The sequence below is a fragment of the Mesorhizobium sp. P2_H9 genome (assembly GCF_056403215.1).
Genome location: NZ_JBFUFX010000012.1, coordinates 56,483 through 112,413, shown reverse-complemented (window position 1 = coordinate 112,413; position 55,931 = coordinate 56,483). Strand labels below are relative to the sequence as shown.

54 protein-coding genes and 1 pseudogene (2 of these 55 running past the window's edge) are annotated in these 55,931 nt (G+C 63.3%); 28 read left to right on the top strand and 27 right to left on the bottom strand.

The annotated features are described in order from the left end of the window. Positions 1-398, top strand: partial view of an AmmeMemoRadiSam system protein B gene (gene amrB, locus AC1DXN_RS22830; RefSeq protein ID WP_477271279.1) — the final stretch only. Its footprint begins 1,288 nt before the window's first position; 398 of the gene's 1,686 nt are visible here — the last part of the coding sequence; its start codon lies off the left edge, out of view; it ends in the stop codon at positions 396-398. A 29-nt stretch (positions 399-427) separates the two neighbouring features. Here the strand turns inward: amrB and AC1DXN_RS22825 are convergent, their stop codons facing one another. Both AC1DXN_RS22825 and AC1DXN_RS22820 read right to left on the bottom strand, forming a co-directional pair. Further along, on the bottom strand, positions 428-2,233 hold the full coding sequence (locus tag AC1DXN_RS22825; protein ID WP_477271277.1) for an MORN repeat-containing protein: 1,806 nt from the start codon (positions 2,231-2,233) through the stop codon (positions 428-430). A gap of 189 nt (positions 2,234-2,422) precedes the next feature. Continuing rightward, a complete protein-coding gene (locus AC1DXN_RS22820; RefSeq protein ID WP_477271275.1) occupies positions 2,423-3,505 on the bottom strand; it encodes a trypsin-like serine peptidase in 1,083 nt (360 codons plus the stop codon). Positions 3,506-3,899: 394 nt separating this feature from the next. Here AC1DXN_RS22820 and AC1DXN_RS22815 point away from each other — a divergent pair, with 394 nt between their 5' ends. Further along, complete coding sequence (locus tag AC1DXN_RS22815) at positions 3,900-4,988, top strand: S1 family serine peptidase (RefSeq protein ID WP_477271273.1); 1,089 nt, start codon at positions 3,900-3,902, stop codon at positions 4,986-4,988. Positions 4,989-5,068: 80 nt separating this feature from the next. Here AC1DXN_RS22815 and mgrA read toward each other — a convergent pair whose 3' ends face one another. The 7 genes from mgrA to AC1DXN_RS22780 all read right to left on the bottom strand — a co-directional run bounded on the left by mgrA (position 5,069) and on the right by AC1DXN_RS22780 (position 12,558). Further along, on the bottom strand, positions 5,069-6,115 hold the full coding sequence (gene mgrA / locus AC1DXN_RS22810) for an L-glyceraldehyde 3-phosphate reductase (RefSeq protein ID WP_477271271.1): 1,047 nt from the start codon (positions 6,113-6,115) through the stop codon (positions 5,069-5,071). Between the two features lie 141 nt (positions 6,116-6,256). After that, on the bottom strand, positions 6,257-7,399 hold the full coding sequence (locus AC1DXN_RS22805; protein ID WP_477271269.1) for a Gfo/Idh/MocA family protein: 1,143 nt from the start codon (positions 7,397-7,399) through the stop codon (positions 6,257-6,259). 11 nt (positions 7,400-7,410) lie between these two features. Next, positions 7,411-8,157: a sugar phosphate isomerase/epimerase family protein gene (locus tag AC1DXN_RS22800; protein WP_477271267.1), complete on the bottom strand. Its 747-nt coding sequence runs from the start codon at positions 8,155-8,157 to the stop codon at positions 7,411-7,413. A gap of 38 nt (positions 8,158-8,195) precedes the next feature. Beyond that, positions 8,196-9,296, bottom strand: a complete 1,101-nt coding sequence (locus AC1DXN_RS22795) for an ABC transporter ATP-binding protein (protein ID WP_477271265.1) — start codon at positions 9,294-9,296, stop codon at positions 8,196-8,198. A gap of 5 nt (positions 9,297-9,301) precedes the next feature. After that, a complete protein-coding gene (locus tag AC1DXN_RS22790) occupies positions 9,302-10,264 on the bottom strand; it encodes a carbohydrate ABC transporter permease (protein ID WP_477421666.1) in 963 nt (320 codons plus the stop codon). Beyond that, entirely contained in the window at positions 10,234-11,124 is an 891-nt protein-coding gene (locus AC1DXN_RS22785; RefSeq protein WP_477271263.1) for a carbohydrate ABC transporter permease, read from the bottom strand. The genes AC1DXN_RS22790 and AC1DXN_RS22785 overlap by 31 nt, the downstream gene beginning before the upstream one ends. A gap of 177 nt (positions 11,125-11,301) precedes the next feature. Further along, on the bottom strand, positions 11,302-12,558 hold the full coding sequence (locus AC1DXN_RS22780; protein ID WP_477271261.1) for an ABC transporter substrate-binding protein: 1,257 nt from the start codon (positions 12,556-12,558) through the stop codon (positions 11,302-11,304). Between the two features lie 409 nt (positions 12,559-12,967). Here AC1DXN_RS22780 and AC1DXN_RS22775 point away from each other — a divergent pair, with 409 nt between their 5' ends. Continuing rightward, on the top strand, positions 12,968-14,020 hold the full coding sequence (locus AC1DXN_RS22775) for a LacI family transcriptional regulator (RefSeq protein WP_477248689.1): 1,053 nt from the start codon (positions 12,968-12,970) through the stop codon (positions 14,018-14,020). A 10-nt stretch (positions 14,021-14,030) separates the two neighbouring features. Here the strand turns inward: AC1DXN_RS22775 and gndA are convergent, their stop codons facing one another. The 7 genes from gndA to AC1DXN_RS22740 form a co-directional block, all read right to left on the bottom strand. Continuing rightward, positions 14,031-15,458 carry an NADP-dependent phosphogluconate dehydrogenase gene (gene gndA, locus AC1DXN_RS22770; protein ID WP_477271259.1) on the bottom strand — a complete coding sequence of 476 codons (1,428 nt, stop codon included), beginning with the start codon at positions 15,456-15,458 and terminating at the stop codon, positions 14,031-14,033. Positions 15,459-15,693: 235 nt separating this feature from the next. Further along, positions 15,694-17,334: a copper resistance CopC/CopD family protein gene (locus AC1DXN_RS22765; RefSeq protein ID WP_477271257.1), complete on the bottom strand. Its 1,641-nt coding sequence runs from the start codon at positions 17,332-17,334 to the stop codon at positions 15,694-15,696. 53 nt (positions 17,335-17,387) lie between these two features. After that, positions 17,388-17,906 (bottom strand): YcnI family copper-binding membrane protein, encoded by a 519-nt coding sequence (locus AC1DXN_RS22760; protein WP_477271255.1) that lies wholly within the window; start codon positions 17,904-17,906, stop codon positions 17,388-17,390. A 40-nt stretch (positions 17,907-17,946) separates the two neighbouring features. Beyond that, positions 17,947-18,465 (bottom strand): copper chaperone PCu(A)C, encoded by a 519-nt coding sequence (locus tag AC1DXN_RS22755; RefSeq protein WP_477271253.1) that lies wholly within the window; start codon positions 18,463-18,465, stop codon positions 17,947-17,949. A gap of 102 nt (positions 18,466-18,567) precedes the next feature. Next, positions 18,568-18,924, bottom strand: a complete 357-nt coding sequence (locus AC1DXN_RS22750; RefSeq protein ID WP_477271501.1) for a DUF2946 family protein — start codon at positions 18,922-18,924, stop codon at positions 18,568-18,570. Between the two features lie 92 nt (positions 18,925-19,016). Next, the gene (locus tag AC1DXN_RS22745; RefSeq protein ID WP_477271251.1) at positions 19,017-19,943 is read right to left on the bottom strand and encodes a GntR family transcriptional regulator; all 927 of its coding nucleotides are present in this window, start codon (positions 19,941-19,943) and stop codon (positions 19,017-19,019) included. A 62-nt stretch (positions 19,944-20,005) separates the two neighbouring features. Next, positions 20,006-20,239 carry a hypothetical protein gene (locus tag AC1DXN_RS22740; protein ID WP_477271249.1) on the bottom strand — a complete coding sequence of 78 codons (234 nt, stop codon included), beginning with the start codon at positions 20,237-20,239 and terminating at the stop codon, positions 20,006-20,008. Between AC1DXN_RS22740 and AC1DXN_RS22735 the strand changes: the two genes are divergently transcribed. The 6 genes from AC1DXN_RS22735 (at position 20,220) to AC1DXN_RS22710 (ending at position 27,882) form a co-directional block, all read left to right on the top strand. After that, complete coding sequence (locus AC1DXN_RS22735) at positions 20,220-21,725, top strand: UxaA family hydrolase (protein ID WP_477271247.1); 1,506 nt, start codon at positions 20,220-20,222, stop codon at positions 21,723-21,725. The two genes, AC1DXN_RS22740 and AC1DXN_RS22735, sit on opposite strands and share 20 nt — an antisense overlap. 60 nt (positions 21,726-21,785) lie before the next feature. Continuing rightward, the gene (locus tag AC1DXN_RS22730; protein WP_477271245.1) at positions 21,786-22,784 is read left to right on the top strand and encodes an aldo/keto reductase; all 999 of its coding nucleotides are present in this window, start codon (positions 21,786-21,788) and stop codon (positions 22,782-22,784) included. A 293-nt stretch (positions 22,785-23,077) separates the two neighbouring features. Continuing rightward, entirely contained in the window at positions 23,078-24,073 is a 996-nt protein-coding gene (locus AC1DXN_RS22725) for a substrate-binding domain-containing protein (protein WP_477248679.1), read from the top strand. A gap of 149 nt (positions 24,074-24,222) precedes the next feature. Then, the gene (locus AC1DXN_RS22720; protein WP_477271243.1) at positions 24,223-25,776 is read left to right on the top strand and encodes a sugar ABC transporter ATP-binding protein; all 1,554 of its coding nucleotides are present in this window, start codon (positions 24,223-24,225) and stop codon (positions 25,774-25,776) included. Next, positions 25,773-26,741, top strand: coding sequence for an ABC transporter permease (locus AC1DXN_RS22715; protein ID WP_477248677.1), 969 nt, complete (start codon positions 25,773-25,775; stop codon positions 26,739-26,741). The genes AC1DXN_RS22720 and AC1DXN_RS22715 overlap by 4 nt, the downstream gene beginning before the upstream one ends. A 124-nt stretch (positions 26,742-26,865) precedes the next feature. Next, the gene (locus AC1DXN_RS22710; protein WP_477271241.1) at positions 26,866-27,882 is read left to right on the top strand and encodes a zinc-binding alcohol dehydrogenase family protein; all 1,017 of its coding nucleotides are present in this window, start codon (positions 26,866-26,868) and stop codon (positions 27,880-27,882) included. Between the two features lie 280 nt (positions 27,883-28,162). On the opposite strand, the gene phnF is transcribed toward AC1DXN_RS22710, so the two are convergent. Next, positions 28,163-28,912 carry a phosphonate metabolism transcriptional regulator PhnF gene (gene phnF / locus AC1DXN_RS22705; protein WP_477271239.1) on the bottom strand — a complete coding sequence of 250 codons (750 nt, stop codon included), beginning with the start codon at positions 28,910-28,912 and terminating at the stop codon, positions 28,163-28,165. 118 nt (positions 28,913-29,030) lie between these two features. Here phnF and phnG point away from each other — a divergent pair, with 118 nt between their 5' ends. The 12 genes from phnG to phnE (AC1DXN_RS22645) all read left to right on the top strand — a co-directional run bounded on the left by phnG (position 29,031) and on the right by phnE (AC1DXN_RS22645) (position 39,473). After that, entirely contained in the window at positions 29,031-29,492 is a 462-nt protein-coding gene (phnG, locus tag AC1DXN_RS22700; RefSeq protein ID WP_477271237.1) for a phosphonate C-P lyase system protein PhnG, read from the top strand. Further along, a complete protein-coding gene (gene phnH / locus AC1DXN_RS22695) occupies positions 29,492-30,103 on the top strand; it encodes a phosphonate C-P lyase system protein PhnH (protein ID WP_477271235.1) in 612 nt (203 codons plus the stop codon). Before phnG ends, phnH begins: the two co-directional genes overlap by 1 nt. A 1-nt stretch (position 30,104) precedes the next feature. Continuing rightward, positions 30,105-31,217, top strand: coding sequence for a carbon-phosphorus lyase complex subunit (locus tag AC1DXN_RS22690; RefSeq protein ID WP_477271233.1), 1,113 nt, complete (start codon positions 30,105-30,107; stop codon positions 31,215-31,217). Next, the gene (locus tag AC1DXN_RS22685; protein ID WP_477271231.1) at positions 31,214-32,107 is read left to right on the top strand and encodes an alpha-D-ribose 1-methylphosphonate 5-phosphate C-P-lyase PhnJ; all 894 of its coding nucleotides are present in this window, start codon (positions 31,214-31,216) and stop codon (positions 32,105-32,107) included. The genes AC1DXN_RS22690 and AC1DXN_RS22685 overlap by 4 nt, the downstream gene beginning before the upstream one ends. Beyond that, positions 32,104-32,880 carry a phosphonate C-P lyase system protein PhnK gene (gene phnK / locus AC1DXN_RS22680; RefSeq protein WP_065009749.1) on the top strand — a complete coding sequence of 259 codons (777 nt, stop codon included), beginning with the start codon at positions 32,104-32,106 and terminating at the stop codon, positions 32,878-32,880. The genes AC1DXN_RS22685 and phnK overlap by 4 nt, the downstream gene beginning before the upstream one ends. 2 nt (positions 32,881-32,882) lie before the next feature. Continuing rightward, complete coding sequence (phnL, locus tag AC1DXN_RS22675; RefSeq protein WP_477271229.1) at positions 32,883-33,590, top strand: phosphonate C-P lyase system protein PhnL; 708 nt, start codon at positions 32,883-32,885, stop codon at positions 33,588-33,590. Then, complete coding sequence (locus AC1DXN_RS22670; RefSeq protein WP_477271227.1) at positions 33,587-34,201, top strand: DapH/DapD/GlmU-related protein; 615 nt, start codon at positions 33,587-33,589, stop codon at positions 34,199-34,201. The genes phnL and AC1DXN_RS22670 overlap by 4 nt, the downstream gene beginning before the upstream one ends. Before the next feature lie 102 nt (positions 34,202-34,303). Next, positions 34,304-35,014: a DUF1868 domain-containing protein gene (locus tag AC1DXN_RS22665; RefSeq protein WP_477271225.1), complete on the top strand. Its 711-nt coding sequence runs from the start codon at positions 34,304-34,306 to the stop codon at positions 35,012-35,014. 136 nt (positions 35,015-35,150) lie between these two features. After that, a complete protein-coding gene (gene phnC, locus AC1DXN_RS22660; protein ID WP_477271224.1) occupies positions 35,151-36,008 on the top strand; it encodes a phosphonate ABC transporter ATP-binding protein in 858 nt (285 codons plus the stop codon). Between the two features lie 172 nt (positions 36,009-36,180). Beyond that, entirely contained in the window at positions 36,181-37,089 is a 909-nt protein-coding gene (gene phnD, locus AC1DXN_RS22655) for a phosphonate ABC transporter substrate-binding protein (protein WP_477271222.1), read from the top strand. 57 nt (positions 37,090-37,146) lie between these two features. Further along, the gene (gene phnE, locus AC1DXN_RS22650) at positions 37,147-38,103 is read left to right on the top strand and encodes a phosphonate ABC transporter, permease protein PhnE (RefSeq protein ID WP_477271220.1); all 957 of its coding nucleotides are present in this window, start codon (positions 37,147-37,149) and stop codon (positions 38,101-38,103) included. Between the two features lie 2 nt (positions 38,104-38,105). Further along, on the top strand, positions 38,106-39,473 hold the full coding sequence (phnE, locus tag AC1DXN_RS22645) for a phosphonate ABC transporter, permease protein PhnE (RefSeq protein ID WP_477271218.1): 1,368 nt from the start codon (positions 38,106-38,108) through the stop codon (positions 39,471-39,473). Between the two features lie 246 nt (positions 39,474-39,719). Here phnE (AC1DXN_RS22645) and AC1DXN_RS22640 read toward each other — a convergent pair whose 3' ends face one another. The 3 genes from AC1DXN_RS22640 to AC1DXN_RS22630 form a co-directional block, all read right to left on the bottom strand. After that, the gene (locus AC1DXN_RS22640; RefSeq protein WP_477271216.1) at positions 39,720-40,571 is read right to left on the bottom strand and encodes a sugar phosphate isomerase/epimerase family protein; all 852 of its coding nucleotides are present in this window, start codon (positions 40,569-40,571) and stop codon (positions 39,720-39,722) included. Positions 40,572-40,644: 73 nt separating this feature from the next. Then, entirely contained in the window at positions 40,645-41,835 is a 1,191-nt protein-coding gene (locus tag AC1DXN_RS22635) for a Gfo/Idh/MocA family protein (RefSeq protein WP_477271214.1), read from the bottom strand. A 60-nt stretch (positions 41,836-41,895) separates the two neighbouring features. Continuing rightward, positions 41,896-42,951, bottom strand: coding sequence for a sugar phosphate isomerase/epimerase family protein (locus tag AC1DXN_RS22630; protein WP_477271213.1), 1,056 nt, complete (start codon positions 42,949-42,951; stop codon positions 41,896-41,898). A 399-nt stretch (positions 42,952-43,350) separates the two neighbouring features. Here AC1DXN_RS22630 and AC1DXN_RS22625 point away from each other — a divergent pair, with 399 nt between their 5' ends. The 5 genes from AC1DXN_RS22625 to AC1DXN_RS22605 all read left to right on the top strand — a co-directional run bounded on the left by AC1DXN_RS22625 (position 43,351) and on the right by AC1DXN_RS22605 (position 47,558). After that, positions 43,351-44,238 carry a sugar phosphate isomerase/epimerase family protein gene (locus tag AC1DXN_RS22625; protein ID WP_477271211.1) on the top strand — a complete coding sequence of 296 codons (888 nt, stop codon included), beginning with the start codon at positions 43,351-43,353 and terminating at the stop codon, positions 44,236-44,238. Positions 44,239-44,247: 9 nt separating this feature from the next. After that, the gene (locus AC1DXN_RS22620) at positions 44,248-45,417 is read left to right on the top strand and encodes a mandelate racemase/muconate lactonizing enzyme family protein (RefSeq protein WP_477271209.1); all 1,170 of its coding nucleotides are present in this window, start codon (positions 44,248-44,250) and stop codon (positions 45,415-45,417) included. A gap of 2 nt (positions 45,418-45,419) precedes the next feature. Next, complete coding sequence (locus AC1DXN_RS22615) at positions 45,420-46,136, top strand: FadR/GntR family transcriptional regulator (protein ID WP_477271207.1); 717 nt, start codon at positions 45,420-45,422, stop codon at positions 46,134-46,136. Position 46,137: 1 nt separating this feature from the next. Beyond that, positions 46,138-47,115, top strand: coding sequence for a hydroxyacid dehydrogenase (locus AC1DXN_RS22610; RefSeq protein ID WP_477271205.1), 978 nt, complete (start codon positions 46,138-46,140; stop codon positions 47,113-47,115). Positions 47,116-47,216: 101 nt separating this feature from the next. After that, positions 47,217-47,558, top strand: coding sequence for a hypothetical protein (locus AC1DXN_RS22605; protein ID WP_477271203.1), 342 nt, complete (start codon positions 47,217-47,219; stop codon positions 47,556-47,558). Between the two features lie 13 nt (positions 47,559-47,571). On the opposite strand, the gene AC1DXN_RS22600 is transcribed toward AC1DXN_RS22605, so the two are convergent. Continuing rightward, positions 47,572-48,870, bottom strand: a complete 1,299-nt coding sequence (locus tag AC1DXN_RS22600) for an amidase (RefSeq protein ID WP_477271201.1) — start codon at positions 48,868-48,870, stop codon at positions 47,572-47,574. A 118-nt stretch (positions 48,871-48,988) separates the two neighbouring features. On the opposite strand from AC1DXN_RS22600, the gene AC1DXN_RS22595 reads away from it, so the two are divergent. After that, the gene (locus AC1DXN_RS22595; RefSeq protein WP_477271199.1) at positions 48,989-49,336 is read left to right on the top strand and encodes a GFA family protein; all 348 of its coding nucleotides are present in this window, start codon (positions 48,989-48,991) and stop codon (positions 49,334-49,336) included. Between the two features lie 119 nt (positions 49,337-49,455). Here AC1DXN_RS22595 and AC1DXN_RS22590 read toward each other — a convergent pair whose 3' ends face one another. Beyond that, the gene (locus AC1DXN_RS22590) at positions 49,456-50,670 is read right to left on the bottom strand and encodes an MFS transporter (RefSeq protein WP_477271197.1); all 1,215 of its coding nucleotides are present in this window, start codon (positions 50,668-50,670) and stop codon (positions 49,456-49,458) included. A 184-nt stretch (positions 50,671-50,854) separates the two neighbouring features. Between AC1DXN_RS22590 and AC1DXN_RS22585 the strand changes: the two genes are divergently transcribed. Then, positions 50,855-51,841: an AraC family transcriptional regulator gene (locus tag AC1DXN_RS22585; RefSeq protein ID WP_477271195.1), complete on the top strand. Its 987-nt coding sequence runs from the start codon at positions 50,855-50,857 to the stop codon at positions 51,839-51,841. A 12-nt stretch (positions 51,842-51,853) separates the two neighbouring features. On the opposite strand, the pseudogene AC1DXN_RS22580 reads toward AC1DXN_RS22585, so the two are convergent. From AC1DXN_RS22580 to AC1DXN_RS22560, 5 genes and pseudogenes are all read right to left on the bottom strand, one after another. Next, positions 51,854-52,612 (bottom strand): annotated as a pseudogene (locus tag AC1DXN_RS22580) (ABC transporter ATP-binding protein); the annotation flags it as partial. Between the two features lie 113 nt (positions 52,613-52,725). Further along, on the bottom strand, positions 52,726-53,166 hold the full coding sequence (locus AC1DXN_RS22575; protein ID WP_477271193.1) for a hypothetical protein: 441 nt from the start codon (positions 53,164-53,166) through the stop codon (positions 52,726-52,728). Further along, positions 53,163-54,251 carry an ABC transporter ATP-binding protein gene (locus tag AC1DXN_RS22570; RefSeq protein ID WP_477271191.1) on the bottom strand — a complete coding sequence of 363 codons (1,089 nt, stop codon included), beginning with the start codon at positions 54,249-54,251 and terminating at the stop codon, positions 53,163-53,165. The genes AC1DXN_RS22575 and AC1DXN_RS22570 overlap by 4 nt, the downstream gene beginning before the upstream one ends. Position 54,252: 1 nt before the next feature. Then, positions 54,253-55,191 (bottom strand): carbohydrate ABC transporter permease, encoded by a 939-nt coding sequence (locus tag AC1DXN_RS22565; RefSeq protein ID WP_020629045.1) that lies wholly within the window; start codon positions 55,189-55,191, stop codon positions 54,253-54,255. Positions 55,192-55,194: 3 nt separating this feature from the next. Next, positions 55,195-55,931: the 3' portion of a carbohydrate ABC transporter permease gene (locus AC1DXN_RS22560; protein WP_477248651.1), read on the bottom strand. 325 nt of this gene lie beyond the right edge of the window; the window shows 737 of its 1,062 coding nt (coding positions 326-1,062); its start codon lies off the right edge, out of view; it ends in the stop codon at positions 55,195-55,197.

The following is a 55,931-nucleotide window of genomic DNA, read 5'->3' as shown; positions in this document are numbered from 1 at the left end:
ATATCGACACCAACGGCTCGAAGAACACCGATCTGCTGACGCCCGCCCTGCTCGACCGCCTGCTGCACGAGAATGCCGAGCGGCCGGTGATCGCCTTCGTGCATTGGGGCCGCGAATACAAGACAGAGCCGTCGACGCGCGAGGACATGCTGGCCGACCAGATGCGGCTGCGTGGTGTCTCGGCCATCATCGGCGGCCATCCGCATGTGTCGAGCGAAGCGATCCTGCCGCTCGGTGGCGGCGATGTGGCGGAGGTCTACTCGCTCGGCAATTTCCTGTTCGACCAGAGCGCCGAGCGCTCGTCAGGCTCGATGCTGGAATTGCGCGTTTTCGACCAGGGCACGATCTTTGCCCGGCTCATTCCGCTGCCCAACTATTTCGAGATGGGGCGCAAATAGGCGCCTTTCCGAAAGTCCGCGCGAATCGCTCAACCACATCCCGCCATCTCGCGTGGCAGATAGCAGGCCGCCGGTTCGGTCTTGGTTAGGAACAGCGCCTCCTTCGGCCGGAAATAGAAGAAGGTGACCGGCTTGCTTTCGCGGATGCTGCCGTCGGCGAAGTGGGCGGCGATGCTGAAGCGATGGATCGATGACATCGACGACCACATCTTCAGCCGCGCTGTGTAGGCGCTGAGGTTCTTGTTGCCGCGCACCGGCATGGAGATGGCGTAGTCGTGCTTGCCGATCGGGAATTCGATGTTCTGATAGCGCATCGCTTCCGGCGTACCGCCGCCGCCGTCGCCGCATTCGGCCAACGATTCCGGAATCTCGAACACGACCAGGGTCATCGATACGCGAAACGGCTCACTCTGCTGCGTGACGTTGCCCTGATCGTCCGACCAGGAATAGTCGAACTTGCCAATCGCATTGACTGTCATTGCCTGGTTGAGGCTGCCGAGATAGTCGGCCACTTCGCCGAACTTGATCTTGTTGGTGAGCTGGCTGCGGCAGACGTTGAGGGCATCGGCCGACTGGCAGGAGAAGCGTCCGGTTTCGAGGCTCGCCGTATCCACCCCCGCCTCGGCGAGCACGTTCTTGATCGACACATCGGCGCCCTCGCCGACAGTGCCGATATCCTTGGTGAACGTGCGGCTGGGCTCGCCGGTCGGGTTGTCCTCCTCATCAACAGTGGTGAACTGCAGCGACATCTTCATGTCCTTGGCTTCGCCCCAGCCATTGTTGAGGATCGAGAAATCCGGCCGGAAGCCGACACAGCCGAAATGCTCGACCAGCGACAGCATCGGCTTGCGATAGGCGTCGCTGGCGGCGACCTTCATTTCCAGACTGGCGAGCTTGACCTTCGACCGGTCGGTCGTCTTGAGATCGACCTCGGCAAAGGCCGGCGCATTCTCCCAGTCCATGCCCTCGTAGACATTGCTGGTGGTGATCTGGCCGGTGCCGTTCCAGCCGTTGTTGTATTCGTCCGAGCTCGGGTAGATCGCGATGTCCTCGTCGCGCACCAGATGCTGGTACTGCATGTCCGACTGCTGGGTCATGCGCTGGTCGACGGCAACGCCGATCTCGACCTTGTCGGCATCGCCGCCGCCGGCTTGCGCCTTGAGCAGTCCGCCCACCCTGGCGTCGGCCAGCACATCGGGACGCGAGCCGCCGATCTCCTTGCCCATTACCCACTGCGACTCATAGACAGTGCCGCCCGGCAGACGGGTTCGACCCTTGCCATTCTTCAGGCCGTCGGCAAATGAACCGGCAAAGATTTCGCCGGTCTTCGACAGCAAACGTCCCGCGCCATTCGGCACGCCGGCGACGAAATCGCCCTCATAGCGATTGCCGTCGGCATCGACATGGATGCCGCGGCCATCGAGTTCACCGGCAACCCAATGACCCTCGAGAATTTCGCCCGAGCGGAGCTCAAATCGGCCTTGCCCATCGGGCCGGCCGTTTTTGATGTCGCCGAAGTAGCTGGAGTAGACGGTCCTGGGGTCGTAGCTCGCCGAGCCGCGCACCCGCCAGACCAGCCTGCCCTTGCCGTTGACGGTGCCGTCGGCGGCGATCGTCCGGTCGGGCGACTGGCCGGCCGCCGGCTCCCAGACGAAGTCGAGATCCAGCTCCGGATGGAAGTCCCACACGCGCACTGTTTTGCGCAGCACCGAACGCGTCTCGCTCTGGTAGAGGATCTGCACCCGATCGGCCCAGGCGCCAGCCTGCGGCGTACCGCCTTGGTTGGCCAAAGCTGGAAAACATGTCAGCGCAGCCAGCATCGATGCGGCCGTCATCGCCCTGATCGCTGAGATCGTCCCTGCCCGCACCATGACCCCCAACCCCTTGGAGCGTTGAGCGTAAGCGCCGACGCAAGCCGGCGCAAGGGAGCCGCGCCGGTACAAAAAAAACCGGCGGCGGGAACGTCCCCCCGCCGGTTTTCTGGATTGCTGGTTTCTCGTCTTTCGGCGCGACAACCGTCAGGCTTATTTGTACAAGCTGTTGATCCACTGCACATTGACGGCGCTGAGGCGCACGGCAGTGTTGGCATCCGGGCTTTCAGCCACGTTCACACCGGTGATGACGCGCTGCTTGGCGCCGTTGTCATAAGCATAGACCGAGCTGCCGCTCGACCCCGGATAGGTATCGCAGTCGTACTGGAAATACTCCGGGCCGATGTTTTCGGCATGCACTTCGCAGGTCGCCTTCCACATCGTGCCCATCGGCTTGTCGCCGGGATAGCCGACGATGTTGGCGGTGAAATCACCAAGATCGTCATAGTTGGCATAGCCGAGCCAGCCGAGATTGGTACCGACATCCTGCTTCAGCGTGACGATGCCGAGATCCCACGGGATAACCGAACCGTAGTAACCCTGGTAGTTGTCGATGAAGCCCTGGACGATGTAGGCGCTTTCATAGGTGAAGGCGCCGAACGGTGCGTCGTCGGCTGTGCTGCCATTGAGAGCCGGCACGAACAGGAGGTCGTCGAGCCAGGCCTTGTCTTCGTGGCTGTACAGGCAGTGCGCCGCGGTGAGCACCGTGCGCGGGCCGATCAGCGTCGCCGAGCAGCTGCCATAGCTGCCGCTCTTCGATTTGCCTTCGAGATAGCCGATCGCGGTGAACGGGTAGGTCTTGGTGTTCTTGATCTGCTCGCGATCGTCGGTTCCAAAAACCTGACGGCCGGCTTCTTCACCCCCCGTCAGCCCGGAATTGTCGGACTTCTGCCCGTCGGCCGGCGCATTAAGTTCCTTGATGACAAGATCCCTCAGCGTCTCGCTGGCGTCGATCTTGATGTCCTTGCCATCGGCGGAATGTCCGACGATGCCGTAGGATTTGACCGCCGTTGCCTCGTCGGTCAGCGGCGCTGCACGGCTGGCTTCGTCTTCGGTCAGTTTCGGCGGCGCGATCGGCTTCGCCCGGCCAGGCTGGTAGTCGCCCGTCCCGACATCGCGCATGCTTTCGCCGTTGCCGGCATTCGCGGAGCCAGGATCGGAGGCGAAGGCGGGCAGCGCCCACATTGCAGTGGAAAGCAATGCGGATACTAGGATGGTGTTTGTCAGTTTTGTCATGGTGAGACTCTCCCAAAAGTCAGCAAGGAGTGGATCAAAATAGAGAAATATTGTCGAGATCGTGGTGGCGCCGAAAAATGATATTGGTTAATCGCAACTGTACCGGATTGTTGCTCAGAGCCGCCGGTTCAAGGCCCCCGCCAAAAACCGCCGCGACGGCATATTGCCTAAAATAATCCAACATTGGCAATGACAAATCACTTCCACGTAGCCCGTGGGGGGCTATAGGGTTTTGAGCGGGTTCTGCTCGCGGGCACGATTAGCAAAAGTGGCAGTCGGTTTTATGACCGTTCGCGCACCGATCTGTTTTGGTGCATGGTTCGGCCGCCGGTCCACCTCAGCCGATCATGTGCCGGGCTGGCTTGTTCGGGAACGTTCGTCTCAGGAGGTCCAGGTGAAAATAGTCCATCGGTCCAGGCCGATCGCAGCAGCAATGTTGCTTGGCGTCGCGGCCATCTTTCCGGTCGTCAACGCAACCCGTGCGGCCGACGACGCCGTCAGGCCGGAAGCGGCGGTCTCGCCGATGAAACGCGTGGCGGACGCCAGGGCAAAGGCCCTGGCTGAGAACCCCGATGGCGCCGACCGCGTCTATGGCGGCAATCAGGCCGAGAAAGGCGCCTATCCGTTCCAGGTGGCGCTGCTGACCACCGACAGGCTGGACCCGAGCCCCGCCTCGCAGCCGAACGCGCAGTTCTGCGGCGGCAGCCTGATCGCGCCGCAATGGGTGCTAACGGCGGCCCACTGCCTCAACGACAAGGGCCGGCCGATCTCGCCGGATGTGGTCACCGTACTGACCGGCGCCACCGATCTGACCGAGGGCAAGCGCTACAAGGTGGCGGAGGTCATCGTCAACGAGGGCTACAGCGAGCAGACGTTGGACAACGACCTTGGCCTGCTGCGGCTGGCCGAACCGGCCGACGCGCCGACCATCAAGATCACCCATGACGCCACGCCCGACACCGGCAAGACGACGGTCATCGGCTGGGGCAAGATGCAGGACGGAACGTTCCCCACGGCACTGATGGTGGCCGATCTCGATCTCGAGCCGAATGCCGTCTGCAACAGCGGCATCAAGGACATCTATGCGCGTGACTTGAAGGCGGCACTCGACGATCTCTCCCATCGCATGCGCTATTCGGAAAAGGGCGTCGACGCCGCCGCCAACGCCATTGCTGCCGACATGTCCGATCCGTTGACCAACAACATGATCTGCGCCGGCACAGCCAGCGGCGAGCGCGATGCCTGCAACGGCGACAGCGGCGGGCCGCTGTTCGTCACCGGCGCCGACGGCCCGGTTCAGGTTGGCATCGTCAGCTGGGGCGAAGGTCCGTCGGACGGCACCGCCGCCTGCGGCCACAAGAACGCCTACGGCATCTACACGCGGCTGGCCAACTACACCGGCTGGATCGAGGAAAAAATGAAGACGCCGGCTCCGCCACCCGCAGCGCCCAAGCCCGGCCTCGGCACCGCCAAGAAGCCCTGAGAATAGGGCAAAGGCCTGAAACGCAGACGGCGGGAAAACCCGCCGTCGCATTGACCATAATTTGCCGGCTGCTGTTTCGCTTACTTCCTCGGCGGACCTTTGCGCTCCGCCGAAGCCGCCCACAGATTGATGTCGGACTCGCGCGCGTAAGTGTCGATCTCGGCGAGCTCGGCATCGCTGAACTCGCGCGCCTTCAGCGCCCCTACACAATCCTCGACCTGTTCGGGGCGGCTGGCGCCGATCAGCGCCGAGGTCACCCGGCCCTTGCGCAGCACCCAGGCCAGCGCCATCTGCGCCAGCGTCTGGCCGCGCTTGCCGGCAATCGCGTTAAGCGCCTGGATGTTGGCGATGGTCTTGTCGTTGATGAAGGCGGGACGCAACGACTTGCCCTGGCTGGCGCGGCTACCTTGCGGGATGCCGCCGAGATATTTGTCGGTCAGCATGCCTTGCGCCAGCGGCGAGAACACGATCGAGCCGACGCCGAGCCCTTCCAGCGTATCGAGCAGTCCGTCTTCCTCGACCCAGCGGTTGAGCATCGAATAGCTCGGCTGGTGGATGACGCAAGGCGTGCCGAGCTGCTTCAGGATGTCGGCGGCCTCGCGCGTGCGCTGCGAATTGTAGGACGAGATGCCGGCATAGAGCGCCTTGCCCGAGCGCACCGCATGGTCGAGCGCGGCCATCGTTTCTTCCAGCGGCGTATCGGGATCAAAGCGGTGCGAATAGAAGATATCGACATAGTCGAGCCCCATCCGCTTCAGGCTCTGGTCGAGGCTGGCCAGCACATATTTGCGGCTGCCCCATTCGCCATAGGGTCCGGCCCACATTTCGTAGCCGGCCTTGGTCGAGATGATCAGCTCGTCGCGATAGCCGGCAAAGTCCGTGCGCAGGATCTCGCCGAACGCCGTCTCCGACGAGCCGGGCGGCGGACCGTAATTGTTGGCGAGGTCGAAGTGGGTGATGCCGAGATCGAAGGCCTTGCGTGCGATCGCCTGCTTGGTCTTGTGCGGCGTGTCGTCGCCGAAATTGTGCCAGAGCCCGAGCGAGATCGCCGGCAGCTTCAGGCCGGAGCGCCCACAGCGATTGTAGATCATTTTCTCGTAGCGGTTTTCGGCGGGGATGTAGGGCATGGGGATTCCTCTAGAAATCGAAACGGGCCGACAACTGTCACCGCGACAGTGCGGCGAGTCGACCCTGCCCCTCACCCTTTACCCTCTCCCCAACAGAACGGGGAGAGGGGTATCGTCAAAAATTATCGATAATCGCCGCGGCTACTTTTTCTTCGCCAGCAGCCCTTCAGCATCCTTGACGCCAAGGGCGGCCGGCCGCTCGCAGGTGGTCTGCATGGCTACGAACTTGCCCGTCTCGCCTGAGCGCAACAGGCCGGTCATCACCTCAACGGCATGCAGCGCCAGCTCCATCGAACAGCGATGCGGCCGGCCCTCGGCGATCGCCTGCGCCATATCGGCGAGACCTGATGTGCGGTAGTTGGCCATCATGCCTTGTCCATGCATCTCATTGGGCACACCAAACGGATGCTTCCATTTCGGCAGTTTCTTGACCGGCTTGGCGGCCTCGGTGAAGCGCACCTCGCCACCGAAGAAATTCGGATCGGGAACGAACACCGTGCCCGCCTCGCCATAGAGCTCCATTGGCGCGTGGCCATGGGCCCAGACGTCCCAGCTGGCATTGAGCGTCACCACGGCGCCGTTTTCGAATTCCATGACGCCGTGGATGGTGGTCGGTGTGTCCACAGGGATTTTTTCACCCGCGCGCGGTTTGGACGAGATCGTCCGTTCCTTGGCCGGGATCGAAGCGAAGGCTGCAACCTGCTTCACCGGTCCGATCAGTTGGATCAGATTGGTGATGTAGTAGGGTCCGACATCGAGCACCGGCCCGGCCCCCGGCTGGAAGAAGAAATCCGGATTGGGGTGCCAGTGTTCCATGCCATGGCTCATCACGTAGCAGGTGCCGCTGGTGATCTTGCCGAGCTTGCCGGTGTCGATCAGGTCGCGGACCAGTTGATGCGCGCCGCCGAGGAAAGTGTCGGGGGCCGAGCCGACGCGCAGCCCCTTTTTTTCCGCCCGCGCCTTCAGGTCGAGCCCTTCCTTGACCGACAGCACGAACGGCTTTTCCGAATAGACGTGCTTGCCGGCGTCGAGGATCTGCTTCGACACCTCGTAGTGCACCGCCGGAATGGTCAGGTTGACGATGATGTCGATATCGTCGGCCTTGAGCAGTCCTTCGACGGTCTCGGCGCGCAGCTTGAATTCCTTCGCCCGTGCCTTCGCCGCATCCATGTTGATGTCGGCGCAGGCGCGCATCTCAATGCCGCGAAACAGCGGCGCCAGCGAGAAATACGCCTTCGAGATGTTGCCGCAGCCGATGACGCCTATACCAAGTTTCTTTGCCATGCTGATTGCTCCTAGTAGGTCTTGGCGGCAGCGATCGAACGGCGGGCGAAACGCTCGATGTCGTTGGGATTGTCCTGTTCCATGACATAATATTTGGCAGCGCTCTTGGCGCGCAGCGCCTTGATCAGGCCGGCCCAGTCGATCGTGCCATGGCCGACATCCGACCAGCCGTCCTCATCCAGCCCCTCGCCCGGCTTGGCAATGTCCTTGACGTGGACGGCGCTGATGCGCTTGCCATGCTTTTCGATCCACGGCAGCGGATCGACGCCGCCGCGCACCACCCAGGCCACATCCATCTCCCAGCCGATATCGGGCGCGGAAGACAGGATATGGTCCTGCGGCACCGAGCCGTCGGCGAGTTTCTTGAACTCGAAATCATGGTTGTGCCAGGCAAAGCCGTAGCCGGCTTTTTTTGCGGTCTCGCCCACCTTGGCCAGACGTTCGCCAAAACCGCGCCAGCCGGCAGCATCGGCCGGCCGCTGGTCGGGCATCAAAAAAGGACAGATCAGCAGCGTGACGCCGAGCGCGTCGGCAATCTTGCGCACGCCGTCAAAGTCCTTTTCGAGCGCATCGATCGAAAAATGCCCGGTCGGCATGGCGAGCCCGTTCTTGTCGAGTTCGGCGCGGAACGCCTTCGGGTCGTCATAGACGCCGCCGAACCCCTCGACCTGCGTGTAGCCGAGCTCGCCCAGCGTCTTGAGCACGCCTTCCCAAGGCTGGAAATTGCGGGCGCTGTAAAGTTGGAATGACCAGTTCATCGTCTCTGTCCGTTTCTTGGGGGATGGGGTCTTGGGTGTTAAATACGGTTGCCGGTCGCGGCGTCGAACAGCGAGGCGCGAGCCGGATCGAAGCCGATCCGGATCGGCTCACCGTTGCGCAGCATCCGCTCCGCCTCGACGCGGAAGGAAAAATTATGGCCGCCGAGCTTGGTCCACACCAGCGTGTCCGAGCCCATCGGTTCGACGATCTCGACAGCCGCGTCGGTGGAGAAGGGCATCGACCTCGCCGGTTCGCCAAAGGCGATGTGTTCGGGCCTGATGCCGAACACGCATGGCCCGGTGCGAATGCCGACGCTGTCGTCAAAAATGTAATGGTCGAGCGGCACCGAAACGTCGCCGGCCTTGAACACCGGGCTGGCGCCGGCCTCCAACTGCCCGTCGAGGAAATTCATCGCCGGCGAGCCCAGAAAGCCGGCGACGAAGCGGTTGACGGGACGGTTGTAGATGGTTTGCGGCGCGTCGAGCTGCTGGATGACGCCGCCGCGCATGACCGCGATCCGGTCGGCCAGCGTCATCGCCTCGATCTGGTCGTGGGTGACGTAGATCATGGTGTTCTGCAGCTTGCGATGCAGCAGCTTTATTTCGACGCGCAGTTCGGCACGAAGTTTGGCGTCGAGATTGGACAGCGGTTCGTCGAACAGGAAGACATCGACATCGCGCACCAGCGCCCGCCCGATCGCCACGCGCTGGCGCTGGCCGCCGGAAAGGGCGGCCGGCTTGCGCTGCAGCAGCGGCTCGATCTGCAGGATTTCGGCGGCCCGCGCGATGCGTTTGGCAATCTCGTCCTTGGGCGTGCCGGCAACCCGCAGCCCGAAGGACAGGTTCTTCTCCACCGTCATCTGCGGATAGAGCGCATAGGACTGGAACACCATGCCGATGCCACGGTCCTTGGGCTCCTCCCAGGTGACGTTCTTGCCCTTGATGAAGATGCGGCCTTCCGAAATGTCGAGCAGGCCGGCAATGCAGTTGAGCAAGGTCGACTTGCCGCAGCCCGACGGGCCGAGCAGCACGATGAACTCGCCTTCGGCGACATCGAGATTGAGCGCCTGCAGCACCGTCACCGCGCCGAAATTCAGCGACAGATCCTCGATCGAAACGCTGGTACCGTTCTGCGCCATATCCACTAGCCTTTCACCGCGCCAGCGGCGATGCCGCGCACGAACCATCGTCCGGAGACGAAGTAGATGATCAGAGGCACCGCCGCCGTCAGGATGGTTGCCGCCATGTTGACATTGTACTCCCTCACGCCGGTGGTGGTGTTGACGATGTTGTTGAGCTGCACCGTCATCGGCCAGTTGGACCGCCCGGCAAACACGACGCCGAACAGGAAGTCGTTCCAGATGCCGGTCACTTGCAGGATGACGGCGACGACCGTGATCGGCACCGACATCGGCAGCATGATGAAGAAAAAGATGCGCCAGAAACCCGCCCCGTCGACGCGCGCCGCCTTGAACAGCTCGACCGGTATTGCCGCGTAGAAATTGCGGAACAGCAGCGTCAGGATGGGCATGCCGAAGATCGTGTGCACGATGATGATACCGGGCAGCGACGCGAACAGCCCGACCGAGCTCAGTCCGATGATCAAGGGATAGATCACGACCTGATAGGGCACGAAGGCGCCAAACACGAGCAAGCCGAAGAGAAAGTTGGCGCCCTTGTATGGCCAGAAGGTCAGCGCGTAACCGTTGATCGACGCGCAGACGATCGAGATGGCCACGCTGGGCAGGGTGATCTTCACCGAATTGTAGAAGCCTGGGCTGAGGCCGTTGCAGTCGCGGCCGGTGCAGGCATGCAGCCAGGCGTCGGCCCAGGACTGAAAGGTCGGCTCGGCCGGAAGGTTGAAAAGATGTCCGAGCCTGATCTCCGGCATCCCCTTCAGCGAGGTGACGATCATGATGTAGACCGGGATGAGGAAGAAGAGAGCCGCAACGACCAGGAAAACATAGATGCCGATGCGGCCGGCCGATATCCGTCGCGGTTTCGGCCCGGAGGCCCCCACGCCAGCCTGATCCGGCGCTTCCAGGACAGGTTGACCTGCAGTGATCTGGCCGGCGGTCATATGCGCACTTCCCGATTTCGCCGCCATAGGAGAATTCCGCCGAAAGCCAGCACGATCAGGACCGGCAGCAGCATCGTCGTTGCCGCAGCCATGCCTTGGCCGACGTTCTGGCGCACTGTGATGAGCTGGATGACGTAGACTGCCGGCATGGACGTGGCGATGCCAGGACCGCCGCCGGTCATGGCGATCACCAAATCGTAGACGCGCACCACGCTAACACACTGGAGAACGAAGGCGGTGGCGAAGGCACCCTTCATCATCGGCGCCACGATGGAAAGGTGCGTGCGCCACGTCGGGATGCCGTCGACCTTCGCCGCTTTCCAGATCTCCTCGTCAACGCCGCGCAGGCCGGCAAGCAGGATTGCCATCGTCACGCCCGAACCCTGCCAGATGCCCGCCACGACCAGCGCGTATATCGCGGTCTCGGCATTGACCAGCGGCGCGAAGCTGAAGCTTGACCAGCCCCAGTTGCGGAGCGCCTCCTGCAAGCCGAGGTTGGGGTCGAGTACCCATTGCCACACCAGTCCGGTGACGATCAGCGACATGGCGAACGGATAGAGGAAGATCGAGCGGAACAGGTCCTCCTGGCGGATGCGCTGGTCCATGAAAACGGCGAGCAGGTAGCCGAACACCATGTTGCAGGTGATGGACATCAGGCCGAAGAACCAGATGTTGTTGACCGAGACGAGCCAGCGGTTGTCGGCCCAAAGGCGCCTGTACTGCGCCAGGCCGACGAAATCGTAGGTGGGAAAGAGCTTGGAACTGGTGAAGGACCATAGCACCGAGAAGCCGATGCCGATCACGAACACGCCGACCGCAACGAGGATCATCGGGATCGTCCCGATGACGGCGGGCAGGTGAAATCTGTGCCTCCAGCTCTTCTGCATCGTCCGTCTTTCTTCGCTTCCACCGACACGAAAGTCAGCGTTATCCGAACCACCGGCTCCGGACCGCCGCAGCTTCCCGTCCTGAGATCGTCAGCCCGTCGCCGAAAGAAGGCCTCTCGGGTCGGGGGCGCGAGCGAGGCGCCGCAAAGGCGGCGCCTCGGGATATTGATCGGGCTCCTAGTCGGAACTGCCGATGATGGTAGCGAACTTCGCAGTGGCGTCTTCAGCCGTCATGGTGTCATCCGCGAAGTACTGCGCGACGAGCTCATTGATCTGCTGGTTGGTGTTCTCGGTGATGAACCGGTTCGTCGCAGTGACGATGTTGGCCGGGTCTTCCACTGCCTTCAGGGACTTCTGCATGCACGGGTCGGCCGTCGACATGTCGACATCGGCCCGCACGGGCATGGAACCCTTGGCGTTGTTGAAGGCGACCTGAACCTCCGGGCTGATGAGGAGTGCTGCAAGACGCTTCTGCGCTGCCTCGACATCCGCATTGCCCTGCTTGAAGAACAGGATGATGTCGCCGTCGGTGCTGACCACCGGCTTGGCCTCGTTCAGGCCGATCATGCAGCCGAAATCCTTGACCCCGGTCATGCCGGCGGCCGCGAACTCACCGCGCGCCCAGTCACCCATCACCTGAAGTCCGGCCTTGCCGGTGATGACCAGATTGGTGGTGTCGTTCCAGTTGCGGTTGGCATAGCCGTTGTCGGTGAACTGCTTCAGAGCCCTCAACTGCGTGAAGACGCCCTTCATCTCGGGTCCGCCGGCAATTTCGGCGCTCTTCTTGGTATACATCTCGTCGCGCTTGGCGACACCGAGAGCCTCGGTAACCATGTCCTGGAAGAGCAACTGGATCTGCCAGCCGTTTCCGTCGCCGCCAATGGCGAAGGGAATGAAGCCCGCCTCCTTGATCTTCGGCGCGGCCGCGATGAAATCGGCCATGCTCTTCGGCTCTGGCACGCCCGCTTTCTCGAACACCGGCTTGGAGTACCAGGCCCAGTAGTTCGAATGAATGTTGACCGGAACGCACCACCAGTGGCCGTCAACGAGGCAGGCGCTGCCGATCGCCTTCGGGCGAATGATATCAGCCCACTTGCCGGCGGTGGCGACGTCCGTGAGGTCGAGCAGCTTGCCGCCCGAAATCAGTTCCTCGTACTGCCGACCGGGATTGAACTGAGCCGCACCGGGCGGATCGTTGCCGAGCACGCGCTGCATGACGGTCGAGCGGGCGGTTTCGCCGAGAGCGATGGCGCTGTCCACCCAGTGGTCGCCCTTGCCATCATTGTCGAAGGCCTTTGCGAACTGCGAGACCGCCGCCGACTCGCCCTTCGACGTCCACCAGTGAATCACTTCCAGATCGGTCGCGGCCGCCGGACCGGCGAACTGCAGCGCAACTGTCGCTGCCAGCGCAGCAGTCATAGTTTGATATCGCATTTCGGTTCCTCCCAGAATCTGAAACGTTACAGATTTTCGATACGGCAATTGCGCCGGGTGTGCAACCCCTCGGACAAAGGCAGTTTGATATTTTTTCGAGTCGCGAACAAATTCGCTCGACCTCGCTGAGCCTTGCTGCATCGCAATATGCGCAACTGCACTGCAAAAAACCCATGCTGCAATGCATGAAAGTTGACAAAAGGCCGGTAGAGACGTCGCCTCCGCTGCTTTTCAGCGGCTTTTCCACAGCGCCTTCGAGGCCCCTGACATCGCTTTGGAGCAACGACAGTGGCAACCTGTAACGTTTCAGTATATTGAGGCTCCCATCGTGCGGAGAGTGGTAATGCGCCGCGATGCCGGTGATTGCCGGCATCCCCGGCGACTGCTATGCGCCTGACGGGGCGGGATGATGGACAGGGATCAGACAGGCAAGGACGACGAGGCGTCGGCGCAAGAGCGGCCGACGTTGAAGACGCTTGCCTTCATGACCGGGCTGGGCGTCACAACAGTGTCGCGCGCGCTCAAGGACGCACCCGAGATCGGCGCCGAGACCAGGCGGCGCGTCCAGCTCGTCGCCAGGCAGATCGGCTACCGACCGAACCGTGCCGGTGTGCGCCTGCGGACCGGCAAGACCAATGTCATCAGTCTCGTGCTCAACACCGAGCGGGAGATCATGAGCTTTGTCTCCGATATCATCTATGGCGTCTCGGAAGTCATCGCCGACACGCCCTACCACCTGATCGTCACGCCCTATTCGCGCTCGCAGGATCCGCTGGATCCCATACGCTACCTGGTGGAAACCGGTTCCGCCGACGGCATCATCATTTCGCGCACGCAGCCGAACGATCCGAGAGCCCGCTACCTGCTGGAACGCGGCGTTCCCTTCGCCACGCACGGCCGCACCGACATGGGGTTGAACCACCCCTATCACGACTTCGACAATTACGCTTTCGCGGCCGAGGCGGTGCGCCATCTCGCGGGCATCGGCCGCCGCAGGCTGGCTTTGCTGGCACCGCCGGTTGGGCTGACCTACCACGGTCATACGCTGAACGGCTTTACCGATGCGCTGAGCGAGGTCGGCGCCAGCGAAATCGCCTTCAACACCGTTTCAATCGACCATTCGATCGAGCAGATCAGAATGAGGACCGCCCAAATCATGCGTCGCGATATCAGACCGGACGGTTTCGTCAGCAGCGCTGCCGCCGCGACGCTGGCCATCGTCGCCGGCATCGAGGATGCCGGCCTCAAGCTCGGCCGCGACGTCGACGTGGTGTCCAAGCAGTCGTCGGACCTGCTGCACCTGTTCCGCCCGGAATTGCTGGTCGTCAACGAGAACTTTCGCCTGGCCGGCGCCGAACTCGCCCGCTCCGTGCTGGGCTGGATCGGCGGTGCCGAACCTGGCGCCTTGCAAAGCCTGAGCGTGCCGAGCGAGGTTCTGGCCTCCAGCCGTTCCGTCGATTAGGAGGCGCTCGTCAGCCGGCAGCTCCACTTCCCCACGGGCCGTGGAACGCGCCTGGACCATCGATACGCTCAAAACCATGCGCACCGAAGAAATCGCGTTGCGCCTGGATCAGGTTCGAGGTGCCGCGGCCCTGGCGATAGCTGTCGAAATAGGCGAGCGCCGATGACAGCGCCGGCACCGGCGCGCCGGCCTCCGAAGCCCTTGCCACGATGCGCCGCAGCGACGGATGCGCCTCCTGCATCAACGCGATAAAGGCCGGCGCCATCAAGAGATTGGTGGCAGCGCCGCCCGTGCTGAAGGCGTCCGCCATGGTGTCCAGCATTTGCGAGCGGATGATGCAGCCGGCTCGCCAGATCTTGGCGATGGTCGGCATCGGCAGGTTCCAGCTGAATTCCTTCGACGCGCCACTCATCACCGCAAAGCCTTGCGCATAGGCGGCGATCTTGCCGGCAAACAGCGCCAGCTCGAGGTCCTTGAGCAGCGCTGCCTTGTCTCCGGAGATCTTCGTCACGCCGCTGCTGCCATAGGCCTTTTCGGCGGCCAGCCGCTCGTCCTTGATCGACGACAGCACGCGTGCGGCAACCGCCGCTTCGATCGCGGTGGCCGGAATGCCGAGCTGCTGCGCCTCGATGACCGACCATTTGCCGGTGCCCTTCTGGCCGGCGCGGTCGACGATGATGTCGACCACCGGCTTGCCCGTCTTCGGATCGTCGGCGGCCAGCACCTTGGCGGTGATCTCGATCAGGTAAGAGTTGAGCCGGCCCTTGTTCCAATCGGAAAACACGTTGCCGATCTCCTTCGGCCCCATGCCGAGGCCGTCGCGCAGGATGCCGTAGATCTCGGCAATCATCTGCATGTCGGCATATTCGATGCCGTTGTGGATGGTCTTGACGAAATGCCCGGCGCCGTCGGTGCCGAGCCAGGCAGCACAAGGCTCGTCCTTGAATTTTGCCGAGATCGCAGTCAGGACGCTTTCAACGCGCTTCCAGGAGTCTTCGGTGCCGCCGACCATGATCGACGGCCCGTGGCGCGCACCTTCCTCGCCGCCGGACACGCCCATGCCGATGAAGGTGAGGCCGGAGCCGGACAGTTCGGAAAAACGCCGCATCGTATCGCGGAAATTGGCGTTGCCGGCGTCGATGACGATGTCATTGGCCGACAGCACGCCGCGCAAAGCCGCGATCTGCTCGTCGACCGGCTTGCCGGCCAGCACCATGATGATGATCGGCCGCGGCGGCCGGATGGCGGCGGCGAGTTCCTCCAGGCTGTAGCAAGGCACAACCATGTTCTTCAGCGCGCCGGCATTCTCGACAAAGGCGTCGGTGCGCGCCCTGGTGCGGTTGAAGACGGCGATGCGGTGCCCGTGCTCGGCAATGTTGAGCGCCAGGTTGGAGCCCATCGTGCCAAGGCCGATCAGGCCGATTTCGGCTTTTTCCATCGTTTCTTCCCTGTTTTCGGATTTTGTTGAGGCCGCGTTTTGCCGGGATGATTGACGGGCCTTTCGCGCCGCGTCAACCGCCTCGCCGAATTGTGTTGCGGCCACGGCGTGTGGGATTCAGGTCAGGCCGAGCCGAGAATGGTGGTCTTCGAGAACCGGAGCGGAGCGTACTTTTGGGTACGCGAGCACCGGAAGCGCAGAAGACTGCCGTTCGCAGGCCGGCATCGCCTGAATATCACTCGGCGCGGATGTCGATCGGCGCCTCGATCTTCACCATGTCGAAGTCCGAGACGAGGATATCGAGCCGTGCCGTCCAGCGGCCGGGAAGCGGAATGACGAGATTGTCGACCCGCCAGGTGCCGTCGCCGGGTTTGGTCGCCGCGCGCTTCAGCGGCTCGATGCCAGAATCGGGCTTTGACAGCACCAAAGTCACCTGCTTGGCGTCGAGCGGGCCGAAATCGCCGGTCATGATGACGATCGAAGCGGTGACCGGCCCGGTATGGCCGGGGGTGATATCGAGGTCGGCCATCGCCTGCAGCGTATGGATGTGGATCGACGCTGGCTGTGCCGCGGCGATTGCCAGCGCGCGCGGCGGCGGCGTGAAGCGCCAGCCGGCGGCAACGCCGAAGATGGCCAGCACGATCAGCACCTCGATGCAGATCGAACGGACCAGCCTTCGCTGGACTTCCGTCTCCCCCGCTTCGGCCGGTGCGGTAAGCCGCCAGCGGTTGACGGCGGCGAGCGTGAACAGAAAAAGCAGCAGCGCCAGCTTGATCAGCAGCAACTCCCCATAGGCGGTATCGACCAACGCCGCTGGCGTCTGCACCTGGATGACGGCTAGCACGATGCCGGCTGCCGCAAGCACCGCCACGACATAGGGAATCGCGCGCGAGAACCCGCGCAGGAACGGCCCGGCCGCGGCCGGCTGCTGCCGCAGCGCAAGACCGAGCGGCAGCAGCGCTCCGGCCCAGAAAGCGATGCCGGCGCCGTGCAAAGCCACCATCGGCCTGGTCAGCCATTGCGGTTCGGCGGCACTGGCATGGCCGCTGGCGGCAAGGGCGGCACCGACACAGGCCAGTCCGGCAAGGGCAAACAGTTTTGCATCGGCGCGCGGCACGACCAGCGACAGCAGGCCGAGCCCGAGCGCCATCAATGCGATCAGCACCGTCCAGCCAAAACTGGTGGCGAGCGCGGTCTGCCAGATGATCGGCTGCATAAGCCGGACGAGCGGCGCGCCGAGCGCATCCAGTCCTTGCAAACCAAGCGACAGCGGCGCTGCGACAAGCCCGCACAGGATTGCAGCGATGACAAAACGCTGCCCGGAGCGCCCGCCTTGCGCCAGCCAGGCCAGCGCAAAGGCGCCACCGACGCCGAGGAACAGACCTATGTAGAGAAAAACCTTGCCGATCCAGATTGCCGCCCTCAGCCCCCAGTCGATGGGCTCGGCGACAGGCGGCGCTTCGCTGGGTGCGCCGAGGGAAAACAGTAGCGAGCCGCCGACCGGATGGCCGTCGGCGGAAATCACCCGCCAGCTCAGCACATGCGTGCCGGACTTCAGCACCTGCGGATTGTCGATGGCGACGGTCTGGTCGCTGAGGCGGAAGGTTGTCAGCGGAACCGCTGTGCCGTCAGGCCGGATCAAGGTCAGCACCAGCGGCGACACCGGCTCGCTGAAGGTCAGCGAGAACTGCGTTGGGCTCTGTGCCAGCACCGCGCCGTCAGCCGGATCGGCCTTGATCAGCGCCGCATGGGCGAAAGCACGATCCGGCAAAGCAATGGCGGCCAACAGCACGAGCGCCGCGAGCAAGCCGAAAGCCAGCCGGCTGACGCATCTGCCGGCTGTCAGTTCCATCCGCTGGAAATAGGCTACGTTCATGCCATCCACCAAAACGGCGGGGCGCCGCTTCGAAACAGCGCGCCGCCAGTGCATCACTTCTTCGGCAGCAGCTTGAGGCCGGGCGCCGGATCTTCCAGCGCATCCTCATCCTGACCAGCCGCTGGAATCTCTATCCAACGCGTGGTGGCGCCGTCGCATTCCTGCACCACTGGAAAATAGAGTTTTTGCCCGGCCGGCAAGTCGGCCGCCAGCGTGCCGCGGAAGACGAACTCGTCGTAGAATTCGTCCGGCAGGCTGCCGCCGCTCCAGTCGACTTCCTTGACGCCATCGGTCACCGCCTGGCCGTAAAGCTGGTAGGACTTGTCGTACTTGCCCTTCTTGGTCTGAAGCGTCCAGCCGGGCTTGGGCATCGGCTTCACCCCAATCACCCCTTCCGGGATCTGCACGCGCACGGCGGTCGTTGCCTTACCGTCGCAGCCATGCGGCACGCGCAGGATTGCCTTGAAGGTCGAGTCGACCGGCGCCTCCTGGGTTTCGAGCGTGATGTGAGCAAAGGCCGCGCCCGTGCCCAGAAAGAGAAACGCAGAGGCAGACAAAAGATACCTGTTCATGATGGTCTCACTTGAAAACTTGATTGGCAAAATGATTTGGTCAGTCGTTGTCTTCTTGCGGCGCCGGGCTGCCGATGGCTTGCACGGCGAATTTGACCGTCACCGTCCCGGCCTTCTCGAAGGTCAGCGTCGCGGCAAACATCTCGCCTTCCCTGGGCGGCTGCTTCAAATCCATGAACATCACATGATAGCTGCCCGGCCCCAGGGTGACCTTGCCGCCGGCTGGAATTTCAAGCCCACCGGTGACCGGCCGCATGGTCATGACACCGTCCTTCACGCCCATCTCATGCAGTTCGGCCTTGGCCGAAATGTCCGACGAGATCGATAGCAGACGGTCCGGCGAACTGCCGGTGTTGGTGATGGTCAAATAGCCGCCGGCCACTTTGGCACCCGCCGGCGTCGCGCGCGACCAGGGATGCCCGATCTCGATATCGCCGACCTTGAACTCATGCGCGAAGGCGGATTGGGCGCTGGCGAACAACAGGGCGAGAACGAAACCGACAATGCCGAGGCGCGCTTCGAAGCTGCGTAGCAACCGCGCGTGGAATGAATGAGACATGATGGCTCCATGAATTGAATTAGGAGATCGCGCCGTTGCCGGTCGCGAACAATTCTGATGTTGGATGAATGTGCCCGCGAAAGGTTCCGCGAGGCGAACGGTTCAGGCCGTCGCCGGCGGTGCGCGCGGGTTCGACGGAGAGCGGTCGCGGGCAAAGTCGAGATGCCGGAATGCCGGCAGCACAAAGGCGACGGCTTCGAAGGAAAGGCTGGCGGACACTGTACCGGCAGCGGGCGGCGGCGCGTGGGCAGCCGACACCTTGCTGCAGCCAAGCATGCAGCACGCCGGCATGTGCTGCTGGTGCGGGTCGCCACCGGGAATCTGGGCCGCACCCTCATGGGTGCAGATGACGTTGCCGAAGGCATCGATTTGCGAAGCATCCGGGCCGGCGCCGAAGGCGAAGGCGCCAAACATCGACTGGAGCAGCAGCAGATAGGCCGCGGCGAATGCGACCGGTATGCCCCATCGTCTCCGCCGGATCTTCAAAAACGGCCTCTCCACGCAACAGCGCAGATACCTAGCACGCGATCAACGGCCGGAAAATCGCCAAATCACAGCTGCGGCAACGCAGCGCGATCAGAAGCGCTGCGGCTGCCGGCTTCGGGGATCGAGGTCAGCAGCGTGTGGCGCGCCGATTTCAGGTGTTTGCGGCAGGCAGCGTCGACCTTGCCGAGATCGCGCGATTTCAGCGCCGCGATATAGGCCAGGTGCTCGGCGACAGCCACTTCGTTGCGCTCGCGCTCCTGCGCCTTGTTCCACTGATAATGGTAGTGGAAGATCATCGCGATCACATCGTAGAAATCGACGATGAAGCGGTTGAGCGATGCGCGGTGGATCAGCCGGTGAAAGCGCTCGTCCAACTCCGAGAATTCGTTGAAGCGGGTGGCGATCTCGCGCGCCAGCAGCCGATGCTCGTCTTCAAGCCGGTCGAGGTCGGCCCAGACCGGGCTGTCTTCCGGCAACGCGGCAAAGGCGGCGGCCGAGCGCAGTTCGAACATCTCGCGGATTTCGGTCAGCTCCAGCGCGAAAGCGCGGGTAAAGCCCTTCAGCACCCAGTGGCTGTTGCGCCGCTTCTCGATCAGGCCGAAGCGGGAAAAACGGATCAGGAACTCGCGCACGCTGGTGGTGCCGACGCCGATCTCGCGCGCCAGTTCGAGCTCGTTGATCTGCATGCCGGCCTCGGCGCCGCCGGCCAGCAGCCGCCGCATGAACGAGCGCTCGATGATCTGCGCCAGCGTGTCGGTTTCTTCCTCGGGGAAAAAGTCGTCCGGCAGCGGCTCGCGCAAAACCGTCTTGGCGCGCTTGTTCCAGGCGATCAGCCCGGTCTCTTCCATGCGCGCCAGGATGGTGCGGACGGTCGTGCGGCTGACCCCAAGCAGCGTGCCTAGCTCCGGTTCCGACGGCAGGCTCTTCGTTTCATCGAGCAGCCGCAGGCAGCGGTTGTAGGCGTCCTTGTAGACGTTGTTGCTCTTCGACATCCCCTGCCCCGTTGCGCGCCGGCGCTTGCGGCCAGCTTGAAGCGCGATATGACAGATATTTCCTAGCGCATGACCCCGAAAATCGGAATCGCTTTCGAAAAAGCATCATGCGCGATTCCAGCGGCAGTTGCAGCGCCGTTTGCGCCCAAGGAACGCGCGACACCCCAGCGAAAAAACAATTGACGTAAAAATGTTTTTTCACGATAAAAGACATTATCTGTTAACAGGCGCGTGTCAATCGGCTCGCGCATCCCAGGAACACCCAGGAAACTGCCCGTGAACGCGTCAAACAGCATTCTTCTGTCTCCCGCCGACAATGTCGCGGTCGCCAATGGCCGTATCGAGATCGGCACGGTACTGCCCGGCGGCGCTGTCGCCACCGCGCTGATCGAGCCCGGCCACAAGGTGGCGATCAAGCCGATTGCTGCCGGTCAGGCGGTGGTGAAATACGCGCAGGCGATCGGTCGCGCCACGCAGGACATCGCACCGGGCGAGCATGTTCATTCGCACAATCTGGTCTTTGAAGCCGGGCGTTTGCCGGTGGTGCCGCCGAGCGAGGCCGTGCACGAGACGGAGGCGGACCGCGCCCGCACGTTCATGGGCTACCGTCGCGCCGACGGCCGTGCCGGCACCCGCAACTTCATCGGCATCGTTGCCAGCGTCAATTGCTCGGCCACCGTTTGCCACGCCATCGCCGACCAGGCCAACCGCGAGCTGCTGCCGAAATATCCGGGGATCGACGGCTTCGTGCCGATCGTCCATGGCCAGGGCTGCGGCATGAGCGGCACCGGCGACGGCATGATGGTGCTGCACCGCACGCTGGCCGGCTATGCCCGTCATCCGAATTTCGGCGGCGTGCTGATGGTCGGGCTCGGCTGCGAGGTCAACCAGCTTACCCTTTACGGCCAGAAGGGTGTCGCCGCGGGAAAACGTCATTTCAACATCCAGGACGCCGGCGGCTCGCGCAAATCGGTCGAGAAGGCGATGCTGGTGCTGGCCGAAATCGCCGAGGAGGTCGGCAAGCTCGAGCGTGAGCCGATCCCGGTCAGCGAGATCGTCGTCGGCCTGCAATGCGGCGGCTCCGACGGCATGTCCGGCATCACAGCCAACCCGGCGCTGGGCGCCGCTGTCGACATCCTCGCCGGCGTCGGCGGCATCGGCATCCTCTCCGAGACGACAGAAATCTACGGCGCCGAGCATCTGCTCGCCTATCGCGCCGCAACCCCGGAGATCGCCGCCAAGCTCGATGGCTTCGTGAAGTGGTGGGAAGAGCATGTCGCCAAGCATGGCGCCTCGATCGACAACAACCCGTCGCCCGGCAACAAGCGTGGCGGCCTGACCACGATTCTCGAGAAGTCTTTGGGCGCGGTGGCCAAGGGTGGCCAGACGCCGCTCAACGGTGTCTTCGGCTATGCCGAGAAGGTCACCGGCCACGGTCTCGTGTTCATGGATACGCCCGGCTACGACCCGGTCTCGGCCACCGGTCAGGTTGCCGGCGGCGCCAACGTCATCGTCTTCACCACGGGTCGCGGCTCCTGCTTCGGCTGCCGACCGACGCCGTCGATCAAGGTCGCCAGCAACTCGACCATGTATCACGCGATGGAAGAGGACATGGACGTCAACTGCGGCGTCATCGCCTCCGGTGAGAAGACCATCGCCGGCATGGGCCGCGAGATCTTCGAACTGATCGTCGAGACGGCTTCGGGCCGCAAGACCAAGAGCGAGGCGTTCGGCTACGGCGACAACGAGTTCGTGCCCTGGCACCTCGGAGCGACCCTCTAGGCCAACAGTACTGACCAGGACAATTGCGAACCGGCAGACAGCCGGCAGGGGAGGGTTTGCATGAAGAAACGCCGCATCGGTACAACTGCCCTTGAGGTCACCGAGGTGAGCTTCGGCGGCGCGGCACTTGGCGGCCTCTACCGGGCCTGTCCGCGCGAGGCAGCGATGGACACGCTGCAGGTCGCCTGGGACGCCGGGCTGCGCTATTTTGACACCGCGCCCTTCTACGGCTTCGGCCTTTCGGAACGGCGCGTCGGCGATTTCCTGCGCGACAAGCCGCGCTCGTCCTACGTGCTGTCTACCAAGGTCGGGCGGCTGTTTCGACCGGTGCCGGAAGACCAGGTCCCCGATCACTCCTATGTAGATCCGCTGCCTTTCGCGCTCGACTACGACTATTCCTATGATGGCATCATGCGCTCGGTCGAGTTCTCCTATGCGCGGCTCGGCCTAAACAGGATAGACATCCTGTTTGTGCACGACATCGGCACCTACACGCACGGCGTCGAGAAGACCAAGCTGCACTTCCGCCAATTTATGGAGGGTGGGCTGAAGGCGCTGGAGGAGCTGAAATCGTCCGGCGTCATTTCTGCCTATGGTCTCGGCGTCAACGAGGTGCAGATCTGTCTTGATGTGCTGCAACAGGCGCCGCTCGACTGCATCCTGCTGGCCAGCCGCTACTCGTTGCTCGACCGCTCGGCCGAAGCCGAACTGCTGCCGCTTTGCCGCAAACAGCAGACCTCGCTGATCATCGGCGGCGTCTTCAACTCCGGCATCCTGGCGACCGGCCCGGTGCCGGGTGCGCATTTCGACTATGCTCCGGCCACAACGGACATTCTCGACCGTGTCGATGCGATGGAAAAGATCGCCGCCAAAGGCGGCTATCCCCTGGCGGCGGCCGCGTTCCAGTTTCCGTTGCACGAACCCGTGGTGGCCAGCGTGCTGACCGGCACGGCCAAACCGGCCAATCTGACGCGCAACCTCGAACTGCTCGGCATCGAGGTGCCGGAAACGGAATTCGCCCGATACGTGCCCTATACGATCGTGCAGAAACTTGGCTGACGCTCGAGGTCAATCAAGAGAGAATAAACATTCCATGTTGACATGATAATGGAATTATTGTTCCATATTGCTCGGAGGAGATCGGAAGCATCGGAACGTGACATTGGGCATCGGCCGGGAGGCCTGCTTATCTCAGGACCTCACGCAACGGCACCAAACACCGCTTGCATCGACCGAACCGATGCACTATCAAAATCTGGTAAATGTTTTTTATTGATAAAGTTCTGTTTGGGCCCCGCCTATCCGAATGGAGCTTCCGTAACCTTCACCGGGCGTCCTAGGGAGGAATCCGCATGAAATTCGTAACCAGCATTCTCAACCGCCGCGCCTTTGTGGCACTCGCAGCCGCCTCGATGCTTGCCGGCGTGATGCATTCGGCGCCGGCTTCGGCGGCGGACGTGACCATTCCGATCATCGTCAAGGACACCACGTCCTTCTACTGGCAGATCGTTCTGGCCGGCGCCCGCAAGGCCGGCAAGGACCTCGGCGTCAACGTGCCGGAACTCGGCGCCCAGGCTGAGACGGACGTCAACGGCCAGATCTCGATCCTCGAGAACGCCGTTGCCGGCAATCCGGCTGCCGTCGTCATCGCCCCGACCGAGGCCAAGGCGCTCGGCAAGCCGATCGACGAGGCCGCCACCAAGGTCAAGGTCATTGGCATCGACTCCGGCGCCGACTCCAAGGCCTTCACCTCGTTCCTGACCACCGACAACGTCCAGGGCGGCCGCGTCGCCGCTGACGGTCTTGCCGCTGCCATCGGCGCCGCCAATGGTGGCAAGGTCGAGGGCAAGGTTGCGCTGATCACCGCACTGCCCGGCGCCGGCTCGCTCGAGCAGCGCGCGCAGGGCTTCAAGGAACAGCTCAAGGCCAAATATCCAGGCCTTGAACTGGTCGCCGACAAGTATGCCGACGGCCAGGCCACCACCGGCCTCAACATCGCCACCGACCTGATCACCGCCAATCCGGACCTCAAGGGCATCTTCGCGTCCAACCTGATCATGGCGCAGGGCGTCGGCCAGGCGATCGCCGAGAACAACCTTGCCGGTAAGGTCGGGCTGATCGGCTTCGACAGCGACGAGAAGCTGATCAAGTTCCTCAATGACGGCGTCATCTCCGGCCTCGTCGTCCAGGACCCCTACCGGATGGGCTATGACGGCATCAAGACCGCTCTCGCCGCCTCCAAGGGCGAAAAGGTCGAAGCCAATGTCGACACCGGCGCCAATCTGGTCACCAAGGCCAATATGAAAGAGCCGAAGATCGACGCGCTGCTCAACCCGAAGCTCGACTAGGCATCGGCATAGGCGCACTGTTTCCGGGGCCTCAACGCCCCGGAAACATCCAATGCCCGCTTGGATATCCGCCGGTTTGAATTACCTTGGCGATGCGGCGGAGCCGCATCGCCAAGTGCCAATTGCAAGGCCGATCTGGGAGGATTGTCATGACGTCGACGGCGCAGGAACTGCACCCGCACCCAACGCTGGAACCCGGCAGGACGATTCTCGAACTGCATGGGCTGGAAAAGCGCTATCCCGGCACGCATGCGCTGAAGCCGGTCCACCTCGCCTTCAAGGCTGGCGAAATCCACGCCATCGTCGGCGAGAACGGCGCCGGCAAATCGACTTTGATCAAGCTTCTGACCGGCGTCATGCCGCGCACCTCCGGCGACGTCATCTGGGAAGGCAAGCCGGCAGCTCTGGCGACACCGCACGAAGCGATGGCGCTCGGCATCAATGCGGTGCACCAGGAAGTGGTGTTGTGCCGCCATCTCACCGTTGCCGCCAACATGTTCCTCGGCGAGGAGGACTCGCGCTACGGCATCCTGCAGCAGCGCGCCATGGTCAGGGAAGCCCAGAAGATCATCGACGGTCTCGGCTTCGACCTGCCGGCGCATGTCACCCTCGGCGACCTCACCATCGGCCAGCAGCAGCTGATCGCCGCCGCCCGCGCCACCGTGCGCGGCACCAAATTCCTGATCTTCGACGAACCGACCGCCTATCTCACTCGCAAGGAGGCTGACCAGCTGTTCACGCTGATCCGCCGGCTGAAGGGCGAAGGCGTCACCATCATCTACATCAGCCACCGCATGGAAGAGGTGTTCGAGCTCGCCGACCGCGTCTCTGTGCTGCGCGACGGCACGCTGGTCGGCACAAGGAACATCAGCGAGACCAACGATGCCGAACTGGTCAAGATGATGATCAACCGCTCGATCGAGCAGGTCTACCACAAGGAGCATTTCACTCCGGGCGCGATGATCGTCGAAGCCCGGAACCTGTCGGGCAAGGGTTTTGAAGACGTTTCCATGTCGGTTCGGGCCGGCGAGATCGTCGGCCTCTACGGCCTGATCGGCGCCGGCCGCAGCGAGTTCGTCACCACGCTCTACGGCCGTCATCGCAAGTCGGCCGGCCAGATCCTGTGGGAAGGCAAGCCGGTCCAGGTCAACTCCGAGCACGATGCGATCAGGCTTGGCATGGCACTGGCGCCGGAAAGCCGCCGCGATCAGGGCCTTTGCCTCAATTTGCCTGTCGGCCTCAACCTCAATCTGCCGATCTACAAACGCATCTCCAAGAACATGCTGATCTCCGGCGCGAAGGAGAAGGCCGAGGCCGATCGCCAGATTGCCGATCTCAGGATCAAGACGCCGACGCGCAGCGCGCTCGCCTCCAGCCTATCCGGCGGCAACCAGCAGAAGATCGTCATCGGCAAATGGCTGGCGCACGGCGCCAAGCTGTTCATCTTCGACGAGCCGACGGTCGGCGTCGATGTCGGCACCAAGGCGGAGATTTACCGCCTGTTCGGTGCACTGTTGTCCAGGGGTGCCGGCATCATCCTGATCTCGTCCTATTTGCCGGAGGTCTATGAACTCTCCGACACGCTGCACGTCTTCCGGCGTGGCAAGCTGGTCGCCACGCACGGGTTCCGCACCGCCGACCACGAAGAAATTCTCACGCAGGCGCTCGCCGAGAAACAAGAAAAGCTGGGAGGACAGACATGAGCACGGAAGCAGCAGCCGTCGAAAAACCGAAACGCAATTACAATGCCCTGTTCGGGCTGACGCTGCTGGCGCTGCTGGTCCTGTTGTGGGTCATACTGTCGGTGTCGACGCAGAGCTTTGCCTCGGGCAACAACATCTCGAACCTTCTGCGCCAGGGCTCGATGATCGCCATCCTTGCGGTGGGTCAGACCTTCGTCATCATCACCGGCGGCATCGACCTGTCCGTTGGCGCCGTGGTCGGCTTTGCAACCGTCATCGCCGCCATGCTGATCAATGCCGGCGTGCCGGTCATCCTCGCCATTCTCATCACCTTGCTGGTCGGCGTCGGCATCGGCCTGTTCCACGGCTTCGGCATCGTCAAGATGGGACTGCCGCCCTTCATCATCACGCTGGCGACGCTCACCTCATTGCGCGGCATCGGCCTGTTGATGACCAACGGCAACTCGATCTCGATCAACAACGACGCCTTCCAGGAGTTCTCGCGCAACTCCTTCCTCGGTGTCCCCAATCTGTTCTGGATGGTGATCATGGTCGGCATCCCGGCCTATATCTTCCTCCACCACAGCCGCTGGGGCCGCTATCTCTTTTCGGTCGGTTCCAACGCCGAGGCCTCGCGTCTGTCGGGCGTCAATGTCCAGCGCACGATCTACATGGCCTACACGCTGTCGGGCCTCTGCGCCGCCTTTGTCGGCGTGCTGCTGGCCTCGCGCATTGGTATCGGCAACCCGACCCAGGCCGAGGGCTGGGAACTGCAGGCGATCGCCTCCTCGGTGATCGGCGGCACCTCGCTGTTCGGCGCCGTCGGCTCCGTGCACGGGCCGCTGCTTGGCGCCTTCATCCTAGCCACCATCAACAACGGCGCCAACCTCTTGAACGTCAACGCCTTCTGGCAGCGCATCATCACCGGCGTGCTGATCATTGTCATCGTCTACTTCGACGGCCTGCGCCGCCGCGGCGGCAAATAGTCCCACCGAAATTGATCGCCGGCCCGGCCTGGCCGAAGGCCGGCGATTTCATCAGTTCTAGGAAAAGTGAGAAGCGGTTCTCCCTAGGAATTGCGTCAAACAAAGAACCCGACTGGATTGAAGCATGAAAGCCGTTGTCTGCCGCTCGCCCGGCGACCTTGTTGTGGAAGATCGCCCCGCATCTGGCGCGCCGCCCTCCGGCTGGGCGCTGGTCGCGGTCAGCCATGTCGGCATCTGCGGCACCGATTTTCACATCTTCGAAGGCAAGCACCCGTTCCTCGCCTATCCGCGCATCATGGGCCATGAGGTCTCCGGCACGGTGATCGCCACCGGCGACGGCGTCGAACTCGGCATCGGCGAACCGGTGATCATCAACCCCTATCTCGCCTGCGGAAAATGCATCGCCTGCCGCCAAGGCAAGCCGAATTGCTGCGTCAGCATCGAGGTGCTCGGCGTGCATCGCGACGGCGCTATGGCCGAGCAGATCCTGGTGCCGGCGCAAAATCTTTATCCGGCAAACGGCCTGTCCCTGGCCGATGCCGCCGCCGTCGAGTTCCTGGCCATCGGCGCTCATGCCGTGCGCCGCGCGCGGGCTGTACCAGGCGCCCGCGCGCTGGTCATCGGCGCCGGGCCGATCGGGCTCGGCACGGCGCTGTTTGCCCGCATTGCCGGGCTTGACGTGACCCTGCTCGACATGAGCACTGAGCGGCTCAGCTTTGCCGCAAGCGAACTCGGCTTTTCGACACTTGACGCTTCACAGGCGACAGCGGCCGATCTGGTGCGAGAGGCGACCGGCGGCGAAGGGTTCGACGCGGTCTTCGACGCCACCGGCAACACCGCCTCGGTGCAGTCGGCCTTCGCCCATGTCGCGCATGGCGGGACGCTGGTGCTGGTCAGCGTGGTCAAGGACGACATCACCTTTTCCGACCCTGAATTCCACAAGCGCGAGATGACCCTGATCGGCAGCCGCAATGCGCTGCGCGCCGACTTCGACCATGTCGCCGCCTCGATCCGCAACGGCGCGGTGCCGCTGGCAAAGCTGGTCACCCATCGCACGACGCTCGGCGATACGCCGCGCGATCTTGCCCGCTGGGCGCACGAGAAATCCGGCCTGATCAAGGCTGTCATTCAGGTCGGATAGACGTCCGCTCCGACACGAAATTCGGCGGATCGTTGAGTGCAGACTTTGGCAGATCGCATCCCTCAACAATTTGCCGAAACGCCCATCACTTCGTCATCCACGGGCGGAGCAAGGAGCGTTGCGACGCGGCGCAGACCCGAGGATCCATGCCGTGATTTCAAAACGTTGCCGCGGTGCAGAATTCTGCTCCGTAGCGCTCCTCGGCTAAGCTCACGGCATGGATCCTTGGGTCTCCGCGACGGAGCTGCGCTCCTGCTTCGCCCAACGATGACGACGTTGACTACAGCGCCGACAGCTTCAGCTCCACCCGCTCGGCTGGAAAGCGAGACTCGGAAAATTGGATCGGCTTTCCGTTGGGCGTGACGTTGACGGCCACCGTGACCAGCACGATGGCGCCCGGCTGCAGGTCGAGGTCGGCAAGATCGGCCGCATCGGCGTGGCGCGCCGACAGAACGGTCGATTGCCGGAGATAGTCGTCTATGCCGAAGCGAGCCAGCGACGCGGTGATCGAACCGGTCTCCGCCATCGCGGCATCGATGCCGGCAAAGCGTTTGGCGTCAAACCAGGTGGTCGCGCGTGACACCGGCCGGCCATCGGCTTCGCCGCGTGTCTCCAACCTGATCACCTGGGCGCCCTTGGCCAGCCCAAGCCCCTCGGCGACACGCTGGCTCGCCGGCTCGACCGATGAGGCGAGCAGCACGATATGCCGCTCCGATGCCTGCCCCTGCAGGCCTTCCGAAAAGCGTGTGCGCGCGCCGATCGGATAGGACAGCCGCTTGCGCGACAGCACGAAGGTGCCACGCCCCTGCTCGGCCCTGAGCACGCCGTCCTGCACCAGGGCTGATATGGCGCTGCGCACCGTATGGCGGTTGACGCCGTAGCGTTCGGCCAGCGCCACTTCCGGCGGCAGCGCGGCATTCTCGGCAAAATCGCCCAAAGCGATCGAATGCAGGATCTGGTCGGCGATCTGCCGCCACAACGAGACGCCACTGCGTCGCTCGATGCTATCAGCAATTTGCTGCCCGACCATTTGCGCCCCGATCTTTCGCCCTGTCATCCACCCGTCATGGACAGGCGTTAGATAATAGATATAATTTGTATAGATGTCTATATCACTAGACAAATATACGCAAACAGGAGCAGCGGCCATGCGAGGACAGGAAGCGCGCGATCAGGCTGAGCGCAAGGCCGTCATGGCGACGCTGGCGCAGGCCAGCGGCGATGACATCGTCCGCCTCTGGAACGCGGCCGGCCTGCCCTCGGAAGCCGAACTTCTGCGCGGTCCCGAAACCGGCCTGGTCACCGTGCGCGGCCGCATCGGCGGCGGCGGCGCGCCCTTCAATGTCGGTGAAGCCACCGTCACCCGCGCCACGGTGCGGCTTGCATCCGGACAGGTCGGCCATTGTTACGCGCTCGGCCGCGACAAGCAGAAGGCGAGGCTCGCAGCGATCGCCGATGCGCTCTGGCAGGATTCTGCCCACCGCGACGAGGTTCAGACCAAACTCATCGCCCCGTTGCAGGCGGCATTGGCCCAGGCGCGCGAAACGCGCCACGCCGAGACGGCGGCAACGAAGGTGGATTTCTTCACCATGGTGCGCGGAGAAGACTGATGAACATCGCAAGCCAGTCGATCGATGGCGGCTTCGCCGATCCGGTGTTCAATGCCCAGACCGTCTTCCGCGCCGTGATGGATGCGATGGCGCGGCCAGGCACCGTGCAGCCTTTGCCGATTTTTGCCCGCCCGCCGGCGCCGCTGATGGCCACCGCCAGCGCCATCGCGCTGGCGCTGTGCGACAACGACACGCCGCTCTGGCTCGATCCTTCTTTGCAGGCCGCAGCGGCGGTCAAATCCTGGCTCGGCTTCCACTCAGGCGCGCCCGTGGCCAACACGCCGGCCGATGCGCATTTCGCGTTGATTTCGGCACCGGCCGAGATGATGTCGCTGGACGGCTTTTCGCAAGGCACTCAGGACTATCCCGACCGCTCCACCACGCTGATCCTGCAGGTCAGCGATCTCGTCTCGGGCACTTCGCTTCTGCTCGCGGGCCCCGGCATCGAGACGACGGCGACCATCGCGCCAGCGCAGATGCCACGCCATTTCGTCGAACAGTGGAAGCAGAACAACCAGCGCTTTCCACGCGGCGTCGACCTCATCCTTGCCGCACCGGGCGGCATTGCCTGCCTGCCGCGCACGACGCGCATCAAGACGATGGAGGCCTAGCATGTATGTCGCGGTAAAGGGCGGCGAAGCGGCCATCGCCAATGCCCATCGCCTGCTTGCCGATCGCCGGCGTGGCGATCGGTCGGTGCCGGCACTGCGCCTCGACCAGATCGTCGAGCAACTGGCGCTCGGCGTCGACCGGGTGATGAGCGAAGGCTCGCTCTACGACCGGGAATTGGCGGCGCTTGCCATCGTCCAGGCGCGTGGTGACATGATCGAGGCGATCTTCCTGGTGCGCGCCTATCGCACCACGCTGCCGCGCTTCGGCTACACCAGGGCCATCGACACCGCCACCATGCTGGTCGAGCGGCGCGTGTCGGCGACGTACAAGGACCTGCCCGGCGGCCAGCTGCTCGGACCCACCTTCGACTACACCCACCGGCTGCTCGATCCCGAGCTGGCCGCCGGTGCCGATGTCGATGAGCCGCTGCAGCGCGACGGCGAAGCGGAAGCCATGCCGCGCGTCTCGGCGATCCTCGCCCGCGAAGGCCTGATCGAACCCGATGGCGACATGCCGCAGGACCATGTTCCCGGCGACATCACCCGCGAGCCGCTGGAATTCCCGATGGCGCGCGACATACGCCTGCAGGCGCTGTCACGCGGCGACGAGGGTTTCCTGCTGGCGCTCGGCTATTCCACCCAGCGTGGCTACGCCCGCAACCATCCCTTTGTCGGCGAGATCCGCATCGGCGAGGTCGAACTGGAGCTCGACGTGCCGGAACTGCCCTTCGCGGTGCCGCTCGGCAGTGTCCGCGTCACCGAGTGCCAGATGGTCAACCAATTCAAAGGCTCGGCCAAGGCGCCGCCGCAATTCACCCGCGGCTATGGCCTCGTCTTCGGCCAGAGCGAGCGCAAGGCGATGGCCATGGCGCTCTGCGACCGCGCGCTTCGCGCAACCGAACTCGGCGAGGATGTCGTCGCGGCAGCCCAGGACGAAGAGTTCGTTATCTCGCATTCCGACAATGTTCAGGCGACCGGCTTCGTCGAGCATCTGAAGCTGCCGCACTATGTCGACTTCCAGGCCGAACTCGACCTCGTGCGCCGCATGCGCGCCGAGCACGACGCGCGCGAAAATGCCGGCACGATCGAGGAGAAACGGGAGGCCGCGGAATGACCGCTCAACAAGCCGACATCGCCACCTACAACTTCGCCTATCTCGACGAACAGACCAAACGGATGATCCGCCGGGCGATCCTCAAGGGCATCGCCATCCCCGGCTATCAGGTGCCGTTCGCCTCGCGCGAGATGCCGATGCCTTATGGCTGGGGCACCGGGGGCGTCCAGGTCACCGCTTCGATCATCGGGCCGGACGACGTGCTGAAGGTCATCGACCAGGGTGCCGACGACACCACCAATGCCGTCTCCATCCGCGCCTTTTTCAAGAAGGTCGCCAATGTCGCTGTCACCACCGATACCGCCAGCGCCACCATCATCCAGACCCGCCATCGCATCCCCGAACATCCGCTGAGTGCCGGCCAGGTGCTGGTCTACCAGGTGCCGATCCCCGAGCCGCTGCGTTTCCTCGAACCGCGCGAGACCGAAACGCGCAAAATGCATGCGCTGGAGGAATACGGCCTCATGCATGTGAAGCTTTATGAGGACATCGCCAGGCACGGCCGCATCGCCACCACCTATGCCTACCCGGTCAAGGTCGAGGGCCGCTATGTCATGGACCCCTCCCCGACGCCGAAATTCGACAATCCAAAGATGCACCAGTCGCCGGCTTTGCAATTGTTCGGCGCCGGCCGCGAAAAGCGCATCTATGCGCTGCCGCCGTTCACCGATGTGGTCAGCCTCGACTTCGAGGATCACCCTTTCGAAGTGCAGACCTTCGATCAGCCCTGCGCGCTGTGCGCCGCCGAAAACGTCTATCTCGACGAGGTCATCCTCGACGACCATGGCGGCCACATGTTCGTCTGCTCCGACACCGACCATTGCGAGAAACGCCGCGAAGAAGGCCATCGCGGCCATCTCGCACCCGAGATGATGGAGCCGGCGCAATGACGGACGAACCGCTGCTGCGCGTTTCCGCGCTGTCCAAATTCTACGGCTCGCGCGTCGGCTGCGAGAACGTCACCTTCGACCTGTGGCCGGGCGAGGTGCTCGCGGTGGTCGGCGAATCCGGCTCCGGCAAGACGACACTGCTCAACTGCCTGTCGACGCGGCTGCTGCCCTCTTCCGGCACCGCCAGCTACCGCATGCGCGACGGCCAGTTCCGCGAACTCTACCGGATGAGCGAGGCGGAGCGCCGTTTCCTGATGCGCACCGACTGGGGTTTTGTCCACCAGAACCCGGCGGATGGCCTGCGCATGACGGTTTCGGCCGGCGCCAATGTCGGCGAGCGGCTGATGGCGGTCGGCGACCGCCACTATGGCAAGATCCGCGCCACGGCCGTCGACTGGCTGTCGCGCGTCGAGATCGACGAGGATCGCATCGACGACGAACCGCGCGCCTTTTCCGGCGGCATGCGCCAACGCCTGCAGATCGCCCGCAACCTAGTCACCGGACCGCGCCTTGTGTTCATGGACGAGCCGACCGGCGGCCTCGACGTTTCGGTGCAGGCGCGCCTGCTCGATCTCTTGCGCGGCCTGGTCACCGATCTCGGTCTCGCCGCCATCGTCGTCACCCACGACCTCGCCGTGGCGCGGCTTTTGTCGCAGCGCATGATGGTGATGAAGGACGGGCGCGTCGTCGAAAGCGGCCTCACCGACCGTGTCCTCGACGATCCGCGCGCGCCCTACACCCAGTTGCTCGTTTCCTCGATCTTGCAGGTGTGACGATGCCGACCCCTCTCGTTGTCTCCGATGTCGCCAAAAGCTTCACCATGCATCTGCGAGACGGCATCAAACTGCCTGTTGTCGCCGGCGTCTCGTTTTCGATCCGGGCCGGCGAATGCGCCGTGCTCGGCGGCCCCTCCGGCGCCGGCAAGAGCTCGATCCTGAAAATGCTTTACGGCAACTATGCCGTCGACGAGGGCCAGATCATCGTCCAGCACGATGCCGGACTCATCGATCTCGCCACCGCCAGCCCGCGCACCGTGCTTGCGGTGCGCCGGCAAACGATCGGCTATGTCAGCCAGTTCCTGCGCACCGTGCCGCGCGTCTCCGCCCTCGATGTCGTCGCCGAACCGCTGGTTGAGCGCGGCGAGGAGCGCGAGGCAGCGAGAGGCAAGGCACGCGCGCTGCTGGCGCAGCTCAACCTGCCCGAAAAACTCTGGGCACTGCCGCCGGCGACGTTTTCCGGCGGAGAGCAGCAGCGCGTCAACATCGCGCGCGGCTTCATCACCGAACATCCGATCCTGCTGCTCGATGAGCCGACCGCTTCGCTCGACGCCAGGAACCGCGACGTCGTGATCGAACTCATCGCCGCCAAGAAGGCGGCGGGCGTCGCTCTGCTCGGCATTTTCCATGACCACGACGTGCGCGAAGCGGTGGCCGACCGCATCATCGACGTGACCAGTTTCGCTACCGGAAAAATCGCCGCATGACTAGGAAATTGTCGGAAGCGCCGCTGGTCCACGCGACGGCGCAAGTCGAGAATTCGACCCTCGGCCGCTGGACCGAGATCGCCGACCGCAGCCGGGTTTCGGAAAGTATCCTTGGCGACTATTCCTACATGATGCAGGACTGCGCCGTCTGGTGCACGACAATCGGCAAATTCTCCAATATCGCGGCCAGCGTGCGCATCAACGCCACCAACCATCCGACCTGGCGGCCGACGCTGCATCACTTCACCTACCGCGCCTCCGACTATTGGGACGACGCTGAGCATGAGAGCGAATTCTTCGCCCAGCGGCGTGCCAAGCGCGTCACCATCGGCCACGACACCTGGCTCGGTCACGGCTCGACCATCCTTCCCGGCGTCACCGTTGGCGACGGTGCGGCGGTCGGCGCCGGCGCCGTGGTGTCGAAGGATGTCGCGCCCTACACCATCGTCGGCGGCGTGCCGGCAAAGCCGATCCGCGAACGCTTCGACCGCCGCACCGCCGAGCGCTACCAGGCGCTCGCCTGGTGGGACTGGGATCATGCAAGGCTGCGTGCCGCCCTCGACGATTTCCGTGAGCTCTCGGCGGAAGCGTTTCTAGAAAAATACGGCTGACCTGGCCCTCTTCACATATGTGTCATCGCCACCGACGGGCACGCCGGTTTCATACCCTTGACACATGACTCGGACAGGAGGCGATCCTCCCAGGAGATCGCAATGCTCGACACCGTCAAACCCTCGCTCGCCGGATTTTTCGAAGGCACCAACCCGAACCCTCCGGTGCATCTCGGCACGCGCTACGACATAGCGGGCAATTTCCTGTTCGAGCCCGGCAACACCGTGGTCAGCCATCTCGAAAACGGTTCGCCTTCCGAAGCCGTGGTCGTCGAGGTGCGGGAACGGATGCGCGCGATGCCGGATGCCGACCGGTTGGCCTTCACGCCCATCTCCAGCCTGCATATGACGCTGTTCCAGGGCATCATCGAACATCGCCGCCGGCTTCCCTACTGGCCTGAGAATGTGCCCCTCGACACCAGCATCGACGACATGACCCGCTTCTATCTGGAACGTCTGAACGGCTTCCATGGCCAAGGCGCGTTCAAGGTCAAGGTCGTTGAGGTCGTGCCAACCGGCTTGACCGTTGCCGGCGCAACGGACGAAGACAAGGCCATCATGAGTGCATGGCGCGATGCGCTGTCGGTGCCGTTCGGATACCGCCACCCCGATCACGACGCTTACGTCTTCCACATCACCTTTGCCTACCAGATCCGGCGTCTCGCCGACGACAGGGCGGCTGCATGGCAGGACCTTTTCGACGACTGCCTCTCGCTCTTCACCCGGCAGGCGCCGGTGATCGCGCTCAGGCCGCCGGCATTCTGCAGCTTCAGCGACATGAAACATTTCGAAGAGCTGCTGATCCTCGGTTGACCGATCCGGATCGATAACCTGACGCTGCGCCTGTGGGCGGTAACAAAACTGACATCAATCCGACACCGCAGGTTCATGACGCTGCGCTAGCGAGGGTTAACAGACTTTCAAACTGCGACTGGACCGGAACCTGCTCATGTCAGCGACGTCAGCCACGCTTGAAATCCGCGGCGTTACCCGCCGATTTGGCAAGAACACCGCCGTCAGCGCGGTCGACCTGTCGATCCCGCAGGGTCAGATGGTCGGCATTATCGGTCGCTCGGGCGCCGGCAAATCGACCCTTCTTCGCATGATCAATCGTCTCATCGACCCCAGCCAGGGGTCGATTTTTTTTGACGGCGCCGAAGTTTCCAGCCTGCGCGGTTCGCCGCTGCGGCGCTGGCAGCGCGACTGCGCCATGATCTTCCAGCAGTTCAACCTGGTGCCGCGCCTCGACGTGCTGACCAATGTTCTGCTCGGCAAGCTCAATCACCGCTCGACCCTGACCAACCTGTTCGGTGTCTTCTCGCGCAGCGAGTGCGCCGAGGCGGTCGCCGCCCTCGAGCGCCTCGACATCGCCCGCACCGCGCTGCAGCCGGCCGGCACGCTTTCCGGCGGCCAGCAGCAGCGCGTCGCCATCGCCCGCGCCATGATGCAGCAGCCGAAGGTGATCCTGGCCGACGAGCCGATCGCCTCGCTCGACCCGCTCAACGCCAAGGTGGTGATGGATTCGCTGCAGGACATCAATCTGCGTGAAGGCATCACCGTCGTTACTAATCTGCACACGCTGGATACCGCGCGCAGCTACTGCAACCGCATCATCGGCATGGCCGCCGGTAAGATCGTGTTCGACGGCCCGCCCGAAGACCTCAACCGCGAAGCCGTGCGCCTTGTCTACGGCGCTGACGCAAACGGCGCCGAGATCTCCGAGGCCATCACCTCCACCAGCATCGCCTACAAGCAAAAGATCGCCGCATCCGCCAGCCCGCTCGAGCCCGCATTCCCTGGCTACTGAATCCATGATCCCGAAAAGTGGACACCGGTTTTCTCGGACAAACGGGAACCGTTTTGTCCAAGAGATCATGGACAAGCAAACGAGCGGCTTGGATCGCCAGCCTGCGTCAAAGGCACCTGTCAAAATTCGAACGCACCCGGCGCGACGCCGGGACCAACAGGAGAGACAACAGATGTTTAGGAAGATGGTTTTTGGCGCCGTTTCATTGTTCGCCATCGCGGCCAGCGCCGCTCACGCCGCCGATATCAAGGAATTCCGCGTCGGCATCCTTGGCGGCGAGAACGAAACCGACCGGCTGCGCAACTACCAGTGCCTCGCCGATCATCTGAAGACCGAATTCGGCTTCGAAAAAGTGTCGCTGTTCCCGGCCGCCGATTATGACGGCGTCATCCAGGGCCTACTTGGCGGCACGCTCGATTTCGCCGAGCTTGGTGCTTCCGGCTACGCCAGTATCGCTCTCAAGGACCCGAAGGCGGTCACGCCGATCCTTACCACCCAGCAGACCGATGGCGCCACCGGCTATTATTCGATCGGCCTGGCGCTCAAGACGTCCGGCATCACCGACATCAAGTCGGCCAAGGGCAAGAAGCTCGGCTACGCCGATCCGGACTCGACCTCGGGCTACCTGATCCCGCTGACCCAGATCCCGAAGGACACCGGCGCCTCGAACGAAGCCTTCTTCGCCTCCACGCAGTTCAATGGCGGCCATGAGAACAACATCCTCGCCGTCCGCGACGGCAAGGTCGACGTGGCGGTCGACGATTCCTCGGGCATCGGCGACTTCAAGAACGGCTACACCTCCGGCACCTTCCACAAGGAAGTCGCCAAGGGCGCCGTCGACCCCAACGACTTCGTCGAAGTCTGGCGCTCCGGCCTGATCCCGAACGGCCCGCTGGTTGTTCGCACCGAACTCGGCACTGAGATGACCGCCAAACTCGCCAACTTCTTCACGGAGCTGCCCAAGAAGGACAAGGCTTGCTTCGAAGGCGTCGAAGGCGGCGATTTCACCGGCTACGTGCCGGTGAAGCCGGACTTCTACAACGTCATCGTCGAAGCCCGCAAAGCCGCGATCGGCGGCTGACGGCATCAGGAAAAAGGGCGGCGTCCTCCAGCGCCGCCCTTTTTGCATGTTCCGGTCATGACCATCTCAGCAACAATCCATTCAGACGCGACCCGCCGGACCGCTGACGCCTGGCGGCGCCAGACGTCGTTGCGCCGGCTTTACACCGCCATCGGCATCGGCCTGCTGCTGGTCGCCATGCTCGGCACCATGTGGTTCGCCGATGAAGCCAATGCCGGCCACTTCTTCGACCGGCTGCCGCACATACTGGACTTCCTCAGCTGGCTCATCCCCAAGGACTGGTACGATGTCTGGCGGGCGCTGTTCGATGTCGCCTCGCCGCATGATACCGGCACCCAGGAATTCAATTTTCCGCTCGGACGCGTCTATGTCTGGGGCGGCTTCTACATCCCCGAATATTTCGAGCTGATGCTGACCACGGTCAACACGGCATTGGTCGCGACCTTCATCGGCTTCATCTTTGCCGTGCCGTTCTCCTTCATCGCGGCGCGCAATCTGACGCCAAGCCCGGCGCTCAGGCTCGTCGTCAAGCGCTTCATGGAACTGCTGCGCGCCTTCCCGGAGATCGTCATTGCCGGCCTGTTCGCGGCCATCGTCTCGGTCGGCCCGGTCGCCGCCATCATCGCCATCGGCCTGCATTCGATCGGCGCGCTGGGCAAGCTGTTCTACGAGATCAATGAGAACGTCGACATGCGCGCCGAAGAGGGCCTGAGGGCGGTCGGCGCCAACTGGTTCGAGCGCGTGCGTTTCGCCGCGCTGCCGCAGGTGCTGCCCAACTTCATGTCCTACACATTGCTCCGGATCGAGATCAACGTCCGCATTTCGACCATCATCGGCGCCGTCGGCGGTGGCGGCATCGGCGAGGAGCTGAAGCTCTCGATCTCGCGCGGCTTCGGCGCCAAGACGCTGGCGCTGGTGCTGCTGCTGTTCACCACCATCTTCATCGTCGACCAGTTCTCCGCCTGGCTGCGCCGCAAGCTGGTCGGCGAGCAGGCCTTCATGGTGGGGGCTTAGCCATGGCTGCACTCACCGCTGACGAGATACTGTCGATCGAGCAACGCTTCCCGCAAGTGTTCCAGCGGCCCTTGTACAAGCGCTTCGGTCCGCTGTTCCTGTTCGTCGGTATCCTGCTCTATCTCGCCTATGCCTTGTGGTTCTTCAGCCTGCCGCAAGTGCTGAAGGAATCGCACTGGGAGCGCCTGCCGCTGTTCCTGACGCAGTGGATCAGCTACGACCTGCAGCCGGAATTCCGTCTTGACCAGCCTCAGATCACGCCAAAGTACCCGCGCTTCTCCGCCCTTGGCGAGAATCCCAACCCGGACTGGGTGGTCACCAACGCGGATGGCTCCTTCACCGTCCTGATCGACGGCGCGGCGAAGTCCGTCACCTTCGACAAGACCCAAGCCACGATCGTTGCCAATGGCCAGACGGTCCCGGTGTCGCTGACTGGCGGCAAGCCGGTGATTTCTGGCGAGGTGCCCGACTGGATCACCGCGCATGACGACGAGGTCGTCGCCAAGATGGGCTTTGCCGGCGAGGTGCGCGTGACCGTCGATCGCGTCAAGGTTCGCAAACGCTTCCTTGGCTGGGCGAACTTCGTCTTCGACACCCGCTCGCCCTTCTTCGGTAAACCGGCCGGTGAAGTGATCTCGCTAATCTGGTCCGGACCTGAACTCAAGCCGGGCACCTCGAACTTCGCGCTGGCCGGCGACAACATCTGGAACAATGCCCAGTGGCAGCATGGCGACGTGTGGACGAAGCTGTTCCAGACCATCGTCATGGCCTTTCTCGGCACGCTTCTGGGCGGCATCGTCGCCTTCCCGCTCGCCTTCTTCGCCGCCCGCAACATCACACCGAGCGGACTGCTCAGTCAGATGCTCAAGCGCTTCTTCGATTTCATGCGCTCGGTCGACATGCTGATCTGGGCGCTGTTTTTCACCCGCGCCTTCGGCCCCGGCCCGTTGGCCGGCAGCGCCGCGATCTTCTTCACCGAGATCGGCACGCTGGGAAAAACTTATTCGGAAGCACTCGAGAACATCGACGACAAGCCGCGCGAGGGTATCCAGTCGACCGGCGCCAACGGCTTGCTGGTGCAACGCTACGGCGTGCTGCCGGAAGTGATCCCCGTCTTCATCAGCCAGACGCTCTACCAGTGGGAATCCAACACCAGGGGCGCGACCATCATCGGCGCCGTCGGCGCCGGCGGCATCGGCCTGAAACTCTGGGAAGCGATGCGCACCAACTCCAACTGGGCCAATGTCTTCTACATGGTGCTGTTGATCCTGCTCGTCGTCTTCGTCTTCGACAACATTTCCAACTTCCTGCGGCGAAGGTTGAGCAGGACGATCCATGACTACAACAGGATCCAGGCTGAGCAGGGTTGATAAACTGGACATGAGCGGCCATCCCCGCGCCTTCGTCATCCACGGGCGAAGCAAGGAGCGAAGCGACGCGGCGCAGACCCGAGGATCCATGCCGTGGCTTCTGCGCTAGAATGCAGCGATGCAAAAAGAGACGTCCATTCGCATCCCCTGTCGGCACCGCGGCGGCGCTCGAATGTTACGGCATGGATCCTCGGGTCTCCGCGTCCGCTTCGCTTCCGCTCCGCCCGTGGATGACGAAGGGAGGGCCTAAGCCGCCCTCTTCCACCCATCCCTGATATGCTTGTACCCCTCCCGATAAACCGCCTCCGGCGTCTCAGCAAAATCGCGCCACACCTTGGTTGCCGCGGCCAAATCCTTGAGTGATCGCCCAAACGCCTCGATCGTCAGCCAGTCGTCATAGCCGCTCTTGCGGATCGCCGCGAAAGTATCCTTCCAAGGAATATTGCCGCGCCCCGGCGCGCCGCGGTCATTCTCCGAAATATGGATATGCACGACATTCCGGCGATGCTTCGTATAGGCGCCGATCGGGTCGGCCTCCTCGATATTGGCGTGGAACGTGTCGTACATCGCCTTGATGTGCGGCCGGTCGATCGCATCGATATGCTCCGACAGGTCGGCCATCGTGTTGAGGAGATAGCATTCGAAACGGTTGAGCGCCTCCAGCCCGATGATGACGTTCTTCTTGCCGGCATGGTCGCCGATGGCGCGCTGCGAGGCGACCGAGCGCTTCTTCTCGGCCGCCGTCGGCCCCGACCCGGAGAAGGCGCCGAGCGTCGAATGCAGCGGGCCGCTCAGTTTGTTAGCGCCGAGCGCCTGGGCGCAGTCGATCGCCCATTTCATGTACGTGATGCCGGCCTTACGGGTCGCCCCATCCGTCGAGATCAGGTTCATCGCCGGATCGCCCATGGCTGACACGGCGGTGCGTTGCAGCCCGATACGGTCGAGCAGCTCGCCGAGCCTTCTGTAGTCGTCCGGCGTACCTGAGAAGATCGGTATCTCGACGCCGTCAAAGCCGGTCGCCTTGATGTCGCGCAGCAACGGCTCGTGTTTCTTCGACACCGCCGTCGTCCACAAGAACATGCACATGCCGATTTTCATCGACGCCCCCTCCCCATGTGACGGCGCGCCGGCTGTCCCGCCGGCTGCGCGATGTCCCCTTCCGGCCGCGTGTTTAGAGTTTGGTCCACGCCCCATTCTTCTTCGACGACTTCACGCAGGCTTCGATGAAGGCCATGCCTTCGACGCCGTCCTGGATGGTCGGGAAGACGACATCCTTGCCCGGTTTGCCGCCCTTCTTGCGTGCTGCCCGAATCGCCCGCGCGGCCTCCTGGTAGATGTTGGCGAAGCCTTCGAGATAGCCCTCGGGGTGGCCTGACGGCACGCGGCTGACGCGGCCTGCCACCGGCAGCGCACCGGCGCCGTTGCGGGTGAGCAGCTGCTTCGGCTGGCCGAACGGCGTGTACCAGAGATAGTTCGGGTCGGCCTGCACCCACTCCAGCCCGCCCTTGGAACCATAGATGCGCAGCTTCAGCCCGTTCTCATGGCCGGGCGCCACCTGGCTGGCCCAGATCATGCCCTTGGCGGCGTGCGCCTTGCCGACCGGCTTGAAGCGCAGCAGCGCGTTGACGTTGTCGTCGAGCTGCCGCCCCGGCACGAAGGCGTCGAGATCGGCCGACAGCGAATCGAGCTCCAGCCCGGAGACGAAGCGCGCCAGATTGTAGGCATGCGTGCCGATGTCGCCCAGCGCACCGCCGGCGCCGGCCTGCTTGGGATCGGAGCGCCAGGCCGCCTGCTTCTGGCCGGTGGCGGCAAGGTCCTCGGTCAGCCAGTCCTGCGGATATTCCGACTGCACGATGCGGATGTCGCCGAGCACACCCTTGGCCACCATCTCGCGCGCCTGGCGGATCATCGGATAGGCGGTGTAGTTGTGCGTCAGCACGAACACCTTGCCGGTCTTTTCGACCACTGCCGCCAGTCTCTTCGCTTCGGCAAGGGTGGTTGCCAACGGCTTGTCGCAGATGACGTGAATGCCGGCTTCGAGAAACGCCTTGGCCGCCGGCACATGCACATTGTTTGGCGTGACGATGGCCACCGCTTCGATGCCGTCGGGACGCTTGGCTTCGGCCTTGGCCATCTCGGCATAAGAGCCGTAGCTGCGAGCGGGATCGAGCCCGAGTTCGGCGGCCGAGGCCTTGGCACGCTCCGGGTTCGCCGACAGCGCGCCGGCGACCAGCACGAAGTCATTGTCCATGCGCGCCGCGATCCGGTGCACAGCGCCGATGAAAGCGCCTTGCCCGCCTCCGACCATGCCGTAGCGGATCGGGCCGCCGCCTCCCGTTTCCGATTTCGATGCGCCGACCATGTTTGTCTCCCTCGTCTCGTGCGTTCTGCTTTTGGCGTTTGCTGCTGCCGGCGAAGCCGGTCAGATCCCCATCATCGCGCGCAGCAGCTTCTTGTCCGTGGTGCCGCTGGCAAAATCATCGAATGCCCTTTCCGTCACGCGGATGATGTGATGCTGGATGAAAGGCGCCCCTTCGGCCGCACCGTCTTCAGGATGCTTCAGGCAGCACTCCCATTCCAGCACTGCCCAGGAATCATAATCGTACTGCGTCAGCTTGGAGAAGATGCCGCCGAAATCCACCTGCCCGTCGCCGAGCGAGCGGAACCGCCCGGCCCGGTTGGTCCAGCTCTGATAGCCGGAATAGACGCCTTGCCGTCCCGTCGGATTGAACTCGGCGTCCTTGACGTGAAACGCCTTGATGCGCTCGTGATAGATGTCGATGAATTCGAGATAGTCGAGCTGCTGCAGCAGGAAGTGCGACGGGTCGTAGTTGATGTTGCAGCGCTTGTGGCCGCCGACCGCGTCGAGGAACATCTCGAAGGTGGCGCCGTCGAACACGTCCTCAGAGGGGTGAATTTCGTAGCCGACATCGACGCCATTGTCCTCATAGACATCGAGGATCGGCTTCCAGCGTTTGCCGAGCTCGCCAAAGGCCTCCTCGATCAGTCCGGCGGGCCGCTGCGGGAAGGGATAGAGGTAAGGGAAAGCCAGCGAGCCGGTGAACGACACCGAAGCATTCAGTCCGAGGTTGCGCGATGCCTTGGCACCGAACTTCATCTGCTCGACCGCCCATTTCTGCCGTGCCTTCGGATTGTTGTGCACCGAGGCCGGCGCGAAGCCATCCATCTGCGCGTCATAAGCAGGGTGCACCGCCACCAGCTGTCCCTGCAGATGCGTCGACAGTTCGGTGATCTCGACGCCGGCGTCAGCGCAGATGCCCTTCACCTCGTCGCAATAGGCCTTGGAAGAGGCTGCCTTTTTGAGGTCGAACAGCCGCGCGTCCCAGGTCGGGATCTGCACACCCTTGTAGCCGAGCCCGGCTGCCCATTTGGTGATCGAGGCCAGCGAATTGAACGGCGCGGCGTCGCCCGCGAACTGCGCCAGAAACAGCCCAGGGCCCTTCATTGTCGTCGGCATCGGCATCCTCCCAAATCATTTTCCAGGGACCAAGCATAGCGCCTGACGAAAGCAGGGCCAGCCTCTTTGGTCTTTTCGCACCATGCGCTTGTGCATTGCCATTCTGGTATTACCAAATGCCAAATTCTGGTCAAGCTGTTTGATGCACGATTGCGACCATTTACATAGGCCGCACCGACGCACATACTTCAATATAATCAATACAGTAGATCGGAAGACGGCGGGTGCGATGGCGCTCCTTGCCGTCTGCAGGAAATTGCTGTAGACCTCCACTCAGGCCCAATTGGTCGAACCAGTTTGCGAAAAATGCTGGAGCGCCTTGGGGAGGAATCATGCGGCACGCTCCGATGGAATGCGTCGCAGGCGAACTGGTACAGGCGAATCTGGGAAGGACAGACCATGCATCTTTCGACGCACAACTGGATGCGGGCGGAACCGTTGGAAACAACGCTGAAGCGCATCAAGAAATTCGGCTACGAGTCGATCGAGATTTCCGGCGAACCCGAACAGTACAAGACCAAGGAGACGCGCGCGCTGCTGAAAGAGCACGGCATCCGCTGCTGGGGCGCGGTGACGCTGATGCTGGGCGAGCGCAATCTTGCCGCCAAGAACCAGGGCCAGCGCGAGCGCTCGGTGCAATACGTCAAGGACGTGCTGACCATGATCAGCGAGCTCGACGGCGAGATCATCACCCTGGTTCCCGCGACCGTCGGCAAGGTGGTGCCGGACGGTACCGAGGAAGAGGAATGGAAATGGGTGGTCGACGCCACCCGGGAATGCTTCACCCACGCCAAGAAGGTCGGGGTCAAGATCGCAGTCGAGCCGCTCAACCGCTTCGAAACCTATCTGTTCAACCGCGGCGCCCAGGCGCTGGCGCTGGCCGATGCGGTCAGCCCGGAATGCGGTGTCTGCCTTGACGCCTATCATATCCACATGGAAGAATTTAACGTCCATGACGCCATCCGCCAGGTCGGCAAACGCCTGTTCGACTTCCATGTCGCCGACAACAACCGCTTTGCTGCCGGCCTTGGTCAAATCGACTGGCCGAAGATCGTCGCGACGCTGAAAGAAGTCGGCTATGACGGCGCGCTGACCAACGAGTTCGTCGCGCCCGTCGACCGCACGCCGGCCGCCCCCTATCCCGATATGGTCGAGCGCCATCCGGTCGACATCTCGCCCGAACAGCTGAAGTTCATCCAGGATCACGGCTCCAGCGTGCTGACGGAGAAATTCTACACCGACCAGATGCGCATCACCGCCGAAACGCTGCTGCCGCTGATCAAGTAGCCAATCCGGATGCGCATCAGAAACGTCCAGGCCTGGTGGGTCCGCATACCGATCGAAGCCGCGAAGCAGCATCGCAGCGACTTCGGCCAGGTGGCGACGTTCGACGCCGCCATCCTGCGCATCGAGACCGATGACGGGCTGGTCGGCTGGGGCGAAGGCAAGAATGCCGCCGGCAGCGCAGGCAGCTATGGCGCCCTGGTCCATATGCTGAACCATGAGGTCGGCCCGCAATTGATCGGCCGCGACCCGGCCGACATCGGCGTGATCTGGGAGATGCTCTACAACGGCGTGCGCCACGACAGTGCGGCGCGTGCCGGCCACGCTATGCCGCAACTGGCACGCCGCGGCATGAGCGTTGCCGCCATCAGCGCCGTCGACATCGCGCTCTGGGACATCCTGGGCAAATCGCTCGGGGTTCCGGTGTGGCGGCTGCTCGGCGGCCGCAAGCTTGATCGCATGCAGGCCTACGCCTCCGGCGGCTGGGCCGCCGCCGACGCCATCGGCGAGCAATTGAAATCCTATATCGCCAGGGGCGGCTTCAAGGCGCTGAAGATGCGGATCGGCGCCATGGACGGCGCCCCGCATGTTTCCGCCGCCCGTGTGCGTGCGGCGAGACAGGCGCTCGGTCCCGATGTCGACCTGATGGTCGATGCGCATGGTACGTACACGGTGGCCGAAGCCAAGCGCTTCATTCATCTCGCCGGCGACCTCGATCTCGCCTGGTTCGAGGAGCCGGTCATTGCCGACGACAAATCGGGCATGGCCGAAGTGCGCTCCTGCGGCTCTGTTCCCATCGCCACCGGCGAGAGCGAGGCGACGCGCTATGCCTTCCGCGATCTCGCCGTGCTCAAGGCCGCCGACATCTTCCAGCCGGATCCGGCCTTTTGCGGCGGCATCAGCGAAGCCATGAAGATCGGCACCATTGCCAGTGCCTTCAATCTGCGTTTTGCGCCGCATCTATGGGCCGGCGCGCCTTGCTTCTTTGCCGGACTGCATGTCTGCGCGGCTTCGCCGGCCAGCTTCACCGTCGAATATTCGCTCGGCGCCAACCCGATGATCCATGATCTTATCGAAGAGACTGTCGAAGCAAAGGACGGTATGATAGCGATCCCCGAGAAGCCCGGACTGGGGTTCACCATTTCGGAGCGGTTTCTGGAGGCGCACGCGCAACGCAGTTGACGATGAAAGAAAAGAACCTTCTCGCCGAACTCGCCGCCTATCTCTTCTCCCACTCGGACAAGGAGACGGGCCGCACGCCGTCGGAACGCGAACTGGCGGAGCACTTTGGCGTCAGCCGCGGCCAGATCCGCGAGGCGCTGGCCATTCTCGAAGCCATGCGCATCGTCGAGCGCCGTGCCAAATCCGGCATCTACATCGACACCAAGCAGGCCAGCGTGGAAGCCATGGCGCTTTTCGCCCGCGCGGGCCTGCCGCTTGACCCGATCCAGATCTACGAGACCGTTGAGCTGCGCAAGATCCACGAGATCAAGGCCGCCGAACTGGCCTGTTCGCGCGCCACCGAGGAGAATTTCGAGCGGCTGCGCGAAATCCTGAAGGCCTCGGAAGATCGCATCGCCGCCGGCGAAGGCCTTGCCAAGGAAGACCGCGAGTTTCATCTCGAGATCGTGCGGGCGACCAAGAACAGCGTTTTCCACAATGTCTGCAGCGTCTACTACATGATGGGCGAACAGCGCCTGCCGATCTATTTCAACGACCCCGAGCGCTCAGTGCGCTCGCATGCCGAGCACATCCAGATTTTCGAGGCGCTGCTGCGCCGCGACGGCAACCTCGCCCAGGCGCTGATGAGCGCCCATCTGCAAGGCGCGGAGAGCTACTGGAAGGGCCTGATCGAAGGCCGCGAGGCCGTGCCGCAAAGCCCGGCGCTCGAGAAGGCCTGACATGCCCAAAATCCTGTCGACTCACACGCTGCATCCGCGCGCCGCTGCCATGCTGACCGGCGCCGGCGAACTCGTCATCGCCTCCAATGTCGATGCGGCCATGCTGGCCGCCGAGGCGAGGGACGCCGACATCGTCATCGTCCGCGCGCACCTGCCGCCGGCCCTTTTCGAAACTGCAACGAAGCTGAGGGCGGCCATCCGCCACGGCGCCGGGCTCGACATGATCCCGATGGAGGCAGCCGCTGCCGCCGGCGTCCTGGTGGCCAACGTGCCGGCGGTCAATGCGCGCTCGGTTGCCGAGCACGTGATGTTCGCGGCGCTGGCGCTTTGCCGCCGCTTCCGCATGGTCGACCGCGACCTGCGCGCAAAAGGCTGGCTCGCCGGCCGCGAGCACGCCAATTCCAACAGCGAACTCGCCGGCAAGACCATCGGCATTGTCGGCCTTGGCGCGGTCGGCCACGCAGTCGGCCATATCGCCGCGCACGGCTTCGACCTCAATGTGGTGGCGACGACGCGCAGCCTGCAGCCGGCGCCCGAAAGGGTCGGCTTCCTGTCGATCGACGCGCTGGTCGAGCAGAGCGACATCATCGTTTTGTGCTGCCCGTTGACGCCCGAGACACGTGGCCTGATCAGCCGCGAGCGCATCGCCCGCATGAAACCACATGCGCTGCTGATCAACGTCTCGCGCGGGCCGGTAATCGACGACGACGCGCTGATCGAGGCCTTGCAACAGGGTCGCATCGGCGGCGCGGCGCTCGATGTCTTTGCGACGCAACCGCTGCCTCCAGGGCATCCCTATTTCGGCTTCGACAATGTCATCATCACTCCGCACATGGCTGGAATTACCGAGGAATCGATGATGCGCATGGGGATTGGTGCTGCCGGCGAGACCTTGCTGGTGCTGGCCAACCGGCTGCCGGTCAATCTGCGCAATCCCGAAGTGGTCGAGCACTACCGCAAACGGTTTCCGGCTAACTGAAGTTTCTGCAGGTCGCCTCAATTTTCCCGGATTTGGCGACGACCTTCGCCGCCATGGTCAAGAGCGTCGCAAGAATTATTGTTCTGATTGGCGGCGCCTGCGTGGCAGTAGCCGAGGCTCAGGCCGATGGGCAAGGCAGCTACGTGCCCTGCGACAACGGCCTGCTTTGCGTGGTGGCGCCTTGCCCTTCCTCCAGCGCGCTCAACCTCGCCACCGGCAAGGTCGTCATGGGCGTTTGGATCGATATCGACGGCCTGCCGCAGCAGGACAGGGCGCCTGACCTGTCCGACGAGCTCTATCCCGGCAAACTCGTTGTCACAGGTGCGATCGAGAAGCGGCCGTGGAGCTTCAACGGCAAGCAGTACAGCCTGCCGACATTGGTCGCCACCGGCATCAAACGCACCGCCAAGGACAGCGAACGCAAGCATTGCTCGTCACACTGATATTTGACGCCGGTCAGCGGCCAAGCAGCCGCTCGACCTCGGCCGCAATGCGCAGCAGGTGATGGTCATGGCCGTTGCGCGCCACCAGCATCAGCCCCGCAGGCAACTTCATATCAGGCATCGGCAGCGAGATCGCGCAGAGGTCGAACTGGTTGGCGACCTGTGTGTTGCGCAACAGCAAGCCTTCGGTGCGGTCGCGCAGTTCGGCATCCCTAGTCATCGAAACGATGGTCGGCGCCGTCACCGGCGTGGTTGGCAGCACCAGCACGTCGACCGACGACATCCGCTCATCCATGGCGGCAGCCAACGCGGTGCGGCGCCGCATTGCCCTGATGTAGACCGGGGTCGGCAGCATTGCTGCCCGCGACAAAGGCCCGCTGACGTGCGGGTCGACCGGCACCGATGCCCATGTCGCCAGCCAATCGGCATGGATTTCGGCCCCCTCCATCGCCGCGATCGAACCCCGCTTGGTGGCCGCGCGCAGATCGGTGAGAAGGTCGTCGATCGAAAAATCCGTTAGCCGCGCGCCCGCCTGCTCGATGCTGGCCAAGCTGCGATCGAACGCGGCGGTGACCTCGCTTTCGGTGTCTACGAAAAGCAGGCCACGCGGGATGCCGACGCGAAGCCCGGCGAGCGGCAGCGGCAGGTGCAGTGGCGGCAGGCCCTCGCCTGACATCGCTGCGTCGGCGACCGCGCAGGCAGCGACACTCAGCGCCAGCGGCCCTATCGAATCCAGTGTCGCCGACAGGGGATAGGCGCCGGTCAGCGGCACCCGCCGCGCCGTCGGCTTGAAGCCGACGACGCCGTTCAGCGATGCTGGTATGCGCACCGAGCCGCCGGTGTCGGAGCCGATGGCGATGTCGCAAGTGCCCTCGCCGACCGAGACACCGGCGCCCGAGGACGAGCCACCCGGAATGCGGCTAGCATCCGTCGCATTGCCGGGCGTGCCGTAGTGCTGGTTGTCACCGATGGCGGTGAAGGCGAATTCGGTCATGTTGGTCTTGCCGAGGATCACCGCCCCCGCCTGCCGTAGCCGACTGACGATGGCGGCGTCGCGCAAAGCAGGCGTGGCATTCCTCAGCATCAGCGAACCCGCGGTGGTCGCCTCGCCGGCGACATCGAACAGATCCTTGATCGAGACGATGGTGCCGTCGAGCGGTCCGAGCGTCACACCAACCTTGCGCCGAGTATCAGCGGCATCAGCGGCGGCCCGTGCAGCTTCGGTATAGAGCTTGGTGAACACGCGTTCGTCACCGGCGCGGGCAGCGAGGCGGGCGAGGATGATTTCGAGGTGATCACGGACAGATTGCATTTCGGTGTCGGACTCCTGACGCCCTGAACGTCATAACGGGGTGCGGCAGTTCATGGCTTGCCGAGACTTAACCCGGTGCAGGCGGTTTTGCACCCTGTCGAATACGAGGAAGAATCCGATGCACTACAAAGGCAGCTGTCATTGCGGCAAGGTCGGCTTCGAGTTCAAAGCCGAACTGCGTGGGGCCGTGCGGCGCAATTGCTCGATCTGCTCACGCAAGGGCGCCCTGCTGTGCGCCATCCCGCATGAGAGCCTGACGCTCCTGGCCTGGGGTGACGACCTAGGCATCTACACATTCGGCAATCATGCCATCGCGCACCGCTTCTGCCGCAACTGCGGCATCCATCCCTTTGCCGAGGATGTCGGCGAGGGCGGTGAACGCAGTGCCTATATCAACATCAACTGCGTCGCCGATCTCGACCCTTCCAAATTGTCGATTTTCGACTTCGACGGGCGTGCCGTCTGAGCCGAGGTCGCTGCCTATGTCGAGACAAGCCTCAGCCGCTGCCATCACAGCCGCGGCGACCCGAAAACCATGATGGTTCTCGGGCCGCTGCTTACGTCAGGGATGGTTGTTGGGAGTGACTACTCCGCCTGCTTCGGGCCGCGCAGGAACACAAGGATCGCCGCTAGCAATGTGGCCGCGCCGCAATAGGCGAAGGCGCTGGCCACGCCTGCATGGTCGACCAGCAGGCCCCCGAACACAGCACCCAGGGCGATGGCCACCTGGAAGGTCGAGACCATCAGCCCACCGGCGCTCTCGGCCTGGTCGGGCGCGGCGCGCACCAGCCAGGTCTGCAGCCCGACTGGCACCGCGCCGAAGGCAAAGCCCCAGACCGCAACAGCAGCGGCGGCGATCGTCGGCGAGGCGCCGAACACCAGCATCGAGGCGGCGGCCAGTGCAATCAGCAGGGGCGCCAGCGCAACGGCTGCCTTGAGGTTGCGTTCGGCCACGATGCCGCCGGCGACATTGCCGAAGAAGCCGCCAATGCCGTAGGCCAGCAGCACCAGCGAGATCGTCTCGATGTCGAGCACGGGAACCTTCTCGAGGAAGGGGCGAACGTAGGTGAAGCCGGCAAAGTGCCCCGAAGCCACCAGCAGCACGACGAGCAGCGCCACCCTGATCGTCGGACGTTCCAGCACAGCAAGCAAGGTGCGGAAGCTTGCCACGCCCATCGGTGGCAGCTTCGGGATGGTGGCCACTTGCACCAACAACGCCAGCGCGCCGACGATGGTCGCAATCATGAACGCCGTGCGCCATCCCCAGATTTCACCGACATAGGCGCCAACAGGGGCGGCGGTGACCGTGGCCAGCGAAACACCGGTCAGGATGATCGACATGGCACGCGGCATCAATCGCATCGGCACCAGCCGCAGCGCCATGGCCGCCGACATCGCCCAGAAGCCGCCCAAGGCGACGCCGAGCACGACGCGGGCAAGCAGGAGCACAGGAAGCGACGAGGCAAACGAGGCCAGAAGGTTCGAGACGATCAAAAGCACCGTCAGGCCCCACATCACCAGCCTGCGGTCCAGGCGCCTTGTAATGATGGCCATGGTCGGTGCCGCAATGGCGCCGACGACGGCGGTCGCCGTCACCGCTTGTCCTGCGACGCCCTCGGTGACGCCGAGATCACGCGCCATCGGCGTCAGCAGGCTGGCGGGCAGGAATTCCGCTGTGACGAGGCCGAAAACACAAAGCGCCAGCGAGACCACGGCACCCCATGCCGGCTCGGTTCGCTCGTCCTGATCTGACGGGTTCAAAAGTGTGGCGTCGACGACGCCTGTCGCGGGTTCGGCCATGGTCAGTCTCCGGTTGTTTGCAACGCCACATAGGAAATGGCCGACTGAGGGCTCCACCCGTTTCATGCTCGACCGTTGCCGGTTTGAACACGTTCAGTCTTCGATTTTTCGTTGCGGCGTAACATCTGGCTGCACTGCAACATAGGGAGTGACCACCTGGAGTTTCCATGCTAGAAACACCATTATGTTTGACCATTCGTCCAAAATTCCGATCACTGGCGATCCGCTGACGGACATTTTGCGCGGGCTTCGCCTCGACGGCGCCGAGTATGGCCGCTGCGAAATGAAGGAGCCCTGGGGCATCCAGTTTCCGGCCCAACCGGCGGCGCGGTTTCATTTCATCGGCCGCAAAGGCTGCTGGCTCAAGCAGCCGTCGGGCGAATGGGTGGAGCTCAAGGCCGGCGACGCGGTGCTACTGCCGCGCGGTGCAGCACATGTTCTGGCGAGCGAACCCGGTGCAAGAACCTGGCCGATCCACAGCTACGAAGTCGAGGAGGTCTGCAAGGACGTCTACTGCATGTCGAATGAGGAGATGTGCGGCAAGGATTGCCGGCCGGGAACGCTGCTGTTTTGTGCTAGCATGTATTTCAATCTCGACGGCCTGCACCCTTTGCTCGGCATGATGCCGGATGTGATGCGCTCCCATGAACTGGAAGCCTACGAGCCGGGCATTCCGCATCTGCTGGAGGCGATGGCGCGCGAAGTGACTATGGAGCGCGTTGGCTCCGGCGGCATTCTGGCGCGGCTGGCTGACGTGCTTGCCGCCACCGTCATCCGCTCATGGGTCGAGCGCGGCTGTGGCGACTCCTCGGGGTGGATCGCGGCGGTACGGGATCGCGAGATCGGCCGCGTGCTGGCCGCCATTCATCTCGAACCGGACCGCGACTGGACGGTGGAGACGCTGGCCAGGATGATGGGCGCCTCGCGATCGGGTTTCGCAGAGCGCTTTGCGACAATCGTCGGCGAAACGCCGGCGAAATATGTCACCCAGGTCAGAATGCATCAGGCGCGACAATGGCTGGTCCGCGACCGGCTCAAGATTTCCGTTGTTGCCGCACGGCTGGGTTACGAATCCGACGCATCCTTCAGCCGCGCTTTCAAACGCGTAATTGGCACGGCGCCCAGCCATTTCCGGGCCGAGGAACAGGCAGAACTCCGCCAGGCTAGTTAGAGCCCGCGCGGCTTAGCTCGCGTGCCGCAAGCTGACGCCGCTGCCCTTGTCGAACAGCACCACCTTGTCCTGATTCCAGGCAAAGCGCACCGGCTGCTCGATCGCGACATCGGTCCTGGCCGGCACTGTGGCGCGCAGCGTGGTGTCGCCGACCCTGAGCGTCAGGATCTTCTCGACGCCATGGTTCTCGACATCGTGGACCCGCGCCTCCACCGGTGCACCGCTCTCGAGATAGACATCTTCCGGGCGAATACCGAAGACGAGCGGGCGACCGTCGGTCGCCACGCCCGCCTTGGCACCCCCAGAGAAAGGCAGTTCGAAGTTCAGCGGCGCCATCACCGCACGGCCGTTGACCAGCCTGCCGTCGATCAGGTTCATCGGCGGCGAGCCGACGAAGCTCGCCACATAGGTGTCGCGCGGATTGTTGTAGATCTCGTACGGCGTGCCGGTCTGGATGATGCGGCCATGGTTGAGCACGCCGACCTTGTCGCCCATCGACATCGCCTCGATCTGGTCGTGGGTGACGAACAGGAAGGTGGCGCCAAGCTGCATCTGCAGGTTCTTCAGCTCGGTGCGCAGCGCCTCGCGCAATTTGGCATCGAGCGCCGACAGCGGTTCGTCCATCAGGAACACGCGCGGCTTGCGCACGATGGCGCGGCCGATGGAGACGCGCTGCATCTCGCCGCCTGAGAGACGGTCGGTCTTGCGGTCGAGCAGATGCTCGATGCGCAGCGTTCTGGCGGCGCGGTCGACGCGGTCCTTGATCTCGGCGTCGGGTCCTCCGGTCAAGCCGGAGGATGACGGCGTGAGCGTTGAGAGGGCGACGCACACCGACCGGCGCGGACCGGCGCGAGCGCGACCTGCCGGATAGCGTCAGCTGCTGATCATCGCGCTGTCTTGTTGAGAGCGGTGACGACCAGCGCGAGAACCACCGCCGCGGCGGCGATTTCCCACACGAAAGCCTGCTTGTAGAAAGGCGGCGTGGCGAGCTGCGCCTTGCCGGCGAGAGTGTTGGGGTCCGGTGGATTGAGGAAGAAGACGCCGTAGAGATGCGCCGCCGTGATCGAAACCAGCAGCACAATGCAGAAGACCAGCGCCACGACCAGCGCTACGGTCACCACACTGCGCACCTTGACGCCCGGCTGGGCCAACGGCAGCAGGTTGTTGATGAGTCCGGCAAGCACCACGAGACCGCTGCCGACCGCGTACAGGCCGATGGAAAAGGGTTGGAAGATCAGCACCAGCGCCATGACGCCGAGGCCAATGATGAAGACCTCGAGGCAGAACGCGCCGGCGCGGCTCATGCCGGAAGAACTGTCGCTCATGACCGCACCGCCTTTCCGGCGCCATCGAAGACATGGGTTTGCCTGGGATCGGGGCGTAGATTCAGCGCCTCGCCGACCTTGACTCGCTGGCTTCTCGTCACCACGACGCGGATGTCGGCGCCTGCCGCCGTGCGGGCATGAATAAGGGTTTCGGCGCCCATGGGCTCGATGAGCTCGGCCCGGGCGGAGATGGTGCCACGGTCCCCCGTATCGGTCGCGGTGAAGGCGCGGGGGCGGACACCGATCGTCACCTTGCCGGGCTGCAGGCGCGCGACCGCCGCGTCCGTGCGGATCGCCAGACTAGTGCCGGCCACGGTCATGTCCGCCGTGCCATCGGCGAAGGTCTTGAGGTCGGCCTCGAGAAGATTCATCTGCGGCGTGCCGATGAAGCTCGCCACGAAAGCATTGGCGGGCTTGGCAAATACCTCGTGCGGTGAGCCGACTTGCTCGATCAGGCCGTCCTTCATGATGGCGATGCGGTTGGCCATGGTGAGCGCTTCGAGCTGGTCATGGGTCACGATCACGGTCGCTTTGGAGAGGCCCTGCAGCACTTCCTTGATCTGGCCACGCATGGTCTGGCGCAGTTCGACATCGAGACGCGACAAGGGCTCGTCGAAGAGGAAGCAATTGGGGTCGCGGACGATGGCGCGGGCCATGGCGGCGCGCTGCTTTTCGCCCTCGGATATCTGGTTCGGCAGCCGGTCGAGAACGTGCTCCAAGTGGAGGATCGCAGCGACGCGGTTGACGCGGGCAGTCCGCTCAGCCCCGGAAATGCCGTCATGATAGAGCGGGAAGGCGATGTTCTCGCCGACCGATGCCGACGGGTAGAGCGCGTAGAACTGGAACACCATGGCGATGTCGCGCTTTTCGGGCGGCAGGTTGTTCATCACCTTGCCGGCGATGACGACCTCGCCGTCAGTGACGCTTTCCAGCCCGGCGATGACGCGCAAGGTCGTCGTCTTGCCACAGCCGGACGGGCCGAGAAGGCAGACGACCTCACCGGCGGCCACCGACAGGTCAACGTCCTTGACCGCGGTGAAGGAGCCGAAGCGCTTGGTGACTTTGCGGAGTTCGATGGTTGACATCTCAGCGCTTCACTGTGCCGAAGGTAACGCCGCGCAATAGATGGTTTTGCAAGAAGAAGGTGACCAGGAAGACTGGGACGAGGAACAGGGTTTCGATGGCGGCAAGCAAAGTCCAGTCGGTGCCGCGTCCACCCGACGACACGGCCTGGTTCATGGCGACCGGGACCGTCCTCGTGTCGGGCCCCGAGAGCAACAGGGCGAAGAGGAACTCGTTCCAGGTGAGGATCAGGCCGAACACGAACGTGGCGGCGAGCCCGGCAATGACCTGGGGCAGGCAAATCTTGAAGAACACCCGCATTCCGGACGATCCGTCGATGCGGGCGGCATCCTCGACGTCTGGCGACAATTCATCGAAGAAGCTCTTCATCATCCAGATGGTGAAGGCCAGGTTGAAGGCAGTGTAGAGCATGATGATGCCGAGATACGAACCCGACAGGCCCACTACGCGGAACATCAGGATCACCGGAATGATCACCACGATCGCCGGCAGCATACGCGTGGTGAGGATGATGAACAGGTAGGTGTCATTGCCTTTCAGCGGATAGCGCGAGAAGCCGAAGGCCGCCAGGGTGCCGATGACCAGCGCCAGCAGCACCGACGCCGAGGCGATGAAGATCGAGTTGAAGAAATAACGGTCGAATCCTGTCGCTTCCGGGGCACCGTCCGGCGTCATCGAGCGGGAAAAGACGGACCCAAAATTTTCGAGCGTGGGCTTGAACACAAAATGGTCCGGAATCAAGCCGAACAGCGACGTGGGCGACAGCGTCGGAGGCACCAGGAGCGCGTCGCCCTGCGGTTTGAAGGCGGTGAATATGATGAACAGCACCGGCAGAAAATAGATAAAGGCGACCACGGCCACGGCGAGCGTCCGCCCCCAGCCGGCCTCGTCTACTCCGCTGGCCCTGCGGAAGCCGAGCTTTCCCAATATCGATTCGGCCACGGGTTAGGCTCCCTTCGTACGGCGGTTTGCGAGGTACAGGTAGAGGTTGGTGAGAACGATCACCATGAACAGCATCAGATAGGAGATCGCCGCGCCCTCACTCGTCTTGTTCTGCTCGTTGGCGATGCGGATCAAGTGATAGGAGATCGTCAGTGTGTCGTTGCCGCCCTTGGTGAGGAGGATGACGAGATCCGCCAGCTTGAATGCCTCGATGGTGCGGAAGAGAAGGGCCAACATCAGAAGGCCGCGGATGTAGGGGAAGGTGATCATCCAGAATTGCCGCCAGCCGGAAATACGGTCGATGGCAGCGGCCTCGTAAAGGTATTTCGGCACCGAGACGAGGCCCGCCAGCACAAGGAGCATGACGAAGGGCGACCACATCCATGCGTCGGCGAAAACGATTCCCGCCACGGCACCGACTTTGTTGCTCATCAGGATGAACTGGTTGCCGGAGATGGAATTGATGACGTAGCTGAGAATCCCGAATGTCGGGTCATAGTAGTAGGTGAAGAACACGCCAGAGGCGACAACCGAAAGCATCATCGGTGTCAGCACCAGGATCAACAAATACTTGCGCAGCGGAAATTGCTTGGCGAACAGGATGGCCAGCAGAAAGCCGACGATCATCTGCGCGGAGACGGTGAACACGACGAACATGGCGGTATTGATCAGCGCGCCCCAAGTCGCGTGAGCAGCGAGATCGTTGGTAAGGATCCGGACGTAGTTCCCGAGTCCGACGA

What these genes read in the sequence shown, in the direction of transcription:
- AC1DXN_RS22825 (WP_477271277.1), bottom strand. Translation starts at nt 2,233, where the DNA reads ATGACGGCCGCATCGATGCTGGCTGCGCTGACATGTTTTCCAGCTTTG.
- AC1DXN_RS22820 (WP_477271275.1), bottom strand. Translation starts at nt 3,505, where the DNA reads ATGACAAAACTGACAAACACCATCCTAGTATCCGCATTGCTTTCCACT.
- mgrA (WP_477271271.1), bottom strand. Translation starts at nt 6,115, where the DNA reads ATGCCCTACATCCCCGCCGAAAACCGCTACGAGAAAATGATCTACAAT.
- AC1DXN_RS22805 (WP_477271269.1), bottom strand. Translation starts at nt 7,399, where the DNA reads ATGGCAAAGAAACTTGGTATAGGCGTCATCGGCTGCGGCAACATCTCG.
- AC1DXN_RS22800 (WP_477271267.1), bottom strand. Translation starts at nt 8,157, where the DNA reads ATGAACTGGTCATTCCAACTTTACAGCGCCCGCAATTTCCAGCCTTGG.
- AC1DXN_RS22795 (WP_477271265.1), bottom strand. Translation starts at nt 9,296, where the DNA reads ATGGCGCAGAACGGTACCAGCGTTTCGATCGAGGATCTGTCGCTGAAT.
- AC1DXN_RS22790 (WP_477421666.1), bottom strand. Translation starts at nt 10,264, where the DNA reads ATGGCGGCGAAATCGGGAAGTGCGCATATGACCGCCGGCCAGATCACT.
- AC1DXN_RS22785 (WP_477271263.1), bottom strand. Translation starts at nt 11,124, where the DNA reads ATGCAGAAGAGCTGGAGGCACAGATTTCACCTGCCCGCCGTCATCGGG.
- AC1DXN_RS22780 (WP_477271261.1), bottom strand. Translation starts at nt 12,558, where the DNA reads ATGCGATATCAAACTATGACTGCTGCGCTGGCAGCGACAGTTGCGCTG.
- AC1DXN_RS22775 (WP_477248689.1), top strand. Translation starts at nt 12,968, where the DNA reads ATGGACAGGGATCAGACAGGCAAGGACGACGAGGCGTCGGCGCAAGAG.
- gndA (WP_477271259.1), bottom strand. Translation starts at nt 15,458, where the DNA reads ATGGAAAAAGCCGAAATCGGCCTGATCGGCCTTGGCACGATGGGCTCC.
- AC1DXN_RS22765 (WP_477271257.1), bottom strand. Translation starts at nt 17,334, where the DNA reads ATGAACGTAGCCTATTTCCAGCGGATGGAACTGACAGCCGGCAGATGC.
- AC1DXN_RS22760 (WP_477271255.1), bottom strand. Translation starts at nt 17,906, where the DNA reads ATGAACAGGTATCTTTTGTCTGCCTCTGCGTTTCTCTTTCTGGGCACG.
- AC1DXN_RS22755 (WP_477271253.1), bottom strand. Translation starts at nt 18,465, where the DNA reads ATGTCTCATTCATTCCACGCGCGGTTGCTACGCAGCTTCGAAGCGCGC.
- AC1DXN_RS22745 (WP_477271251.1), bottom strand. Translation starts at nt 19,943, where the DNA reads ATGTCGAAGAGCAACAACGTCTACAAGGACGCCTACAACCGCTGCCTG.
- AC1DXN_RS22740 (WP_477271249.1), bottom strand. Translation starts at nt 20,239, where the DNA reads ATGCTGTTTGACGCGTTCACGGGCAGTTTCCTGGGTGTTCCTGGGATG.
- AC1DXN_RS22730 (WP_477271245.1), top strand. Translation starts at nt 21,786, where the DNA reads ATGAAGAAACGCCGCATCGGTACAACTGCCCTTGAGGTCACCGAGGTG.
- AC1DXN_RS22725 (WP_477248679.1), top strand. Translation starts at nt 23,078, where the DNA reads ATGAAATTCGTAACCAGCATTCTCAACCGCCGCGCCTTTGTGGCACTC.
- AC1DXN_RS22720 (WP_477271243.1), top strand. Translation starts at nt 24,223, where the DNA reads ATGACGTCGACGGCGCAGGAACTGCACCCGCACCCAACGCTGGAACCC.
- AC1DXN_RS22715 (WP_477248677.1), top strand. Translation starts at nt 25,773, where the DNA reads ATGAGCACGGAAGCAGCAGCCGTCGAAAAACCGAAACGCAATTACAAT.
- AC1DXN_RS22710 (WP_477271241.1), top strand. Translation starts at nt 26,866, where the DNA reads ATGAAAGCCGTTGTCTGCCGCTCGCCCGGCGACCTTGTTGTGGAAGAT.
- phnF (WP_477271239.1), bottom strand. Translation starts at nt 28,912, where the DNA reads ATGGTCGGGCAGCAAATTGCTGATAGCATCGAGCGACGCAGTGGCGTC.
- phnG (WP_477271237.1), top strand. Translation starts at nt 29,031, where the DNA reads ATGCGAGGACAGGAAGCGCGCGATCAGGCTGAGCGCAAGGCCGTCATG.
- phnH (WP_477271235.1), top strand. Translation starts at nt 29,492, where the DNA reads ATGAACATCGCAAGCCAGTCGATCGATGGCGGCTTCGCCGATCCGGTG.
- AC1DXN_RS22690 (WP_477271233.1), top strand. Translation starts at nt 30,105, where the DNA reads ATGTATGTCGCGGTAAAGGGCGGCGAAGCGGCCATCGCCAATGCCCAT.
- AC1DXN_RS22685 (WP_477271231.1), top strand. Translation starts at nt 31,214, where the DNA reads ATGACCGCTCAACAAGCCGACATCGCCACCTACAACTTCGCCTATCTC.
- phnK (WP_065009749.1), top strand. Translation starts at nt 32,104, where the DNA reads ATGACGGACGAACCGCTGCTGCGCGTTTCCGCGCTGTCCAAATTCTAC.
- phnL (WP_477271229.1), top strand. Translation starts at nt 32,883, where the DNA reads ATGCCGACCCCTCTCGTTGTCTCCGATGTCGCCAAAAGCTTCACCATG.
- AC1DXN_RS22670 (WP_477271227.1), top strand. Translation starts at nt 33,587, where the DNA reads ATGACTAGGAAATTGTCGGAAGCGCCGCTGGTCCACGCGACGGCGCAA.
- AC1DXN_RS22665 (WP_477271225.1), top strand. Translation starts at nt 34,304, where the DNA reads ATGCTCGACACCGTCAAACCCTCGCTCGCCGGATTTTTCGAAGGCACC.
- phnC (WP_477271224.1), top strand. Translation starts at nt 35,151, where the DNA reads ATGTCAGCGACGTCAGCCACGCTTGAAATCCGCGGCGTTACCCGCCGA.
- phnD (WP_477271222.1), top strand. Translation starts at nt 36,181, where the DNA reads ATGTTTAGGAAGATGGTTTTTGGCGCCGTTTCATTGTTCGCCATCGCG.
- phnE (WP_477271220.1), top strand. Translation starts at nt 37,147, where the DNA reads ATGACCATCTCAGCAACAATCCATTCAGACGCGACCCGCCGGACCGCT.
- phnE (WP_477271218.1), top strand. Translation starts at nt 38,106, where the DNA reads ATGGCTGCACTCACCGCTGACGAGATACTGTCGATCGAGCAACGCTTC.
- AC1DXN_RS22640 (WP_477271216.1), bottom strand. Translation starts at nt 40,571, where the DNA reads ATGAAAATCGGCATGTGCATGTTCTTGTGGACGACGGCGGTGTCGAAG.
- AC1DXN_RS22635 (WP_477271214.1), bottom strand. Translation starts at nt 41,835, where the DNA reads ATGGTCGGCGCATCGAAATCGGAAACGGGAGGCGGCGGCCCGATCCGC.
- AC1DXN_RS22630 (WP_477271213.1), bottom strand. Translation starts at nt 42,951, where the DNA reads ATGCCGACGACAATGAAGGGCCCTGGGCTGTTTCTGGCGCAGTTCGCG.
- AC1DXN_RS22625 (WP_477271211.1), top strand. Translation starts at nt 43,351, where the DNA reads ATGCATCTTTCGACGCACAACTGGATGCGGGCGGAACCGTTGGAAACA.
- AC1DXN_RS22620 (WP_477271209.1), top strand. Translation starts at nt 44,248, where the DNA reads ATGCGCATCAGAAACGTCCAGGCCTGGTGGGTCCGCATACCGATCGAA.
- AC1DXN_RS22615 (WP_477271207.1), top strand. Translation starts at nt 45,420, where the DNA reads ATGAAAGAAAAGAACCTTCTCGCCGAACTCGCCGCCTATCTCTTCTCC.
- AC1DXN_RS22610 (WP_477271205.1), top strand. Translation starts at nt 46,138, where the DNA reads ATGCCCAAAATCCTGTCGACTCACACGCTGCATCCGCGCGCCGCTGCC.
- AC1DXN_RS22600 (WP_477271201.1), bottom strand. Translation starts at nt 48,870, where the DNA reads ATGCAATCTGTCCGTGATCACCTCGAAATCATCCTCGCCCGCCTCGCT.
- AC1DXN_RS22595 (WP_477271199.1), top strand. Translation starts at nt 48,989, where the DNA reads ATGCACTACAAAGGCAGCTGTCATTGCGGCAAGGTCGGCTTCGAGTTC.
- AC1DXN_RS22590 (WP_477271197.1), bottom strand. Translation starts at nt 50,670, where the DNA reads ATGGCCGAACCCGCGACAGGCGTCGTCGACGCCACACTTTTGAACCCG.
- AC1DXN_RS22585 (WP_477271195.1), top strand. Translation starts at nt 50,855, where the DNA reads ATGTTTGACCATTCGTCCAAAATTCCGATCACTGGCGATCCGCTGACG.
- AC1DXN_RS22575 (WP_477271193.1), bottom strand. Translation starts at nt 53,166, where the DNA reads ATGAGCGACAGTTCTTCCGGCATGAGCCGCGCCGGCGCGTTCTGCCTC.
- AC1DXN_RS22570 (WP_477271191.1), bottom strand. Translation starts at nt 54,251, where the DNA reads ATGTCAACCATCGAACTCCGCAAAGTCACCAAGCGCTTCGGCTCCTTC.